We start from the raw sequence: 57,671 nt of genomic DNA on the forward strand, positions 1-57,671 counted from the left end.
ACCCGCAACCGGGAGGAGCACAGCGAACTCCTGGAGTACATCAGGGCCGGGGACGCGGACGGGGCGGCGGAGTGCGTGCGCCGCCACCTGGGCCGTGTGAAGCACCTGGTGCGCGGGGAGGAGGGGTGAGCGCGGAGCCCTCCGGCGCCCCCGCGCCGCCCCCGGCGGCGGAGCCCCCGGGCGGCCGGCGCGCCGCCCTCGTCTGGGGCGTCGGCGTCGCCGTCTACTTCGTCGCCGTCATCTTCCGCACCTCGCTGGGCGTCGCGGGACTCGACGCGGCCGACCGCTTCCACGTCGGCGCCTCGGCGCTCTCCACCTTCTCCATCCTCCAACTGCTGGTCTACGCGGGCATGCAGATACCCGTGGGCCTGCTCGTGGACCGGCTCGGCACCAAGAAGGTCCTCACCATCGGGGCCGTGCTCTTCACCGCCGGGCAGCTCGGATTCGCCCTCGCCCCCTCCTACGAGACGGCCCTCGCCGCCCGCGCCCTGCTGGGCTGCGGCGACGCGATGACGTTCATCAGCGTGCTCCGCCTGGGCGCGCGGTGGTTCCCCGTGCGCAAGGGCCCGCTGATCGCCCAGGTCGCGGCCCTCTTCGGGATGGCCGGCAACCTCGTCTCCACCCTGGTGATCGCCCGGATGCTGCACGGCATGGGCTGGACTGCCACCTTCGCGGGCAGCGCCGTCGCCGGTCTGGTGGTGCTGGCGCTGGTGCTCCTCTTCCTCAAGGACCATCCGGAGGGCGGTGAACCGCCTTCGGCCCGGCACTCCGGCCCGGCCTCCGTGCGCCGCCAACTGGGCTCCTCCTGGCACGAACCCGGCACCCGGCTCGGTATGTGGGTCCACTTCACCACCCAGTTCCCCGCCATGGTCTTCCTGCTGCTGTGGGGCATGCCGTTCCTTGTGGAGGCCCAGGGCCTCACCCGTGAGACCGCGGGCACCCTGCTCACCCTGGTGGTGGCGTCCAACATGGTGATCGGACTGGTCTACGGCCAGGTCATAGCGCGCCACCACACAGCGCGGGCACCCCTGGCGCTCGGCACCATCGCGACCACCGCACTGCTGTGGGCCGCGACCCTCGGCTACCCGGGGGACCGGGCGCCCATGTGGCTGCTCGTGGTCCTGTGCACCGTGCTGGGAGCCTGCGGGCCTGCCTCGATGATCGGGTTCGACTTCGCCCGCCCGGCGAACCCGCCCGAGCGTCAGGGCACCGCTTCAGGAATCGTCAACATGGGCGGTTTCGTGGCCTCGATGACGACCCTGCTCGCCGTCGGCGTGCTGCTCGACGCCACCGGCGGAAACTACCGGGTGGCGTTCGCCTCGGTGTTCGTCCTCCAGCTCCTCGGCGTCACCCAGATACTGCGGCTGCGCGGCCTCAGCGCCCGGCGCGAACGGGAGCGCCTGGTCGCCAGCCGGGTCGAGGCCGTCCACGTGCCGGCCTGACACGCGGCCCGCGCGGGCGGGTCGCCGCGGCCACCGGGGACGGCACCCCGGGGCCGCGGCCTCGCGGACGCTACGGAGTGACCGCGATCACCTGCAGGATCGCCTTGCCCAGCTCCTCGTCGCCGTCCACCTTGACCCGGTCCGCGACCGCCGCGGCACGGACGCGCCCGCAGGTCAGCCGGTAGAAGGTCTCCCAGTCGGTCGAGAAGGTCACCAGCGGACCCAGCGACGGGGAGCCGTCCACCGATCCGCGGCCCTCGCCGTCCACCCGCACCGTGCGCAGGAACTCCACGGGGCCGCTGACGTCGAAGACGACGGCGGAGTGCGCGGGCGCCCCCGCGTTCTTGGCCACGGCCTTCGGCAGGCCCTCGATCAGGACGTCCCGGGCCACCAGGGCGCCGGGGGAGTCGAGGGCGCCCGGCCTGCCCAGTGTCATCCGCAGGTCCTGCTCGTGCACCCAGGTGTCGAACGCGCGCATCCGGTAAGCCAGTTCCAGCGTCTGCTCGGCACCCAGCGGCGCCCGCACCTTGGTGTCGGGCGCGCGGCTCTCGTTCCGCAGCTGGCGCGCCCGGCGGATCAGCACGTACTCCAGCTCCGAGGTCATCTCCGGCGCCGTGTGGTGGCGGCGGACGTCGACCTGCATCTCCATGTACCGGGCGAACTCGCTGCGCACGTGGTAGAGGTCCCGCGGCAACGAGTGGATGGGCCGGGGGTCGCCGAGCATCTCGCACTCCATGCCGATCACATGCGAGACGACATCCCGCACGGACCACCCCGGGCACGGTGTCACACGGTTCCACTCACCCTCGACGAGCGGCTGCACCAGCTCGGCTATGGACTCGACCGACTGCGTCCAGGCATCGGCGTAGTTCTGGAGGCTGGGATGGACGGTCACGGGACCCCTCGGCGGTCGTACGCGGGCAAACGGGACGGGCGGCTCTGCGTGGGGGTCCGGGGGTGGCCCCCCGCCTCAGCACAGTACGCTGCTCGAAGGCACCCCGGCAGTGCTTTCGTGTGACGATCGTAGGCCCGCGTTGACGGCTCCAATGCCAGGACGGTGGTAGTGTGCGCGCCTCACTCATGCAAATCGCGGTCGAAGAGGACGAGTCGGTCGAATCCCGGCGGCAACGCGTCGCCGCTCTCGTCCGCGACCAGCGCGGCGCCGATCTGGTCGTCCTCCCCGAGCTCTGGCCCGTGGGAGCCTTCGCCTACCGCCGGTTCGACGCCGAGGCCGAGACCCCCACCGGGCCCACCTACGCGGCCGTGGCGGACGCGGCCCGCGACGCCGGGGTCTGGCTGCACGCCGGATCGGTCGTCGAGCGCGCCGGGGACGGGACCCTCTACAACACCTCCCTCGTGATCGCCCCCACGGGCGAACTCGCGGCGACCTACCGCAAGATCCACCGCTTCGGCTTCGACACGGGCGAGGCCGTGATGATGGGCGCCGGCACCGAGCCGGTGACCGTGCCGCTGCCCGGGGCCCTGACCCTGGGCCTGGCCACCTGCTACGACCTCCGCTTCCCGGAGCTCTTCCGGAGCCTGGTGGACCACGGGGCGGAGGCGCTCGTCGTGCCCGCGGGCTGGCCCGCGAGGCGGCGGGAGCACTGGACGCTGCTGGCCCGCGCCCGCGCCGTCGAGAACCAGTCCTACGTCCTGGCCTGCGGTACCGCCGGCACACACGCGGGCGTGGAGCAGGCCGGACACAGCATCGTGGTGGACCCCTGGGGCGGCGTCCTCGCCGAGGCGGGCCCCGGCGAGGAGGTGCTCACGGTGGACATCGACCCGGAAGCGGTGGCCAGGACCCGGGAAACCTTCCCCGCCCTGAAGGACCGCCGCCTCGGACTCGCCGCGCCGCACGACCGCTGACCCGGGCTCCGGCCCGGAAGGGGCGGACCGGGGCGCGTGCGGGTTCAGTCCTCCTCGCGCTCCCGCTCCGCCATCCGGATCACGCACACCGCGACCGCGATCAGCAGCGAGGCGTCCGCGTCCTCGCGGACCACGTCGACGCCGTAGGTGTCCCGCAGCGTCAGCCACCTCCGGGAGATGTGCGCCAGGAGTTCCCCGTCGTACTCGACCGCGAACTCCCGGTCCAGGATCCGGCCGCTGACGTCGAGCTCCGTCCCGTCGGAGAGCGCGACCCGGAAGTGGTTGCGCAGCAGTGACAGCCGCTTGCGGCGGATGGTGGCGAGCGTCTCGCCGTCCCGCTCGATCGTCATCGCGCCGCGCAGGCTCAGCAGCTTCTGCCGGAGCGTGACCAGCACGTACCCGCTCGGGTCCTTGAGCTCCAGGGTGTCCCGCAGGCGGAGCGCCTTGCCGTCGACGAGGAACGCGTGGCGGCCGCGCTCGTCCTCGATCCAGTAGTCGTCGCCGATGGCGAAGATCTTGTCGCGCACGAGGTATTTCATGGGTTGCGCATACCCTCCCTGCGGCAACGGGACGAGTGCCGTTACCCGAAGAGGTGAAGATCGCACGGTCGCGCCGGCGGCCGGGAAGACCCCCCGAGGAGCGTCGCCCGACCCGCTTCCTTCCTCCGCCGTATCGATCCTCCCCCGGTCCCGCGCACCGGCGGAAGGAACGATGCGGCGGCCGTCCGGGACGCCTTCGGGCGGCCGGGTCAGCGGATACCGCTCCACTACATTCGGCCCCGCCGGACGAGGAACACGACACCCGTGGGGGTGGAGGAATGAACCGCGCAGCCCGCATGTCCCTTTCCGCCGGAGCGGCGGTGCTCGCCGTCCTCGCCTCCGGGAACGGGACGACCGCCGGGGCGATCAGCGACAGCTCCCAGCGGACCATCGGACGGGGCATCACCCTCCAGGCGAACGCCTGGGAGTGCAACCTGTGGGCGAAGGCCTGCGACTGGAAGACCTCGGCGAAGGTCTACCGGGGCTCCAAGCGCCAGCGGATGAGCTGGGTCAAGAACGTCGCCCAGATCACCGGCAAGGGTGGTTCGGTCTCGGTGGGCAGCGGGAGCACGGGCGTCTCGGGCAGCGGGAGCGCAGGCTCCCACTCCTTCGAGTGGACCAACACCGACACCTGGACCTCCGACCTCTCTGGCCAGGCGCGCTCCGGGTACCTGTCGATGGTGTGGGGGATCGAGACGTGCTCGCATGCCTCGACCTACCACAAGCGCATGGGAGTACAGGGCACGGCATCGGCCTGTGCGGGCTGAGGGGTCGTCATGACCAGCAGAGTGCGTAGGCACGTGGTGGCCGGTGTGGTCGTCGGCGGGCTTGCGGCCGCGCTGATCTCTTTCAGACTCCTCGGCAACGTCCTGGACGTCTCAGAGGAGGGCGAAGGGCCGCAGCTTTCTCCGCGCCAACGCGAGCTGGTGAGCGCGATCGAACAACTGCGTGCGGACAACGGCCTGTTCACCGCCTCCGTCGGATCGGCCGGGCGCCCCGGCCTCTACGAGTCCGCCCATGGCCTGGCGGTCTTGCGGGCCGTCTCGAAGAAGCCGATCGTCCCGGTCTCGGTGACGCCGGAGCAGCTGCGGCGGGACGCCGCTGCGGAGATCAGGCGTGAACCCCTGCGCTCGGTCCTCTGGCTTTCGGAGATCGAGTCGGCGACCGGCCGCTCCCTGCACTCGGCGGGGGACGTGGCGGCCCTGCTCGATTCCTTCTCGGCCGAGGGGTTCGTCCGTGATCCGGCCGCGCCGCACAACGACGTCTCCTCCCGCCTCGGTGACACTTCCCGGGCCCTCGGGGCACTGAGGCAGTTCGGCAGCGAGCTGCCTGCCTCGCAACGCTCGGCCGTCCGGTCCTGGGCCGAGGCTGCGGAGCGAGCGGCACCCGATCGGCCTGTTCAGCTCTACCACCTCGCCGACATCGCGGCAGCCCTCGGCGAGACGCCTCCCGAGAGCCTTGAGGGCCGGGCAGAGACATGGTGGCGGCAGGAGGGCAGCGGACTGTCCTCACCCCTGAGCGAGGACGACCTCATCGAAGCGTGCTACTACGCCCTTCTCGTCGAGCGCCTCGGAACAGACGTGCCCGGCCGCCGCAGTGCCCTGCTGTCCCTCTTGTCCCAGAATCGAGGGGAGCCGACCGACGCCCAGGTCGACGCGCTCCTGGCACGTGCCTGGCGTGCTCTCGACGGACCAGCGGACCGACTCGGCCACCTCGCCGACCGGGTGCGCAGCCGCCAACTCCCCGGCGGGCTGGTGTCGTCCGTCCGTACGCGGCAGGGCACGCTGACGTCGACCTACGAGGTCGTCAAGCTGCGTCTCGTCGCCGGTGTTCCAGCCGACGACCTCCGATTGCGCACGGCTTTGGAGGGCGTGCGTTCCTCGATTGCCGAAACCCACGACCCGCTGCTGCACGGTGCCTGGGTCGTGCTGATGGACACGGTCGGGGCTGCTGTCGGCGAGACCGAGCGCCGAGAGGTCGTCTCCTCGCTCAAGCGATTCCTGCCCCGCACGGTCGGCGTCGAGAACGTCGACCTGTGGAACCGCGGTGTCGACATCCTGACCAGTCTCGACGAGGAGGTCACCGCCGTGGATGTGGCTTCCTGGAAGCCGACCAGTCCAGAGCTCTGGTACGCAACGACCCTGCTGGTCAACGGGTTGGACCGGCTTGAGCGGCTCGACGCACTGACCGAGCCTCCCAAGGCCGCGGACTTGCTGCATCGGGTCGAAGAGCGGCTCAGGTCCGGCACGGTGCGCGAAGCGGCAGAGGCACTCGACGCCGCCCACGCACTCGGCTGGACCCCCCGGACGGCGGATGCCGAGCGGATCGGGGACCTGCTGGAGGCGCGCCGCGACTGCCCCGGGGCCTCCGCCTTCTACCGCGACAGCGCCCGGGACACCGAGTGCGGCGTCCCCGGAACACGGGCCGCGTACCGGATCACCGCGCTGCTGGAAGGCGCCCTGCCGGCGGAGGCCGACCGGTGACGGCGGAGGTCGGACCCGTCCTGGCCGCCCGCGGGCTCACCGTCGTCCACCGGGGCCCCGGCGGCCCGGTCACCGCCGTCCGCGGGGCGGTGCTCGACCTCGCGCCCGGCCGGACGGTCGCCCTCACGGGCCGTTCCGGCAGCGGCAAGACCAGCCTCCTCACGGCCCTCGGGCTCCTCGCCGTGCCGACCGCGGGCACGGTGCTCGTCGACGGCCGGGACACCGCCGGACTGCCCGACGCCGCGCTCTCCGCCCTGCGCCGCGACCGCCTGGGCTTCGTCTTCCAGTCCTTCCACCTGCTCCCCCAGTTCACGGCCGCGGAGAACGTGGCCCTCGCCCACCCCGGAGGGCTGCGCCGCGGCGCCGGGCCCGCCCGGCTGCTGCTGCACGGGGTCGGCCTCGGGCACCGGCTCGACCACCGGCCCCGGCAGCTGTCCGCCGGGGAGCAACAGCGGGTGGCCCTGGCCCGGGCGCTCGTCAACCGGCCGGCGGTGCTGCTCGCGGACGAGCCGACCGGGAACCTCGACGCCGAGTCCGCGGCCGCGGTCCTCGACCTGCTGACCCGCTCCGCCGTACAGGACGGCTGCGCGGTGCTGCTCGTCACCCACAGCGCCGAGGTCGCCGCCCGCGCGGACCGGGTCCTGGAGATGGTGGACGGAGCGCTCGTCGACGGAGCGCCCCCGGCCCTCCCGTACAGGCCCGCCCCCGCACCGGGAGCCGCCTCGTGAACCACGTCCACCGCGGGGCCGTCAACGCCCTCCGCTTCGGCCGCCGGACGCTGGCGGCCGCGGTGGTCCTCACCCTGTGCGCCGTGGTGGCGCTGGCCGCCGCCGCCGTCGTCCGCGGCGCGGACGACGCGGCGGAGGCGGCTCTCGCCTCCGGCTCCGGACTGCGGCAGATCGATCTGGAGGCACCGCACGACGATCCGGGGGCCAGGCGGCTCTCCGGCACGGCGCTCGACGGGGTCCGCGCGCTGGAGGGTGTGGACTCCGTCGAGCCGCTGCTCCAGGCGTCCTTCGACAGCGGAACCGACGAGAGCCTGCCGCCGTTCCTGCTGCACGCGACCACCGAACGGCCCTCGCTGCGTCCGCCGCTGCTGCACCGGTCCCGCGACGCGGTCTTCCCGCTGCGAGGCCGCGAGGTGGTCCTGCCCGCGGTCGGGGACGGCCAGGACCTGACCGGGCTGCTCGGCCGGACCGTGGACGTCGCGCACACCCGGCGCACCGGGGAGAACCGCGGTACCGCGTCCGCCGACCGGATCACCGTCGTCGGCCTCTACGACCCCGCGTGGCGCCAGGACGGCCCCAATGCCGCCTACGCGGCCGCTCCCCTGGTGGTGGAGTGGGCCGCGGCCAGGGAGGGAGTGAGCCCCGAGAGGTTTCTCGCTACCCGCGGATTCTCGGGTGCCACGGTCGTCGTGGCGCGGCCCGAGGCCGTCGCGCCGGTGCTGGAGCGGCTCCACCGGGACGGCTTCTCGGCCCGTGCCGTCGCCGACCGGGTCCGTGAGCTCCCCCTGCTGCTGGAGCTGTTCCGCTGGGGGTCGTGGCTGATGCTCGGCCTCCTCGCGGCCGTGGCCGCGGCCGCCGGGGTGGGCATGGGCGGCACGCTGCTGCGCGAGCGCATCCACGAGGTCGGCCTGCTCCGGGCGCTCGGCCACACCCGCCGCCAGATCCTCACGGCCTTCGCCGTGGAGGCGGGGTGCCTCGGCCTCGCCGCCGGGGCGGCCGGTGCGCTGCTCGGGTCGGCACTGGGCGCGCTGGCGGTCAGGGGGCTGCGCGGACTGGAGCTGTTCGCCCGGCACCTTCCGCCCGGTCTGGTGGTTCCCGGCGCGTGGACCGTCGCGGCCACCCTGCTGCTTCCGGCCGCCGCGGTGCTGGCGGGCGCCGCCCGCCCGCTGCGCCGCGCGGTGCGCACCGACCCGGTGCGGGCGCTGCGCGCCTGGTGACCGCTCGGGTCGCGGGCCTCAGGCGTCCAGGACCTGGCCCTGCCTGCTGACCACGGGCCTGTCGACGCTCCAGGGGAAGTTGATCCACTCGTCCGTCCGCTTCCAGACGTACTCGCACTTGACGAGCGAGTGGGGCTTCTCGTAGATCACGGCGGAGCGGACCTCCGCCACGTGGTCGAGGCAGAAGTCGTGGACCAGCTTCAGCGTCTTGCCGGTGTCGGCCACGTCGTCCGCGATCAGGACCTTCTTGTTGGAGAAGTCGATCGCGTTGGGGACGGGCGCCAGCATCACCGGCATCTCCAGCGTGGTGCCCACGCCGGTGTAGAACTCGACGTTCACCAGGTGGATGTTCTTGCAGTCCAGGGCGTACGCGAGGCCGCCGGCCACGAAGACACCGCCGCGGGCGATCGACAGCACCACGTCCGGCTCGTAGCCGTCGTCGGCGATCGTCTGGGCGAGCTCGCGGATCGCGCCGCCGAACTTCTCGTACGTCAGGTTCTCGCGTACCTCGCTCATGCGTCCGCCCTCACACCTGGGTCCGATGGAAGTTGATGAAGGACCGGGAGGCCGTCGGCCCCCGCTGTCCCTGGTACCGAGACCCGTAGCGCTCGCTGCCGTACGGGGCCTCGGCGGGCGAGGACAGCCGGAACATGCAGAGCTGCCCGATCTTCATGCCCGGCCACAGCTTGATCGGCAGTGTCGCCAGGTTCGACAGCTCCAGTGTGACGTGCCCGGAGAAGCCGGGGTCGATGAAGCCGGCCGTCGAGTGGGTCACGAGGCCGAGGCGGCCGAGTGAACTCTTGCCCTCCAGCCGTGAGGCGATGTCGTCGGGGAGGGAGATCACCTCGAACGTCGACGCCAGCACGAACTCCCCCGGGTGCAGGATGAACGCCTCGTCGCCCTCGGGCTCCACGAGGCGGGTCAGGTCGGCCTGCTCGACCGCCGGGTCGATGTGGGGGTAGCGGTGGTTCTCGAACACCCGGAAGTAGCGGTCCAGCCGCACATCGATGCTCGACGGCTGCACCATGGATTCGTCGTACGGGTCGATGCGCACCCGCCCGGCGTCGATCTCGGCCCGGATGTCCTTGTCTGAGAGAAGCACGTCCCGAGGATACGCAGGACGTTCGGGACGTCCCCAATCGGACACTGCCCCGCACCCTCGCCGGTCGGGCCGGCGGGCCCCGCTCGGGAGGCCCGCCGGCCCCCGCCTACGCCTGCCGGCGCTCCCGCGCCGGCTCCGGCGCCACGGGCACCGCGTGCCTCAGCCGCGCACAGCGGGGGCACCGCAGGAGCCGCCCGGGCCCGAGCCGCTCGGGCCCCAGCTGCTGCATCGGAAACGAAGCGGTGGCGAACACGTGCCCCTCGGCACAGCGGACGACGGTGCGCTCCATCAAGTCCATCGGGCCCCTTCCCAGCGAAATGCGGACGAAGGGTCACATTAAGGGATGGCTCGGACAGTGCCCTGCGCGGCGCTCCGGGTACCGAGGTTACGCCCCAACTCCCCTCCGTCGCACAGCCTTCGGGGGTCCCCGGCCCCGGACATGCCGAGGCGGCGTCCAGGGCGGGCTCGGATGGGGTAGAGTATGCTGCGATGCGGAACGGATCAAGATCCGTTGTGCGGGTGTAGTTTAATGGTAGAACATGAGCTTCCCAAGCTCAGAGCGCGAGTTCGATTCTCGTCACCCGCTCTTGAACGAAGGCCCTGGTCAGAGACCAGGGCCTTCGTCGTTGTCTAGACCTCTCGGGGCCTGTCGTGCCCTCCGCGTGCCCCAATTCAGCTATACGCCCTTGCCCATGGCGCTACCCCCACACCATCTAGGTGGTGCAGGGGCAGCGCCGTCTCAATACGCGGGCGGGTAGCTCTGTGATCCACACCGCTTCCGACCGAGGGAACGTTCCTCCGCAGGCGCAAATGCGAGTGTCAACGCACGACGGAGAGTTGCGACCTGCGGGAGGCGGCCGCACCACGGGCACCACCGCGCCCGCCCTCCTGGTCCATGACCACCAGGCCGAAGATCAAGTCACTGACGCCTGCAGGATCCAGGTGGTGCTCGGGTTGCGAGGGGCGTGTGCCAAGACGTCCGCGGCCGGCATGAGTAGAGCTGCCGCGAAGCGGTGCGCTTCCCCTTCGGCCTGGGGCCCATGGGGGACCTGCTCCTCGCCATGCAGAACCAGGTGCCTCAGCTCATGTGCTGCGTCGAAGCGTCCGCGCTCTGCGGTCTTCTCTGTATTCAGCAGTACGAACGGGACGCCGCGGTCCCAGAAGGAGAAGGCGTCCATTTCCGGGCAGTCCCTGGACAGCGAGAACACGCGAACACCGTGCGCTTCAAGTAGGTGAACCATGTCGGAGATCGGGGCGACCCCCAACCCCCATCGAGTGCGCACCAGTTCGGCAGCGCGCTCGGCGGGACAGCTCTCGGCACCGGCCTCGCCCGGAAACACCGGTTCGTCGTCGCTGCCGAGACGGCTGAACGAGGTCAAGGTCGGAAGGTCCGGCGCCGGCTGCTTGAAGCGAGCCCGGATCCAGTCCTGCAAGATCCGGGCGAGGCGACCACTGCTCAGGGCGATGTCCCGTTGCGAGGCCGTCATCTTGCTCAGCGCCCTGAAGCTGACCGACTCGACGGGCAGGTCGGCGACCCCGTGGGCGCATACTGGCAGCAATGACAAAGCCCAGTGCACCGAAGCGCTTTTTGCCCACCAGCCCCTTCAAAGCCCCGGTCACGCTGCCTCCCAAGCGGTTCGCCGTAGGCGACCAGGTCACACACGACGTGTACGGTCTCGGCCGGGTCACCGGCATCGAGGACGGGATAGCGGTGGTCGTGGATTTCGGCTCGACGCAAGAGCGGATCTTGAGTCCGTACGCCAAGATGAGCAAGCTGTAGGACCGCCGTGCCGGTCACGGCACACCAGATCCGTGCACGGACCCACAAGGAAGAGGACCCCTCTCATCAACCTGACCTCGCCGTTCTCCGCTCCCGTAGAGACGTCCCCCTGCGCTGCCGCAGCATCGCCGCGTCCCACCACGCATCCCTTCCAGGCACCCGGCTTCGGGGAGATCGAAGCCTTCCTGCTCGACGAAGACGCGCAAGCGTCCGCCTCCGGCGCGAGCGCGGCTCGACGCGAGGCATGCTAGCTCCCACCCCTGACGACGGCTTCGGCATCGGGCGACGAGGCGTATCCGTTTCGGTCTCCCTCCACGGCGTGGTCCCTCCACACGGGGGGCGGGTTCGACACCGATAGCGTCGCCTGCCTACGCGAGCGCTCGGTTATGCCCGCCGGGCGCCGCCGAGCGGATTCCGCTCGATGTCTCGGTTTCGGAGGCTCCGCCTTTCTCCGCTCGCTGGTCGAGGCTGCGTCGCGGACTCGCCCAGCTGGTCCTCGTCGGCCCGCTTCCCTTTCAGGTCCCGCTCCTGTGCGAGATCGCGGGCACCTTGCGACTGTTCCGCCTTGCGACGGACCGCAGCGACTCCCGCTTCGTCCGAGCCTTGCCCACCTCTGGTCAGGCCGGCTCCTGCGCCGGGCCCGCCGACCGGGGCGGCCCGGCGAGGAGGATCTCGGCGGCCTGACTGGCGTTGCCGGGGAGGACGGCTCGGGCCATGGCCGTGCGGGCGGCCTCCGGTGGTGTGTCCGGCGGGACGACCATGAGGGAGAAGTGGTCGTTGTCGCCGCGGGTGATCAGCACGGTGTCGTCGCCGACGGGGAAGGAGTCGAGGTGCACGACCTGGTCGTCGACGACCAGGCGGGTCGGGATGCCATTCCAGGCCGAGGCGTCCAGGCCCACCCGGGTGATGGGCCCGAGATGCTCGGACAGGGCGCTGAGCAGCGGCGGGACTTCCCGCTCGACGTCACGCGAGCGCGGCCACCAGGCGCCGTCGAGGAGGCTCTGCCGGGACCCCGTCGTCTCCAGCCGGAGCAGCGCGGTGCCCAGACCGACGGCCTGATGGACCTCGTCCGGCCGAAGTCCGCATCGTCGCCGCCACCCCGGACGCCGCCCGGGTGTCGAGAGTGGCGTCGTCGGTGGTGGTCTCGCCGCGGGCCCGTCTGAGCGTGTGGGACAGGTCGCGTGCCACGGCCCGTATGCCCCGGTCGGCCCGGTCCAGCCGATGGACCCAGTCGATCAGCTGGTCCTCGCCGAATTCCTCCTGTCTGCTCTCGTGTTCTTCGACCAGCCCATCGGTGAAGCAGAGGATCCGGTCTCCGGGCACGAGGGTCACTTCGCTGACCTGCGGCTGGTCTCCGCCGAAACCGACGGGGAGGGTGGTGGGGTTGTTCAGACGGCGTACGACGCGGTGGTCGCGGATCAGTCCTCCTGGAGTGGCGCGGATGACGAGGGAGGCCGTGTCCGGCGCCCCGGCCGCTGCCGGGGAACGGACAGGACCGGACGCCCTCGCCCGGTCCCCGCGCGGAGTACGGCGCAGTACGTTGGGAGCACCGGAAGCAACTCGTACACCCGCCTCCACGCGGACGTCGTTCCCGGCGATCGCCACGCCGGGCCGCTCACGGGCGACTCGGGGACAGGCCCCTGTCTCATGACCAGCACGACCGCTCCCACCCGCCAGGCGTGCCCGGCGCTGACACCGAACACCTCCCTGCTGCTTGCCGGACGGGGCCTGGTGGCCGTACTCGCGCGACCTCACCGCCGACCGCCGACCCTGGTGGGCGCGCTGGAGGAACGCTGGGGACGCATCACGCGCATCACGGCGGACCCCGCGCCCTGGCCCGTCGCCTCCTGCAAGGTCTCCGTCGGCGGATACACCGTGCACGTCGGCTGGCTCACCGACCAGGACCGCGACACGATGACGCTGCTCTCGCACACCCTCGGCCTCGGCCGCTGCGACCTGCTGGTGGTTCCGCCCGAGGCCGAAGCCGCTTGTGCTGCCCGGCTGATGGCCGTCGCATCCGGCCCGGCAACCTTCACACCACCGACGCCCTCATGTCCGACGGAGCGCGATCGACCGCCGTGTGCGGGAGACCCGAGGCAGTGAGGCCGCCTGGGAGGCGGAAGGAGGGGCCTCCGCCCGCCCCGCCCCGCCTCCGACGTGTGATCGGAGTACGCATGATGCCCCTGCCGCGAAGCGTGTGGAGGTGGCGCCGGCCGTCCCGCGACCGCGCCGTTCCCCGTGGGGGAGACGTCCCGGCCGGGCGCCCCCCTCTTCCGGAACGCTCCGTTCGGAGTGACGAATACCTGCATTCGCGACCTGAGGATTTGCTCGTCCTCCCTCGGAGACTTTTTACTGGCAACGCGTAGAGGGAAATTCGGGTCGCGCGCGGGCCGCAGTGACGTGCTACTGTCGATATCAGTTGCAGTTTTGGTACCCAAAGACTCCAGGCGCCTCCCGTCGGCCACGTGCCGCATGGAAGCGCCTTGTATTTCCGGTCATTTTCCGGGCAGGGCATCATCGCGGCGACACGGCGTCCGTAGGGTACGGATGCCGGCGTACTGCCCCAAAGGAGATATGACATGGCTACTGGCACCGTGAAGTGGTTCAACGCGGAAAAGGGATTCGGCTTCATCGAGCAGGACGGTGGCGGCGCCGATGTGTTCGCCCACTACTCGAACATCGCCGCTCAGGGCTTCCGCGAACTCCAGGAGGGCCAGAAGGTCTCCTTCGACATCGCGCAGGGCCAGAAGGGCCCGACGGCCGAGAACATCGTTACCGCCTGACGCCGACGCGTAACACGTAGCTGGGGCCCGCATCCCTCGGGGTGCGGGCCCCAGCTGCATGCATTTCGCAGGGATTTCGCGTACGCCCGCGCCTCTCGCATTTCCTTGCTCGCCCAGTTGCACCGAAAACCTCGCCCCTGGGTCACGCCGCCTGCCGGTCGCATTTCATTCGGCCCGTGCCTGTGATTCCCGACGCCGCTCATCCGCTGCCGGAATTCCTTGATACGTGCCGCACCAAGGAAGGTTCTGAATGAACCCCACACGCACGAACGGCCGTTCCTCCCGCACCCGCCGCAACGGCGGTCGTGCGTACGGCTCCACCGCCGGTTCGGGACTGAGCAGCCGTTTCGGTTCGTCCGTCCCGAGCCGATCGGGAACTCCGGGGCGCTTCGTCGGAGGTGGTCGGCCCGCCCCGGCGCAGGGAGAGTTCGCCCCGCCGAGGACGATCACCCCGGCGCTGCCCGCCGTCGAGACGTTCGCCGACCTTGCCCTGGACCGGCGCCTCCTGGCCGCGCTCACCGCGCAGGGCGTGTCCGTCCCGTTCCCCATCCAGGGCGCGACGCTGCCGAACTCCCTGGCCGGCCGTGACGTCCTCGGCCGCGGCCGGACCGGCTCCGGCAAGACCCTCGCCTTCGGTCTGTCCCTGCTCGCCCGCACCGCCGGACAGCTCGCCGAGCCCCGCCGACCGCTGGCGCTCGTCCTGGTCCCCACACGGGAACTCGCGCAGCAGGTCACCGATGCCCTCACCCCCTACGCCCGCACCGTGAAGCTGCGCCTGGCCACCGTCGTCGGCGGCATGCCTATCCGCCGACAGGCGAACGCGCTGCGCGGGGGTGTCGACGTCGTCGTGGCCACCCCCGGCCGCCTCAAGGACCTCATCGACCGCGGTGACTGCCGGCTGGACCGGGTCTCGATCACCGTCCTGGACGAGGCTGACCAGATGGCCGACATGGGCTTCATGCCGCAGGTCACGGCGCTCCTGGACCAGGTCCGCCCCGAGGGCCAGCGGATGCTGTTCTCCGCGACGCTGGACCGCAACGTCGATCTCCTGGTCCGCCGCTATCTCACCGATCCTGTCGTCCATTCCGTGGACCCCTCCCAGGGCGCGGTCACCACGATGGAGCACCATGTCCTCCATGTGCACGGTGCCGACAAGCACCGGCTGACGACCGAGATCGCGGCGCGCGAAGGCCGGGTGATCATGTTCCTGAACACCAAGCACGCCGTGGACCGCCTCACCGAGGACCTCCTCGGCTGCGGTGTCCGGGCCGCCGCCCTGCACGGCGGGAAGTCGCAGCCCCAACGCACCCGCACCCTCTCCCAGTTCAAGACCGGACACGTCACCGTCCTGGTCGCGACGAACGTCGCCGCGCGCGGCATCCACGTCGACCACCTCGACCTCGTCGTCAACGTGGATCCGCCGACCGACCACAAGGACTACCTCCACCGCGGTGGCCGTACAGCCCGGGCCGGCGAGTCCGGCAGCGTCGTCACCCTGGTCACCGCCAACCAGCGCCGCGATATGACCCGCCTCATGGCGACCGCCGGCATCGTGCCCGCGACCACCCAGGTCCGCTCCGGGGAGGAGGCGCTGGCCCGGATCACCGGCGCACGGGCTCCTTCCGGCATCCCCGTGACGATCGCCGCGCCGCCCGCCGGGCAGCGCAAGCGGGACGCGGCCTCCCGCGGTCGACGCCGTCCCGCCTCGGCAGCGCGGCGCGCCGGCATGCGGCGCGCCGCCGACGCGGCGGCCTGAGCTCCACGTGATCCGGAAGCCGACCCGTCCCCTCTGGAGGCACGCTGTGACACCGGCCCAGACTCAGCCCCGTTCGGCCCCTGCCATCCCCGCGACCAGGGCGGTGACCGACACCGTGGACAGGGCAGTACTGCAGGTCGGGGACCACATGACCGTCGAGGTGGCCCTGGCCGTCATGGCCGGTGCCCGCGCCGGACGCCTGCTCGTCTGCGACAACGACGGCCTGTGCACCGGGCTGGTCACCCGGGCCGAACTCAGCGCCGTCCGCGACAGCCCCGCCTATACGGACCGCCTCCGGCTGCGCGACCTCCCCGGCGACGGGGCGCCGCCCGCCGGGCACGCCGGAAGCCATGGCCGGCTTCCCGCCCCGTGAGTCGTGGACGAGCGGGACGGCGGCCTGGGCGCCTCCGCGGGCCGCCCCCTGCCCGAAGCCCCCGCCCCTTGCCGAAACCGCCCTTCTCTCACCTGTGAGGCATCGTGCGCTGTGTCATCGCCCGCTTCCCCTTCGAGCTCACCAAGAACGGTGTCCTGGACTCCATGAAGGGCGTCAGGCCCGAGGACATCACCGGCGAGTCCGTGGTCATCGGTCGTCGTGCCTACCCCGTCATGCAGGTCGGCCAGGTCATCACCCGCCAGGACCGCCGCGACTTCACCGCCGGTGAGGTCCTCCGAGCCATGTCCAAGCTCGGCTTCACCTCTCGCGGCCCTGCCCGGATGCCCGCGCCGCTCCCCGCCTCCGACCCGCTCCAGCACGCTTCCGTGTTGCTGGGCACCCCGGCAGAAGCCTGACCCCGATACGGACGAGCGCGAGTCGGCGTCACGCCAGGACAGCCCGGCCCGCGCACAGCCGTCCCCGTCGGTGCACCCTCCGGACTCGTCTTCGCCCTGCCGGTCGTCCGGCGGGGCGAAGTGCTGCCGGGGGGCCTTCCGTACCCGGAGTGGGGGGGGGAGTCGTGGGACGACCGGGCCACGAGCGGTGCGGTGTGCCCTCGCGGCTGCCACACCGCCGGACGGGAGCGAGGACATCACCACCGGACGGCCAAAAATCTATCGCGGCCAAGGTAGACATTGGGTAGTGGCGTGGGTATGTTTTCTTCGTAGCCCAGGGAGACAATGGGGCCTGGCAGAGATGGACTGCCGGTCTGGAGTACACGTGGCCGCAGCACGGAGTCCGCGTGGCACATGGTCGATCGCCGAGGAGGAACGGAGGAGCCCGCACCGTCAGGATCGCCCGGGCGGAGTTCTTGAACCCGGGTACCGCAGGACATCGATAGAGAGGTGGTCTCCGGTCAGGCAACCGCGATCCCCTCGCCCCCGACAGCAGCCGGGTCGGGGCGACGGACACGGGCCGGCGCGATATCGGGGCCGGCAGATGGTGTAGTAGTTCCTTCGGGGCCCTGGTGCCGTACGGCACCAGGGCCCCTCGACGCGTTCCGCAGAGAGGTGCAAATGGCAGCAGACGACTCGTACGACCGTCTCGACGACGACGACTACCCCGCCTATACGATGGGCCGGGCCGCCGAATTGATCGGCACCACCCAGAGCTTCCTCCGCGCCATCGGAGAAGCACGCCTGATCACCCCGCTACGGTCCGAGGGCGGCCACCGCCGCTACTCCCGCTACCAGCTGCGCATCGCCGCCCGCGCCCGGGAACTCGTCGACCAGGGAACCCCCATCGAGGCCGCCTGTCGCATCATCGTCCTGGAAGACCAGCTCGAAGAAGCCCAGCGCATCAACGCCGAGTACCGCCGTACAGCGGCTCAGCAGCCCGATCACCCCGCTGCCGACTGAAACGGTTCCGGTGATCGACGGGCACGGCTTCGCACGAGATGCCATGCGATCAGCACCGAGCCGCGAAGGGACGGGCTCTTCGCCCTTCCCTTGGCGTCGGTGCAATCCGCTCCACTCCGAGAGGCGCGGCGCGGAGCCCTGCCGAAGGCGTACAGTTCTGCCCGGTCATGTCGACCGACCACGGTCAGGGCCGCACACGGCCGCGCCGGTGGCTCGGGAACGAAAGGCCCGCCCGACTGCTGATCGCCGGGCGCCGGACACCGCGGAAACTGCCGCGCCCGAGGAAGCCGTCGTGCCCCGAGCGTGCCCTTCAGAGCGGACACCAGCGGTCGCCCAGGGATTCCCACGTGCCTGCGCAAGCCTGCCATTGGGCACGTCTCCGCAGGTCATAGCCCCTCTGGCAGCCCAAGAACCGTTGATTCCCAAGCTCAGAGCGCGAGTTCGATTCTCGTCACCCGCTCCACGAGAAAGCCCCAGGCCAGCGGCCCGGGGCTTCTTTGTTGTCTGGACCAAGTCAGGCGTCGTGTGCCCGATCCCTGATCATCGGGCACGTCCGCAGCCTTCTCCCGCTCGGCCCGGACTCGGGCGTCGATCTCGTCGGCCACCTCCCGCTCACGCTCCAGGTTCGCGTGCTGACAGATCAGCGCGGCCCGCTCGGAGGGGTCTCCTTGCCCGCGCCCCGGATGCGGCAGGGGTTGCGGCGGGTCAGCTCGTCATCGGCGGCGGTCTCCATGATGGCGCCGGTCGGGAGATTCCGAAGGGTTCGGACGGGAGTACGAAGCCAAGCACTAGGCTCCGGTCTCCGGCAGGAGACGGATCGACCCTGGAGGAGACGTGAACCGTGAGTTCACGAAGTACGGTGTCGGCTTTCTGGGCGTCACGGCTTGGGTGGGCCTGAGCGACACGACATCGGTGCCTTCGTTGGTGATCGGCGGCCTGTGCCTCGCAACACTCGCTTGCTGGTTCTCTCTCCGTATCCGGCAAGAGATCCGGACCATCAGGGAAGACAACAGACAAGCCCGGGAACGCCGTGAAGCGCGCAAGCGCGAGCGACGGGTGGGTGGCCAGCCGACCGGATCGTCGGCTGGAGAGGCCCGCTCGTGACCGTCACAGCCAGGCTGAGCAGGCGAGGAGACCCCAGCGACCGCACCGCCGGCCGTTCGCACCGAGGGACCACCTGACATCCACGGCTGACATCAACGGCGCCGGACGGAGGCGCACATGGCCGTTCCCGCCCGGCCGCCTTGACGCCAGGTCACCTCGACCAGATCAGCCCTGGACCGAACTCCCAAAGCGGTGCTCAGCATCGTGCCCGATCCGTGCCCGACAGGTCGGTGAACCGCGGTCGACAGCGGGTGTCAGGCAGTGTCCCAAAGTTCACCCTGACACCCGTTGCCGCTGGTCGGGTCATCAACTGCGCCCAGAAGCACGGTGGCCCCCAGGCTCAGAGCGTGCCGAGGCGCGAGGGCGGCCGTGGGAGGACCACCGGCCGGTGGTCGACGGGGTGCTGCGGCGGGCTGACCGGCCACCCGCCGCAAGGCCGGAGTCCACCCCGCCCCGCCGGTCCTCCGGATCCGCGAACCAGCCCGAGGCCGCTTGCCGGGGGAACCGGTGCCTGCCAGCAGGCCACGGTCCCCCCGCGCTGTGCGCCGGGCGGCGCGGTCAGCCCTCCACGACGACCGCGTGGTCCTTGGCCTCGGGCTGGGCGAAGCGCGCCAGTCGCTCGGCCTCGCCCTCCAGGGCCTTGCGGTCCTTCGCGGACAGCTTCTCCAGCGGCCGCAACGTCACCGTGGCCACCCGCCGCTTGACCTCGATCGCCCAGGTGCCCGCCACCAGCCCGTCGACCAGGAAGCTCGGCTTGATCTGGAGGTTGGACCTGGCGTACACGGCGTCCTTGTGCGCGCTGGGCAGGATCCGCTCCCGATGGCCGGTCTGGTAGGCCAGCAGGGTGCTGTCGAACGCGGGCAGCAGCTTCGGCGGCGCGGGGGCGTCCCCGTCCGGCCGGGGCGCGTCCGGGAGGTCGTAGAGCACCCGCTCGCCCTCGCCGAAGGTGACCAGGTCGTCCATCGCGGCCAGCACGTCCCGCACCGGCGGCGTCCGGTGCCCGATCCAGCCCGCCACGTCGTCCGGGGCGGCGGGCCCGAACGCCCGCAGGTGCGTTCGCACGACCCGCGCCAGCGCGGCCGCCTCGTCGGGCTCGGCCGGGGGAGCGGCGCGCAGCGCCTCGGGTGCCTTCGCTCCCCACACCCCGTCCGGCGGGGTCCGCACGAACGCCGGTGTGCTGCGGAAGGGGCGCCACTTGTACTGCCGCTGGAAGGCGGTCTCCTCGTCGGTGACGGCGTCCGGGTGGCGCTCCAGGAACGCCTCGATGAACGCGCACACGTCCTCCGGGACGCGCGCCTGCTCGGCGGTGTGCTCGCGCAGCTCCTCGAACAGGCGGTCCACCAGCGGCGCGGGGCCCTTGGTCCTGCGCCGCCAGTCCGCGGCGCCCGTCAGCCGCGTGACCGCCGCGTAGTCCGGGTACTCGGCGGCGGGGACCACGTGCAGCGTGCCGCGCAGCAGGGTCGCCAGCAGCAGCTCGCCGTCCCGCGCCGCGCCGAGGAAGTCGTCGGGGCCCAGCCGCGCGCTGCGCGTCCACAGGGCCACCGGCACCGCGGGCCAGCTCTGCGCCTGAACGGCCCCCACACGCGCGAGAATCCCGGGAACCGAGTCGTCGATCGGTTCCAGGAGTCCCTGGCGGGCCAGCAGCGCGCGGTTGAGTTCTCGGGTGGTGATGCCGGCCGCCGTCACGTCTCGTGCCTCCCGGTGGGGGTCGTGGTCGCCGGTACGGTAACCGGTCCCGCGCGTCGGGGGCATCAGGATCCGGCCGTACCCGCCCGCGCGGTGGCCAGCCGGTCGTCGCGCAGCGCCAGTTCGGCCCGGCGGGCACGCCTGCGGCGGAACAGGTTGCGGATGGAGAGGTACAGGCCGCCGCCGTCGAGCATGACCGCCACGAGCACGATCGTGGCGAAGTCGAAGGAGTTGATCCGGCTGTCCTGACCGGTGAGGAAGAGGAAGGCCTGGGAGAGGTAGCCGATCAGCACCGGCAGCGTGATCGCGAACAGCGAGGCGAGCGTGACGCCCCGGCCCAGCAGGTAGACGGCCGAGTACCAGCGGACCGAGTTCAGCTCGCGCGGGCTGAGGTCGGACAGGTCCGCGCGCTTGGGCGAGCGGAACAGCCGCCGCACCAGGTTGCCCATCCACTTCTCGGTGTCCTTGATGAGGTTGCGGGTCCCGATCGCGGTGGTGATCACGTAGTAGAAGTCGGTGTGCATGAAGAAGAAGCACTGCCACAGCAGCCTGCCGAAGTAGGTCCAGAGCGCGGCGGCGGTGAGCCACCGGATCTCCTGCGGCACCGACAGCGTGCCGTTCTCCATGAGCTTGAGCAGGATGATCGCGAACGAGCCGAACACGCCGTCCACGATCGGTCCGGCGAGGAACGCGAGGTAGCGCTGCCGCTTGGAGGCCAGCCAGATGCCGCTCATGTCGGTCTCGGCGACCAGGATGTAGAGCCGGGTGCCGATCCCGATGCGCGCCGGGATGCCGGCCGCCCGGGCGGCCACCAGGTGCGCGACCTCGTGCAGGTAGATGCCCACGATCATGATCGCCATCGTCGACCAGGTCAGCAGGGCGAAGTGCTCCGGGAACAGCAGGATCGTGGCACCGGGGATGATCCCGGGGTTGAGCAGCGCGGTCAGTACACCGGCGGCGATGACGAGGCCGCAGGCCGCCAGCACCGCCGCGGAGAAGATCCGCTGCGCGGTCCGCTGGCTGATCCACTCCATGTGGCTCTTCCACCGCAGCTTCGACGCCTCGTTCCGCCGGGCCCCGCCGTCCGGGGGAGCGCTGCCGTCGGCAAGGGGGTCCGGGGCCGCCACCGGGCCGGCGGCGCCGTCGTTGACGGTGATGAAGCCCTCGGCGACCATCACGTCGATGAAGTCGTCGAGGTCGGCCGTCTCGCCGTGCTTGGCCTCGTAGCGGCGGCTCGCCTCGGCGGGCGTGCAGCCCTGTGCGAACCACTCCAGCACGTCGAGTGCCTCGACCGGGACGCTGAGGAAGACCTGGCGGTCGAGGTCGCCGATGACAGCGGAGTCGGCCTCGCGCCGGTGCGAGTACGGCTGCACGGTGATCACCGAGTCGGGCGGATAACCGGGCATCGGTGCGATCCCTTCTCTCCTGTGGGTCCGGGTGGGCCGGTGCGAGCACCGACCCACCCGGGCTGTCATTCGGCTTCCGCCGGTTGCCGTCAGGCGACGACGACCGAGCAGGAGGTCGCGGCGCTGGTCTTGACGGACTCCAGGCGGCGGACGATGAGCTTCTTCATGCGGGGCACCTCCCCTCGAACTTGGCGTTGAGGTGCATTGTGTTCTGCGTCACGGTCCGGTTCTGCCCAACCTTGAGCACTCCGCGATCACGTGGTCCGTCGTCCGCGAAGGGGTCCGCCACCGCCCGGTCCCGGGGATGCCGACGAGCGCGACGGGACCGTCCCGGCGCGCTCGCGGAGGCCGTGTCCGGCGCGGGTCCTCCCGACCGTGGCCCTGGTACGGGCGGCCGGATCGCGCTGTCGCGCCGCCCGGTGCGCGGCGGTACCAGCGGCCGCCCGCCGCGCCCCCGACGTCGCCCCGGGCTGCCGTCCGGGGGCCTCCGGCGGCGAGCCGGGAGCCGTCTGCGCGGGCCCCGGGCACTGCCGCTCGCGGTCGGCGCGCGCCGGGCGGCGCCGTCGCAGAACGGGCCCCGGCCGGGAGCGTCCGGCCGGGGCCCGTCGGGCGGGTCTCAGACCGCGGGGCCGTTGGCGGCCACGTCGGCCATGACCGGGTCCACGTGGCGCTTGCGCAGCAGCGCGGCGAGGATGACGGCGCCGGCCACCATGACCAGGGAGCCGGCCAGGAAGGCCAGGCGGAAGCCGGCGACCTGCGCCGAGACGTCGGGGACGGCGCCGGAGCCGGTCATCTCCTGGCCGGTGCGCCACACGGCGAGCGCCGACATGGCGGCCAGGCCGATCGCGCCGCCGATCTCCTGGACGGTCTGGTAGAGGCCGGAGGCGAGACCGGCGTCGGACTCCGGCACACCGGAGGTGGCGAGCAGGGTCACGGGGACGAAGGCCAGGCCCAGTCCGATCGCCTGGAGGAGGAGCCCGGGCAGCAGGTCGGTGGCGTAGTCGCCGCCCTCCGGGAGGCGGGAGAGGTAGAGCATGCCGCCGCCCGCCAGCAGCAGGCCGGCCGCGCCCACGGTGACCGGGCCGAGACGGCCGACCACCGGCTGGGCGATGGAGGCGCCGATCATCACGCCGATCGCGGCCGGGAGGAAGGTCAGGCCGGCCTTGATGGGCGTGTAGCCGAGCACGTCCTGGAGGTAGAGGGTGGAGAAGAAGAACATCGTGAAGATGCCGGAGGACAGCAGCAGCAGGACGCCGTCGGCCACGGCCAGCGAGCGGATGCGGAAGATGCCGAGCCGCACCACCGGGCGGCGCACCCGGGAGGAGATCGCCAGGAAGGCCGCCAGCAGCAGCGCGGCGGCGGCCAGCGTGCCGAGGGTCCGGCCCGAGGTCCAGCCCCAGGACGCGCCGTGCCCCAGGGCGAGGACCAGCAGCAGCAGGCCGGCGGTGACGGTGAGGGCTCCGGCGTAGTCGACCGTCCGGTCGGACGCGTCGTCCCGGGACTCGGGGATGGCCCGGGCGCACAGCAGGACGGCGGCGGCCACCGGCACGTTGATGAAGAAGATCCAGTGCCAGGAGATGGTGGTGGTGAGGACGCCGCCGAGCAGCAGCCCGAGCGCGCTGCCTCCCGCGGCGATCGTGCCCCAGGCCGCGACCGCCTTGGTGCGTGCGGCCGTGTCGTGGCGGAACTCCGTGTTGATGATGGACAGTCCGGTCGGCGCGATGATGGCACCGCCCAGGCCCTGAAGGCCGCGGCCGATGATGAGCGTCGCGGCGTCGTCCGCGAGTCCGCTGAGCATCGACGCGGCGCCGAAGAGGACCACGCCGGCCAGGAAGAGCCGACGGCGCCCGAAGATGTCACCCAGCCGTCCCGCTAGCAGCAGGAAGCAGCCGAATATCAGCGCGTAGGCGTTGACCACCCACTGCAGACCGGTCTGGGAGAGCCCGAGGTCGCGCTTCATCGAGGGCAGCGCGACGTTCACGATCGTGACGTCCAGCACGACCATCAGGTCCGCCAGGCAGAGGAGCACGACGAGCAGCACCGGCCGGACGGGCCCGGCCGGCTTCGGCGTGCCCTCCTCGGCACGGGCCTCGGGGCCTTCCTGATGAGGGGGAGAGGTGGTCACGGGAAGCTCCAGTCGGGGGGACGTCAGGGCCGGGCCGTGCGAACGGTGTCGGGCTACTCGCCGGAGCCGGGCAGCAGCACCGGGATGCCCCGCAGGACGGGGTACCGCCGGCCGCAGCCGGCGCAGGTGAGGGCCGAGTGGTCGGCGTCGTGGCGCAGTCCGGCGTCGGGGTGCTCGGGACAGCCGAGGACGTCGAGCAGTTCCGGGTCGAGGGGCACGGCGGGTTCCTCCGGTTCGGCGGCGTGGCGGTCGGCGGCTTCGTGGTGGGAGCGCTGGGACGGCGTGGTGTGGATGCGGCGCAGCTCCCGCTTGAGGACCTTGCCCAGGAAGCTGCGTGGGAGGGCGTCGGTCACCAGGTAGCATCCCGGTATCTGGTGCGGCTCCAGACGGCTCTTGACGAAGTCCTGGACCTCGGGCAGCACGGCGGCCGAGGAGAGCACCACCACGGCGGTCGTCTCCTCCCCGGAGCCGGGGTGCGGAAGCCCGATGACCGCGGCCTCCCTCACCTCGGGGTGGTCGTAGAGGACGGACTCCACCTGGACCGTGGAGACCAGCCGGCCGTCGGAGCGGACGGCGTCGGCGGCACGGTCGAAGAAGTGCAGCCGGCCCTGGTCGTCGAGGCTGCCCAGGTCACCCATCCGCGTCCAGCGCCCGACGTGCGCCTGGCGGTCCAGCAGGGTGTCCAGGTAGCGCCGCTGGGGGGCGTCCGTCCCCAGCCATATCTCACCGACCTCGCCGGTGGGCAGGGGCTGCTGCCGCTCGTCGGCGATCACCACGTCGGTGCCGGGGGCCGGGAAGCCCGCGCACAGCGGGTGGCCGGGGTCGAACACGTTGAGGACCACGGCCGGGGACGCCTCGATGGAGGTGTAGGCGGTCGCCAGGCTCGCGCCGGGCAGCATCTCCAGCAGCCGCCGGGCCACCGCGGCCGGGAAGACCGCCGAGGCGCTGGTGACCGTGGTGACGCTGGACAGGTCGTGGCGCTCATGGACCCGCGCGAGGACCAGGGCCCGTGCCGTGGCCGGGGTGATCATGAGCGAGCCCACCCGGTACCGGGCGGCGAGTTCGGCGATGCGGTCGGGCCCGTCGCTCAGCGAGGCGGCGACCAGCACGCTGTCGGACAGCAGCGGAAGCGAGATCGTGCCCTGGCCGGAGGAGGTGCCCAGGGGCATCGCGGCCAGCAGGTGCTCCGAGGAGCCGAGTGCGTCGATGGTGGGACGGGCCCGGCCGTGCATCATGTTGGCGTGGGTGACGGTGACCGCCTTGGCGGGACCCGTGGTGCCGGAGGAGTAGAGGATGTCCGCGATGGCGTCCGGCCGCACGGGCGCCCTGGCGGCGTCGGGGCGTGCCGTGCCGTCGTCCGCGGCGCCTTCGAGGGAGCCGAGCGGCGCGGTCCATCCGGTGAAGCCGTCGGGGGGCCGCAGCCCGTCCGCGTGCAGGACGCCGTTGGCCCCGCACTGCACCAGCCGTCGTGCGATCTCCTCGTCCGGCATGCGGTCGTTGAGGTGGATGGCGGTGGCGCCGACCCGCTGCACCGCGTGGTACGCGACCGCGAAGTCCGTCCAGGCGTCTCCGCCGAAGAGCAGCGCCACCCGGCGCAGCCGGGCCGGTTCGAACGCGCGCAGCCGGCGGGCGGCCGAGTCGGCGCGCCGGTCCCACTCGGCGAAGGTGAGCTCCGCGACACCGTCCACGACGATCGCCGGGCGGTCGGGGGTGAGTTCGGCGCGGTCGCGCAGCAACTCGGTGAAGGAGGACGGTGGTAAGGCCGCCTGACGCGGTCCGGGGACGGTCATGGTGTCGCTCCCCCGCTCAGCGGTGGGAGAGCACGGACAGCGGTACCCGCCATGTCTGCTGCCGCTCCCGGTCCGGGTCGGGCAGTGCCCGCAGGTCCGCGACGACGGGCTCCACGAGCCGCTGCCACGTGGCGTCGTCGACGTCCTTGAGGTAGGACCAGACGCGGCCGGCGATCGAGTCGGCGTACTGGTTCGGCGTGAGGGTGATCTCGTAGGGGGCCGCCGCCGCCTCCTTGACCACGCGCAGTCCGCAGCGTTCGGCGGACTGCGCCAGCCGCTCGGGGGTGTCCGGGACCTCGGGCTTGAGGACGTCGAGCGGAGCCTCCGCAGCGACCATGTCGTCGGGCTCGGCGACCGGCACGCCGTGCACCGTCACCAGTCGGCCGCCGGGTTGCAGGACCCGGGCCACCTCGGTCAGCACCCGCTCCATGTCGTCCACGACGTGCAGCACGTGGACCATCACGATGTTGGGGAGCGAGGCGGAGGCGAAGGGCAGCGCGCCGGCGTCCCCGAGCGCCACCCGGTCCCCGAGCCTGTCGTGCGCCCGGGACACCATCTCGGGGGCGATGTCCACGCCGAGCACGGGGTGGCCCAGGTCCCGCAGGCCGACGTCCACCAGCGCGGTGCCCAGGCCGATGTCGAGGACGGGTCCCGGCAGCAGGTGCGGCGACAGGTCCTCGGCCGCCTTCCGGCCACGCTCCAGACCGCCGTGGTAGGCGTCGTACTCGTCGGCGGCCTTGTCGTAGGACAGGGACTCCAGGGTGACGCGGCTCATGGTGTGGATGCCTCTCGTTCGTCGGCCGCGCACTGCCGCGCGGCACGCCTGGTGGCGGTCCGTCGACGGATTGTATGAGCCGGGGGGCCTGGTGGGTGCCCAACTTTGAGCAGAGCCAGCAGGGTTGGCGCCATAGCGTGGCGCGGCGTCAGGCCGCCGGGGCGCGGGGCGGACGGCCCGGGCGGACCGGGGGAGAGCACCCCCCGCGCCGCTTCCCCGCCCCGCGGCGCTTCGGAGGATTCCTCGCCCACTCCCCTGCGGACACCTTCTTCGAAAGGGCAGCGAGATGGAAGAGACGGAACAGGTGCCGGGGTCCTTCGGCCCGCCCGCCGCCGTGCAGGTCGCCCACCCGCCGGAGGAACTGCTGCACACCGGCAATGCCGGGCTGGTCATCCACCGGGTCGGGCAGGTCTGCTACCCCTACCGTGCCGAGGCCCGCTCCTTCGCCCGGGACCTCCAGTTCTTCACCAACAAGGCCCTGCACCCGTATGCGACGACACTGCTCTACGAGGAGCTGTTCGGGGTGCGTGACCGCCTGCACTGGCTCATCCACATGCGGGCCCCGAACGACTACGCGCGCCTGCTGGAGATGGTCGACCACAATGCCGAGTTCCAGCAGGTCGCGTCGGGCGACCGCATGCCGGAGCGCGGGGGAGGCAACTGGGAGCGCATGTTCGTGCAGGGGTCCTTCCAGGAGAGGGTGATCGTGCCGCAGCACGGCTTCACCCACGCCGACGGCGACGACCTGGAGGGCCTGTTCGCCGTGCCCGCGCGGCACCAGACGGACCAGCCGGACGGCAGTCTGCTGCACAGCGCGAACGCCGGGGTCGTGATCCACCGCACCGGGCAGGTCCGCTTCGAGTACCGCAAGGTGGCGCGCAAGCTGGGATTCGACTGGATCGGCCGGCTCAACGAGAAGCTGCGCGACCGGGTCAGCGCCTTCCTCTACGAGGAGCAGTGGGGGACGCAGGACCGGCTGCACTGGTTCGTCCATCTCCGCTCGCTCGACGACTACCGGAGGATCACCGAGCTGGAGGCCCGTGACCCGCTGCTGCGCGAGCTCACCGGCATGGAGGTCCGGGAGGGCGGCGTGCCCTGGGGTGCGATGTTCCTGGACGGCACGCTGAACGACACCGTGCTGGTGCCGCACCATCCGGCCCCGGCGGTCTCCGGATGACGCTGGGCATCGACGCGATCAACGCCTACGTGGGCCGGGCGTCGCTCGACGTCCGGACCCTGTTCGAGGCGCGCGGGCTGGACATGCGCCGCTTCGGCAACCTGCTGATGCGGCAGAAGTCCGTCAACCTGCCCTTCGAGGACGCCGTGAGCAACGCCGTCAACGCCGCCCGGCCGCTGATCGACGAACTCGGCGCGGACGAACGGAACCGCATCGAACTCGTCGTCGTCGGGACCGAGTCGGGGCTGGACTTCGGCAAGCCGATCAGCACCTACGTACACGATCTGCTCGGGCTCGGCCGTGCCTGCCGCTCCTTCGAGGTCAAGCACGCCTGCTACGGCGGTACGGCCGCGCTGCGCACCGCCGTCGGGCTGCTGGAGCAGAGCCCGGACCCGGCCGCCCTGGCCCTGGTGGTGGCCGCCGACGCGGCCGGGGCCGCCGCGCGCGACACCTACTGGGAACCCTCCCAGGGCGCGGGCGCCGTGGCGATGATCGTCTCGCGCAACCCCCGCGTCCTGCGGCTGGACCCGGGGGCCGCCGGCTTCCACAGCTACGAGGTGATGGACACGCTGCGCCCGCGCCCCGAGATGGAGGCGGGGGACTCCGACCTGTCGCTGCTCTCCTACATCACCTGCCTGGAGCAGAGCTACCGCCACTACGCGGAGCGGGTCCCGGGCACCGACCTGGTGTCCACCTTCGAACGGCTGGTGCTGCACACCCCCTTCGCGGGCATGGTCAAGAGCGCCCACCGCACCCTGCTGCGCAAGATCAAGGGCATGTCCCCGGAGGAGACCGAGGCGGACTTCGAGCGCCGGACCGCGCCGTCGCTCACGTACTGCACCCAGGTCGGGAACGTCTACTCGGCGGCGCTGTACCTCGCACTGTGCTCGGCCGTCGACAGCGACGGGCCGCATGCCGGGCCCCGCCGCATCGGACTGTTCTCCTACGGATCGGGCTGCGCCTCCGAGTTCTACAGCGGGGTGCTGACCGCGTCCGCGGGCGAGCGCGTCGCCGCGCGGGACCTGCCCGGGGCCATCGCGGAACGGCATCCGCTGACCATGGCGGAGTACGAGCCCATCGCGGACGGCGCGGCCCGCCGCATGTGCGGTGTGCGGAACGAGACGTTCGACCCGGAGGAGTTCCCCGGCATCTACCGGAGCCGGTTCGCCGGGAAGGGCCTGCTGGTCCTGGAGGAGATCCGCGACTTCCACCGGAGGTACCGGTGGACCTAGGCAGTCTGGAGGAGGCGATCGGCCGCCCGTTCCGCGACGTCCGCGTCGGGTACCGGGGGGCTCGGCTCACCGTGACCATGGCACGGCCGGACCGGCGCAACTCCCTCACCCCGGGGACCCTTCGGGAGCTGGGCGCCGCTCTCGACCTCGCGGAGCGCACGGAGGACTGCCGCATGGTCGTCCTTGAGGGCTCGGACGGCTACTTCTGCACCGGGATGGACCTCGCCGACGCCGCGCGGTCCGGTCGGGAGGACGGTGCCGGGCCGGATCTCCGCGCCGGAGCCGAGGCGTACTTCCGCCTGCTGGACCGCCTCACCCGGCTGGGACGGATGGTGGTCTCCCACGTCGACGGCCAGGTGGTCGGCGGCGGGGTGGGGCTCGTGGCGGCGAGCGACCTGGTGTACGCCACCGAGCGCAGCCGGTTCAGCCTGCCGGAGGCGCTGTGGGGTCTGCTGCCCTGCTCGGTGCTGCCGTTCCTGATCCGGCGCACCGGTTTCCAGCCGGCGTACACCATGGCGCTGAGCACGCTGCCGGTCACCGCCCGGCAGGCCGCGGAGTGCCGGCTGGCCGACGAGGTCCTGGACGACCCGGGGGACGTGCTGCGGCGGCTCCAGTTCCGCGCCTCCCGCGTCGACCCCGCCACCGTCGCCGCGCTCAAGGACTACGCGCGGCGGCTGCGGACCGGCGCCGAGGACACCGAGCGCCTGGCCGTGGACGAGTTCGTGGCGCTCATGTCCGACCCCCGGGTGCGGCAGCGGATCGGGGGCTTCGTGGCCGGCCCGGGTGCGCCGCCGGCGTCCCCGCCCCGGGCCACCGGCGCGTAGCGGCACGGACCGACGAGACGAAGGGGGACGGCGGTGCACGCCTGGATCTTTCCCGGACAGGGAGCGCAGCGGCGGGGGATGGGCCGGGAGGTCCTGGACCGCTATCCCGAGCGGGTGCGCGAGGCCGACGGCCTGCTGGGGTTCTCCGTGGCGGAACTCTGCCTGCGGGGACCGGAGGAACGGCTCAAGGACACCCGCTACGCCCAGCCGGCGCTCTTCGTCGTGGAGGCGCTGCAGGTGCTGGCGGCCCGCGACGACGGGCGTCCGGAGCCCGGCGTGCTGGCCGGGCACAGCCTGGGCGAGTACGCCGCGCTCTTCGCGGCCGGCAGCTTCGACTTCGCCACCGGCGTGCGGCTGGTGCGGCGGCGCGGCGAACTGATGTCCCGCGGCGTACCGGGCGGGATGGCGGCGGTGGTCGGCCTCGGGCCCGAGGAGACGGCGGCGGTCCTGCGCGCGTGCCGGGCCGACGGGGTGGACATCGCCAATCTCAACTCCCCCGACCAGGTGGTGCTGGCCGGGCCGCCGCACGAGCTGGACAGGGTGGCGGCGCGGCTGCGCCAGGAGGGCGGGGGGCGCCGGGTGCGCTGCCTGCCGCTCCAGGTGAGCGCGCCCTTCCACTCCCGCTACATGCGGGACGCGGCGGAGGAGTTCGCCGTCCTCCTGCGGGATGTCACGCTCCGGGAGCCGCGCATCCCGGTGATCGCCAACGCCACGGCGCGGCCCTACGGCCCGGATGTCGCCGCACTGCTGGCCCGCCAGATCCGGGAGCCGGTGCGCTGGGCGGAGACCATGGACGAGCTGCGGGCCCGGGGGGTGGGGGAACCGGCCGAGATGGGACCGGGCACGGTGCTGTCCGGCCTGTGGCGGTCGCGGCGGCGGCCCGCCACCGCGCCCGCCCAGGGCACCCCGTCCGTGCCCGCCCCGGGCACCCCGTCCGCGTCCGCCCCGGGTGCCGCGGGGAAGGAGGCGGCAGCGGAGCCGGAGGCCGTACGGGCCGGGGACCTGGGGTCGGCCGGCTTCCGGCGGGACTACGGGCTGCGGTACGCCTATCTCGCCGGTTCCATGTACCAGGGCATCTCCTCCGTCGAGCTGGTGCTGCGCATGGGACGGGCCGGGCTGCTGGGCTTCTTCGGGTCGGGCGGTCTGCGCCCGGACCGGATCGAGGAGGCACTGCGTGCGCTCGCCGACCGCTCCGGCCCCGAGCGGCGTTTCGGCGTCAACCTGCTGCACACCCCGGGCGACCCGCGCCGGGAGGCGGCGGTCACCGACCTGCTGCTGCGGTACGACGTCCCGTTCGTCGAGGCCGCCGGGTTCACCCAGCTGACGCCCGCCCTGCTGCGGGCCCGCTTCCGGGGCGCGCGCCGCGACCGCCGGGGCCGGCCCGTCCCCGGGCGCCGGGTGCTGGCCAAGGTCTCCCGCCCCGAGGTCGCCGCGCTCTTCGCCGCACCGGCCCCCGCGCCGCTGCTCGGGAAGCTGGTGGCCGACGGCGCGCTGACGGAACAGGAGGCGGACATCGCGCGGGAGGTGCCGGTCAGCACGGAGCTGTGCGTGGAGTCCGACTCCGGGGGGCACACGGACGCGGGTAGCGCGCTGGCCCTGCTCCCGGCCATCGCCCGGCTGCGGCGGGCGGCGGCCGGCGGCGCGAGCCTGCCGGTACGGGTCGGTGCCGCCGGCGGGCTGGGCACGCCCGAGGCGCTCGCCGCCGTCTTCCTGCTGGGTGCCGACTTCGCGGTCACCGGCTCCGTCAACCAGTGCACCCCGCAGGCCGGGACCTCCGACGCGGTCAAGGAGATGCTCGCCGGTGCGGGCGTGCAGGACACCGCGTACGCCCCGGCGGGCGACATGTTCGAACTCGGCGCACGGGTGCAGGTGATGCGCCGGGGCACGCTGTTCCCGGGGCGTGCGGCCCGGCTGTACGAGCTCTACCGCCGGCACGGCTCGCTGGAGGAGCTGGACGCCCGCACCCTCGCCTCGCTGGAGTCCCAGTGCTTCGGGCGCCCGGTGGAGGAGGTGTGGCAGGAGACCAAGGAGTACCTGGCCCGCACCGACCCCGGCGAGCTGGCCCGTGCGGAGGCCAGCCCGCGGCTGCGCATGGCCCTGGTCTTCCGCTGGTACTTCGTGCGCTCCACCCGGCTGGCGCTGCGCGGTGACCCCGGAGGGCGCGTCAACTACCAGATCCACTGCGGGCCGGCGATGGGCGCCTTCAACGCCTTCGTCGCCGGTACGCCGCTACAGGACTGGCGGCGGCGCCATGCGGACGAGATCGCGGACCGGCTGATGACCGGAGCCGCGGAGGTTATCGACGGCTATCTGCGGACGGTGAAGCGTGCTCAAGAGTGAGCAGGCACCATTCTGCGCGAAGGTTAGTCTCGCCCATGAATCCGGATGACAGAAGGCGATCAAGTTCCCGTTGAGGCCCCGGTTCCGCACGCTCCGGAAGTCGCACGGAAATAGGTGCGGATACGACGTGCGCACACCCGGGAAGTTCCGGCGGAGCATCGCCGGATGAGCCACTGACCAGCGAGGGATCCCATGAGCACAGTGATTCCACCAGCTCGCCACCAGAGTTCCGTCCCGGCGGAGAAGCTGCTCCACTCGGCGAACTCCGGAATGATCGTGGAGCGCACGGCCCAGGTGCGGGGGGAATACCACTCGGAATCCAGGAAATTCGCGCGCGCCACCGCTGATTACATCACCCGCACCCAGCTGGGCGTCGCCAGCGTCTTCGTCTACGAGGAGACTTTCGGCACGAAGGACATGGTCCACTGGCTGATCCATCTCAATTCCATGGACGACTACGAGTCGCTGGTCCGGATGGGTACCGAGGACGAGGAGTACCGCGCCCTCTTCGGCCGGGACTGGATTCCCGCCGCGCGCGGCGGCGGCTGGGCCGGGATGTTCACGGACGGCTCCCTGCGCGAGACCGTGCTGCTGCCGCAGTTCTGGGGCATGTACGGCACGCGCGTCGACGACGACCGGGAGCGCCGTACGGAGGTCTTCGAGAACGACACCGCCGAGGTGCGGCTGCCGCCCGCCCGCCACCAGACCGAGCAGCCCGACGACCTGCTGCTGCACTCGGCGAACGCGGGCATCGTGCTGCACCGCACCGCGCAGATCGTCTACGACTTCCGCTCCGAGGCGCGCGAGTTCGCCCGCGAGGCGGCGACGGCCATCAACGACAACCTGGCGGGCGAGGCGACGGTTCTCCTCTACGAGGACGCCTTCGGTCCGATGGACCGCATCCACTGGCTCATCCACCTGCGCTCGCTGGGCACGTACCAGCGGCTGCTCCAGCTGCACGTGCGCGACGAGAGCGTGCGGGAGATCTTCTTCCGGGAGCGCAGCCCGGAGAAGGGCCCCGGTACCTGGGCCCGGATGTTCGTCCAGGGGAGCTTTCAGGACACCGCGCTGACCCCGCACCACTGGGGCCTGTACGCGACGGACACACCCGCCGGCGGCTGACGTACCGCCGCTTCCCCAGGAGGTGCCCATGAAGGGCAGCTGTCTGCACGAGATCTTCGCCGAGCGCGTCCGGGAGGCCCCCGACCGGGTCGCGGTCACGGCGCCGGAGGGGCGGCTGACCTATGCGGAACTCGACGCCCGGGCCCGTGACCTGGCCGGACGGCTGACCGGCGCCGGGGTGGCCCCCGGCGACCTGGTGGGGCTGTGCGCGCCGCGCGGCCTGGAACAGGTGACCGGTGTCCTCGGCATCCTCAGGGCCGGGGCCGCCTATGTGCCGCTGGACCCCGACTACCCCGCTTCCCGGCTGTCCTCGCTGCTGGAGGACACCCGGCCGGCGGTGGTGGCCGCCTCGGACCGGACGGCCGCCGCGCTGCCCGCCGGCGGCCCCCGCCTGGTGCCGATCACCGCGCCGGGGGGCGCCCCCGGCACTCCGGCCCCGGAAGCGCGGCCGCCGGCGGTCCGGGACAGCGGCCTCGCCTATGTCATCCACACCTCCGGTTCCACCGGCCGCCCCAAGGGCGTCCTGGTGGAACACCGCCAGGTGGTGCGGCTGTTCACGTCGAGCCGCCGGTGGTTCTCGTTCGGCCCCCACGACGTCTGGGCGCTGTTCCACTCCCTGAGCTTCGACTTCTCGGTCTGGGAACTCTGGGGCGCCCTGCTGCACGGCGGCAGGCTGGTCATCGTCCCCTCGGGACTCGCCCGCACCTCGGACGGGCTGCTGCGGCTGCTGCGCGAGGAGGGCGTCACGGTGCTCAACCAGACCCCGTCGGCCTTCCGCCAGCTCGACGCCGCCGTCGCCGGCTCCGGGCTGGGCGGCGACGCGCTCCCCGCGCTGCGGCTGCTGGTCTTCGGTGGCGAGCGGCTCGATCCGCGCACCCTGGAGGGCTGGACGGCGCGCCACGGCGATGACCGACCCCGCCTCGTCAACATGTACGGCATCACCGAGACCTGTGTGCACGTCACCTACCGGCGGCTCACCCGGGGCGACGTGGAGGGCTCCGGGCCGAGCCCCATCGGGGAGCCGCTGCCCGACCTGCGGGTGCACGTGCTGGACGCCGGCGGTGCCGAGGTGCCGGACGGCACCCCGGGGGAGATCTGGGTCAGCGGGGACGGCGTCACCCGGGGCTACCTCGACCGCCCGGAGCTGACCGCCGAGCGCTTCACCGCGCTGCCCGGCGCCCCCGAGGTGCGCTGCTACCGCACCGGCGACCGTGCGGTACGCGACGCGGCCACCGGTGAGCTGCGCTATCTGGGGAGGCTGGACGACCAGATCAAGGTGCGCGGCTTCCGGATCGAGCCCGGCGAGGTCGAGGCGTGCCTGCGGGAGCACTCCGGTGTCACCGACGCCGTGGTGCTGGACTACGACGCGGGCGGCGGCGATCTGCGGCTCGCCGCGTGCGTCACGCCGGCACCCGGCTCCGCCGGCCCCGGCGACCTCGCCGGGGAGCTGGCCGCGCTGGCGGCCGCCCGCCTCCCCGCCCATCTGCGGCCCGCCCGGTACCGCGTCGTCGCCTCGCTGCCCCTCACCGCACAGGGCAAGGCGGACCGGCACGCCCTGCGCGCGCAGCTGGCCGCCGAGGGCTCGGCGGACACCGGGCCGGCCGTCGCCGCCGGGGCCCTCCCCGACGGCTCCGGCCCGCTCCCGGACGTCGCCAAGATCGTCGCGGAGGTACTCGCCCACCCCGCCCCGCCGGGACCGCACACCGACCTCTTCCAGGCAGGCGCCACCTCGCTCGCCTTCGTCCGGGTGCTGGCCCGCGTCAACGAGCACTTCGGCGTCCGGCTCACCGGCGCCGAGCTGGACGGCGAGGCCACCATCGCCCGCCTCGCGGACTGCGTGACCGACGGCCGGAGCGCCGGCGGAGGAGCGGACGCCGCCCCTCCCGGCGGTCCGGTGAGCACCCGCGCCCCGCATCCCGCCGAACCGGCGGCCACTCATCCGAGGGGAACAGCATGACCACACCGGAACGTCTCCACGCGCTCTCGGCGGAGCAGCTCCGCACCTTCCGCGAACAGGGCTACTTCGGGCCGTTCCAGGTCTACGAGCCCGACGAGATGACCCGGTCGTGGAAGCGCGAGCGCCTCGCCCTGATGGACCGTTCGAAGGCGGTCTACGGCGACGAGGCGGCCTCGTCCGGCAACACCAACATCTCCAACTACGACCGGCACCTGGACTCCCCCTTCCTCGCCGACCACGTCTGCCGGCCCCAGATCGTCGACCGGGTGACCAGCGTGCTCGGCCTCGACACGCTGTGCTGGCGGACCGAGTTCTTCCCGAAGTACCCGGGCGACGAGGGCACCGACTGGCACCAGGCCGACACCTTCGCCAACGCCTCCGGGACGCCGCAGATCGTGTGGCCCGAGGAGCTCAAGGAGTTCGGCGGGACCATCACGGTGTGGACGGCGTTCACCGAGGCCACCGTCGAGAACGGCTGCCTGCAGTTCATCCCCGGCACCCACGAGCGGATGAACTACGACGAGACCCGGCGGATGCACTACCGGCCGGACGACATCAACCACACCGTCAAGGACGGCGTGCGCCGCGGCTTCTTCGGCTACGACTACCGCGATCTGCAGAAGGACCCGGACTTCGTGCCGGACGAGAGCCGTGCGGTGTCGATGGTGATGCGCCCGGGGCAGGCCATCATGTTCTGGTCCACGCTGATGCACGCCTCCCACCCCCACCAGGGCGGGGAGCTGCCGATGCGGCTCGGCTTCGCCTCGCGCTACGTCCCCACCTCGGTGCGCGTCTACCCGGGCACCGAGGCCATCGAGGAGTACGGCGGCCGGGTCACCCTGGACCGCTACGGCGCCGTGCTCGTCTCCGGCGAGGACCGCTACGGCCACAACACCCTGACCGACCGGACCACCCGCGGCCATGTCTTCCCCCGCGGCTGAGGGCCCCGGGACGGCGGACCACCGTGCGGCAGCGCGGACGGCGCCCTACGCGGCCCGGCTGGTGGAAGCGGTCCTGGACCTCGCCCCGCTGCTGCACGCGCTGCCCGCCCCGCCGAGCCTGCCGGCGGGCGACGGCCTGCCGGACGCCGCCGTGCTGGAGCGGGTGACCCGGCGGCTGGGGGTCCCGCCGATCGCGGTGGGCGACCCGGCGGCCGGTGGCCGCGGGCCCGGCGCGGAGATCTTCGCCCAGGTCGCCGCCGCCCGGCTGAAACGGGCCGGGCCGCCACCGGAACCCGGGGCCACCGCGGCGGAGGGCGCGCTCACCGACGGGGCCGTGGACGCGGCGGCCGCCCGCGACATCGGGCGGGCCGCGCCCCCGCGCACGGTCAAGGCGCCGGACGGCACCCCGCTGCGGATCCACACCGCCGGGCCGGACACGCCCGGCGCACCACCCGTCGTGCTGGCCTCCGCGCCCGGGATGCCGGCCCGGCTGGCCGCGTTCTGGCTGCGCGGACTCGCCGCCCGCCACCGGGTGCTGACCGTCGAGACCCGCGGGCTCTTCGGGGACCCCGGGGACCCCGGGGACCCCGGAGGCTTCACGGAGCCGTTCCCGGGGCACACCGGCCTCGACGCCCAGGCGGACGACCTGATCACCGCCATGGACGAGGCGGGGCTGGCCGACGCCCATGTGATGGGGCTGTGCGGCGGAGCGGCCCTCGCCCTGGCCGCGGCGGCCCGCCATCCGCGGCGGGTGAGCTCCCTCAGTCTCTGGCACGGGGACTTCGAGCTCGGCCCCGACGGCCCGAAGACCGACCACCAGCGCAACCTCCAGGCGCTGATGGGCATGGCCCGTGCCGACCCCGCGTCGGCGGGGCTCATCCACCAGGGCCTGCTGAACGCGATGCGCGGCAGCGTGCCGGCGGACATCGCGCCGCTGGCCCTCTACCCCTACGCGGACACCGGGCTGTTCGTCCGCTACTCCGTGCTCAACGGCGCGGTGATGGACACCGATCTGCGCCCGTTGCTGCCACGGGTCACCGCGCCGGCGCTGGTCGTCACCAGCGGCGACGACACCACCGCCCATCCCGGAGGGTCCGCCGAGGTGGCCCGGGCCCTGCGGGGCGCGACCACCTGGACCCGCCCGCACGGCGACCACATCTCGGTCTTCCGGGGAGCCCCGGAGCTGCTGGAACGCGCCGAGGCGTTTCTTTCCGGCCTTTCCGGCCTCGCCCCATGATGTCGACGTCACCACCGGAGAAGGCATGAACCAGGACAAGACGGCGGCCGACACGATCCTGAGGATCGTGTCGGAGGTCCTGCCGGAAGGGGCGGACCCGTCTCCCGACACCCCCCTGCGCGCGTACAGTCTGGGCTCGCTCGCCGCCGTCCGGCTGCTGGCCGAGATCCGGGCCGCGCTCGGCGCCACCGTCTCCCTGGAAGCGCTCCGGGGCGGGACGACGGTCCGGCAACTCGCGGAACTGGTCACCGGGTCCGCCGCCGGGCAGCCACCCGCCGACGGGCGCGGCGGCGGGAGCGCCGCGGACGGCGCGGGGGCGCCGGGCGCCGCCACGGCGGAGGGCACGGAGGCGGGGGACGCCGCCGCGCCCTTCCCGCTCACGCCGGTGCAGCAGGCCTACCTGGTCGGCCGCGATCCCGGGCTGGTCCCCGATCCGGCGGGTTGCCGGCTGTACCGGGAGTTCACCGTCCCCGGCCTCGACGCCGCCCGGATGGCCGACGCCTGGCGCTCCGTGGTCGCCCACCACGAGGCGCTGCGCCTCGCACCGGCCGGTGCCGCCGGGCAGCGCGTGCTCCCGGCCGACGACCCCGGAGCCGTTCCCGACGTCCCGCGGCACGACCTCCGCGACGCCGGCCGCGCGGAGTTCGCCCTCCACCTGGTCCGGGTGCGCGAGCGCCTCACCTGCGGTGAACTCACCGACGACGCGCCGCCGCACGCCGTGGAGCTGTCACTGGGCCCCGACGGCGGCGTGGTGCATCTGCTGATCGACGGCGCCGTCACCGACGGGCACGGCCTGGCCGTCGTCCTGCGCCACTGGTGGGAGCGGTACGAGGACCCGGAGCACCCCCTGCCGACTCCCGCCATGCCGCTGCGCGACGCCGTGCTGGCCCTGCGGCGGCGGCAGGGCACTCCCGCCCACGAGGAGGACCTGGCCTACTGGCGGGAGCGGCTGTCCGGTCTGCCGCCCGCCCCGGACGCCGCCCGCGTCCCGCAGCCCGTCGCGCCGCCGGGCGGGCACCCCCGCCGGGCGCTGGACGACACCCTGACGCCCGATCAGTGGCAGGCGCTCAAGCGCCGCGCCGCCGCTCTGGAGATCTCCCCCTCGGCCCTGGTCCTCACGGTCTTCACCGAGGCGGCCGGGCGCCACGGGTCCGCCGGTCCCTCCACCGTCGTGCTCACCACCGCGGACCGCGCCAGGCTGCCCCGGTCCGCCCAGGACCTGCCCGGCCCCTTCACCTCCACCGTCGTCTTCCCCGTCACGCCCGCGTTCGACCGCCCCTTCGACGAGGCGGCCCGGGAGGTGCACGACCGGCTCTGGCGCGATCTGGAGCACGGCGGCGTCTCCGGGGTGGAGGCGCTGCGCGCGCTGCGCGCCCCGGCCGGCGGCGGGTCCGCCCCCGTCCTCCCCGTGGTCTTCACCAGCCTCCTCGACACCGCGCACGAGGCACCGGGCGGCTTCGGCCGCGCCGTCTCCCACACGGTCGCCCGCACCTCCGGGGTGGCCCTGGACCACCAGATGTGGGAGGCGGACGGCGGGTTGCGCTGCCACTGGGACGTGACCGACGCCCTGCTCGCGCCGGGCGCGGCCGAACGGCTCTTCGCGGAGTTCGGGAACCGGCTGCGGGAACTCGCCGCCGGGGAGCCCGCGGCGGAGGAGACCCGCACGCTGAACCAGCTCCAGCAGGCGTACTTCGTCGCCCGGGTGCAGGACACCCGGCCCGGCAACGGCTGCCAGGTGTACCACGCCTTCCAGGTCGCCGGCCTGGGCGCCGAGCGCCTCGCCGAGCGTGCCGCGGACCGCTGGCACGCCATGACCGAGCGCTACGACGTGCTGCGGTCCTCGCTGCACCCCGACGGCACCCTGCGCGTCCGCCCGCAGGCAGGTCCGCGCCGCCGGGTCCCCGTGCTGCGTCCGCCCGCCGAAGACCGTGCGGGCTGGTTCGAGGAACTGCGGCACCGGCTGGCCGGCACCGCCTTCCCGCCGGGCCGCTGGCCGGCGGCCGAGCTGCTGGTCACCCCGGACGGCCCGGACGCGGCGACGGTCCACGTGGTGCTCGACCTCGCCCTCGCCGACGGCCGCAGCCTGCATCTGCTGATCCGCGAGCTCATGCGCGGATGCGCCACCGAGGAGGCGTGGCACCCCGCCCTGCCCGCCGGGGTGCCCACCCCCGAACCACCGTCCGAGGCCGCACGGGAGGCCGCCCGCGCCCACTGGCGCGACCGGCTGCGCGGGCTGCCGCCGGGCCCCGTACTGCGGACCGGCACCGAACGCCGCCGCACCCGCCGCTCCGGGACCCTCACCGGGTGGCGGGCGATCCACGAGGCCCTGACCCGGCGGGGACTCTCCCCCGACGCCGTGCTGGTCGCCGCGCTGACCGAGGCCCTGGCGACCGGCCTGCCGGACGACGACTTCAGCGTCGCCGCGGTCCGCTGGCGGCCGGGCGACGAGGCGCGGCGTCCCGGCGAGCACACCGGGCTCAGCTGGATACCCCACGGGCCCCGCACCCGGACACCGGCCGAACGCGCCGCGTCCTGCCACCGGCTGCTGGAGGCCGACACCCGGCACGGTGACGCCGTGGACGGCCTGGCGGAACTGCGCCGCCAGGTGCTGCGCCGCCGCGGCGGCGACGCCCACGCCTACGGGTTCCCCGTGGTGCACACCGGGCTGCTGGAACTCACCGAGCACCCGGCGCCGCCCTCGGTGCGCGGTGGGACCTGGCTCACCTACACGCCCGACGTCTCCCTGGACTCCATCTGCGTCGCGGAGGGGGACACCCTGCACTTCCACTGGGACGCGGTGGACGCCGACTTCCCCACCGGAGTCCTGGACACCGTGTTCGCGGCCTACCGGGAGCGGCTGAACGCGCTGCCGCCGGCCGGTTCCGTTACGCCGGAGGGGGACGGCGCAACGGTCGCCGCGCCCGGCTCGGCCGAACGCGAACTGGTGCTCCACGGATGGAACGCGACCGCCACCGCCCTGCCCGACGAACGCCCGGTGCACCGCTTCTTCGAGGACTGGGCCGCGCGCACCCCGGACGCCACCGCACTGCGCCACACCGGGGGCAGCCTCTCCTACCGCGCCCTGAACCGCCGGGCCAACGCGGTCGCCCGGCTGCTGCGTTCGGCCGGTGTCGGACCCGGCTCCCCGGTCGGGGTGCGCTACCGGCGCGGGCCCGGCATGGTCGCGGCCGTCCTGGGCGTCCTCAAGGCCGGCGGGGCGTACGTCCCGCTGGAGCACAGCCAGCCCGCGGCGCGGGCCGCCGCCATGCTGTCCGACGCCGGGGCCGAGGTGCTGCTGACCGACGAGGCGGGCGCGGACCCCGGCGGACCCGGCGGCGGCGTCCGCGTCCTGGTGACGGCGGCGGGCGAGGCCGCCGATGCCGACGCCGACCCGGAACTGGACAGCGACCCGGACCCGGGCACCGGGCCGCACGACCTGGCCTACGTCATCTTCACCTCGGGCAGCACCGGACGCCCCAAGGGCGTGGCCGTCACCCACCGCCCGGTGCGCAACCTGCTCAACTGGGCGTGGCGCACCTTCCGGTTCGGCCCCGGGGACACCGGCCTGATGGTCACCTCGCTCGGCTTCGACCTGTCCGTCTTCGACCTCTTCGGCCTGCTGGGCAGCGGGGCCTGCGTCCGTGTCGCGGACGAGTCGGAGCAGCGGGACCCCGCCCTGCTGCTGGACGTCCTGCTGCGCGAGCCGGTGACCTTCTGGAACTCCGCGCCCACCACGCTGGCACAGCTGCTGCCCCTGCTCCCCGGCCCGGCCGCCGGGCACCCGGGCACCGGGGACCTCCGGCTGGTCTTCCTCAGCGGCGACTACACCCCGCTGAACCTCCCCGGCGAGCTGCGGGCCGTCTTCCGCCGGGCCGACCTCATCAGCCTGGGCGGCGCGACCGAGGCCACCGTGTGGTCCAACTGGTTCCGGGTGCTGGAGGTGGATCCGGCCTGGCGCAGCATCCCCTACGGCCGCCCCGTCGACAACGCCCGGTACTACGTCCTGGACGCGGAGCGCCGGCCGTGCCGGATCGGCGTCGCGGGGGAGCTGTACATCGGAGGGGACTGCCTGGCCCGGGAGTACCGGGGACGCCCCGAGCTGACCGCCGAACGGTTCGTGCCCGATCCGTACGCCGGGACCGCGGACGCCCGCATGTACCGCACCGGCGACCGGGCCGTCTTCGGGCCGGACGGCGTGATCGAGTTCCTCGGCCGTGCCGACGACCAGGTGAAGATCCGGGGCTTCCGGGTGGAGCCCGGCGAGGTGGAGCACCGGCTGCGCAGCCATCCGGCGGTCCGCGACGTCAAGGTGCTGGCACGCCCGGACCCTTCGGGCGACCGCACCCTGGTCGCGTACGTGCTTCCGGACGGCGACGCCCCCACGGCCCGCGAGCTGCGGGCCTACGCGGCCGAGGCGCTGCCCGACTACCTGGTGCCCAGTCACGTCCGCTGCCTGGACGCCTTCCCGGCCACCGCCAACGGCAAGCTGGACCGCGAGGCCCTGCCCTGGCCGCCGGAGGACGCGTGCGCGCAGGAAGGGCCCGCGGAGCCCGATACGGCGGAGGCGCCGGACGCGGCGGACGGACCGGACCCGCGGACGGGCGGCGACGACCGCGCAGCGGCCCTCGCGCAGGAGATCGCCCGGTCCGCCGCGGAACTCATCGGCATCCCCGAGATCGCGCCCGACGCCGACCTGTGGGACGCGGGCGCCACCTCCTTCACCATGGTGCGGGTCTCCCAGGCACTGCACCTCCGCCACGGTGTGCGCATCCCGGTGAGCACCCTGCTGGAGGCGCCCACCGCGGCGGGCATCGCCCGCTCGCTCGCGGCGCTCCTCGCCGACGCCCCCGCCGCTGCGGACGGGGAGCCGACGCGGGAGGCGGGCGAGGGGCGGGAGGCGCCACGGGAGCCCGCCCCGGAGCGGACCGCCGGGCACCGGCCCGGCCGGGTCGACCCGCTGTCGGCCGCCGAGCGGGACGCCTTCAAGGCCGCCCGCTGGAACCTGCGCGCACCCGACCCGGCCGAGGCGGAGGTGGCGCTCCCGCCCGCCGAGGTCCCCGTGGAGCACTACACGGCGCGCACCAGCCGCCGGACGTACGCCGCCGGACCGCTCCCCGCCGACGCGCTGTCCGCGCTGCTCGCCCCGCTGCGGGAGCGCCACGTCGGCGGGCGCGCCCGCCGCACCTACCCGTCGGCCGGGGACACCTATGCCGTCCAGGTGTATCTGCACCTCAAGCCGGACGCGGTGACCTCGCTCCCCGGCGGGGTGTACTACTACGACCCGGAGCGGCACGCGCTGCGGCTGGTGAACCCCGCCCCGGACATCGACCGGACCGTCCACTTCGTCACCAACCGGCCCGTGTTCGACGGCGCGGGCTTCGAGCTGTACCTGGTGGGCCAGACCCACGGCATCGAGCCGCTGTACGCGTCCGACGCCGAGCGCTATCTGCTGGTCGAGGCCGGGTATCTCGGCCAGTCCCTGATGGCCGGCCAGGAGAGGTCCGGGGTGGGCCTGTGCCCCGTCGGCCAGGTGGCCTTCGACCGGGTCCGGAGCGCACTGCGGCTCGATCCCGGGCACCGCTATCTGCACGCCTTCCTCGGCGGCGGGCTCACCGTGCCCGCGTCGCGGCGGGCCTCTGCCGACGCGCCCGCGGCCGCCGCCGTCCACGCCCCGGCGCCACCCGCCGCCGCGGACTCCGGGAGACCCTACGAGACGGCGGTCGTCGGCCTGTCCGGCCGCTACCCCGACGCGCCGGACCCGGAGAGCCTCTGGCACCGCCTGCGCGGCGGCCACCGCGCGGTGCGGCCCGCGCCCGCCGGGCGGCTGCACCAGACGGGCGGGACGCCCGGCGGCTACCTGGACCTCGACGCCGGGCCGCAGGCGCCGGTGGCCGAGGCACTGGACCCCGCGCGGGGCCTCGGCCCCCGGCAGGCGGAGTGGCTGGACCCGCAGCTCCGGCTGCTGATGCACCTGGTGGGCGACTGCCTCCACGACGCCGGCCACACGCCGGGGAGCCTGCGGCGCGCCGCGCCCCGCACCGGGGTCTTCGTGGCCGCCATGTGGCCGGACCACCAGCTCAACGGCGCGGACCACTGGGCACGCACCGGACAGGCCGAGTTCTCCGGTATCGCCTCCGACCTTCCCAACCGCCTCTCCCACGCCCTCGGGCTGCGCGGGCCCAGCCTCGCCGTCAACACCTCCTGCTCCTCCTCGCTGACCGCGCTGCACCTGGCCCGGGAGTCGCTGCGCCGCGGTGAGTGCGAGGCGGCCCTGGTGGCAGCCGTGAACCTGGTGGCGCACCCGTACCACACCGCCCTGCTGGGCGGGCTCGGGCTCACGGCGCCCGACGGGGTGTCCGGGGCCTACGACGCGGTCGTCAGCGGCTGGTCCCCGGGCGAGGGGGGCGGCGCGCTGCTGCTGCGTCCGGCGGACGCGGCGCGGGCGGACGACGCTCCTCTGCACGGCGTCATCGAGTCCACCTGGCTGGGCTTCGCCGCGGGGGACCGCTTCGGTGCCCCGGACGTCGCGGCGCTGAGCGAGTCCCTGGCCCTGGCGGTGCGCCAGGCCGCGGTGGAGCCGGGGGACATCGGCTACGCGGAGTGCGCCGCCACCGGCGCGGCCCTCTCCGACGCGGCGGAACTCCAGGCCCTCCGCGAGGTCTTCGGCGACCGTGACGGCGGCCGGCTGCTGCCCGTGGGAACCCTCAAGCCCGCCATCGGCCACCTGGAGTCGGCCGCCGGTCTCGCGCAGCTGACGAAGGTCCTGCTCCAGATGCGGCACGGCACCCTCGCGCCCACCCTCCTCGCCGAACGGCGCAGCCCGCTGGTCGACTGGGACCGGCTGCCGCTGCGGGTCGTGTCCCGCGCCGAGCCGTGGCGGCCCCGGGACCCCGGGGTGCCCCTGCGCGCCCTGGTCAACGCGGTCGGCGCGACGGGCTCGCTGGCCCATGCCGTGCTCCGTGCCCCGGCGGCGGGCGAGCGGCCCTTCCCGGCACCGGCCGGTGACGCCCGGGCGGTTCCTGCTCCGGCGCCGCCCGCTTCCCCGCCCTCCGCCCTCCCCGTGACCGCGGCCGCCCCGGCAGCCGTGACCGTCGCCGCCCCGGGCGCCGGGGACGGGGCCGACGGCCCGGCGGCCGCCGTCGAGCAGCGTCTGACCGAGCTCTACGCCGAGGTGACCGGGGTGCCGCGGGCGGAGCTGGACCCGGCCACCCCCCTGGAGCGCCACGGGCTGACCTCCTTCGTGGTGGCCCGGCTGACCGCCCGGCTGCGGGAGGAGTTCGCCACCGTGCCCGCCACCCTCTTCTTCGAGCACCGGGACCTCGCCTCCGCGGCCCGTGCCCTGGCCGCCGCCTCCGGCCCGCGGAGCCTGCCGTCCGCCTCCCCTACCGCCGCCGAACGGCCCCCCGCCCCGCGCCCCGAGGGGATCGCCGTGATCGGTCTGGCGGGCCGCTACCCGGGCGCCGCCGACCTCGACGCCTTCTGGGACGTGCTGTCCCGGGGCCGGGACCAGATCCGGGCCCTGCCCGCGAGCCGGCGCCGGGGCCGCCCGGGGGAGGACCTCATGTGGGGCGGATTCCTCGACGGCCACGACCTGTTCGACCCGCAGCTGTTCGGGATCGCCCCCCGCACCGCCGACCTGATGGACCCGCAGGAACGCCTCTTCCTCGAAGTGCTCTGGGAGGCGCTGGAGGACGCGGGCTACCCCCGGGACCGGCTGCACCGCGTGCACGGCCACGCCCTCGGCGTCTACGTCGGCGCCATGCACAACGAGTACCCCTACCTCGGGGTGGAGTCCACGCTCGCCGGTTCCCCGCGGGCGACCGGAGCCACTCCCGGAGGCATCGCCAACCGGGCCTCGTGGTTCCTCGACGCACAGGGGCCCAGCCTCACCGTCGACACCATGTGCTCCGCCTCGCTGACCGCGCTGCACCTGGCCGTACGGGACCTGCGCGAGGGGCTGTGCGAGGTGGCCGTGGCCGGTGGCGTCAGCCTCTCGCTGCACCCCAACAAGTACGTGCAGCAGCGGGACATGGGCATGACCTCGCACGATCACCGCTGCCGCGGTTTCGGCGCGGACGGCGACGGCTTCATCCCGGGCGAGGGCGTCGGCGCGGTGCTGCTGAAGCCCCTGGACCGCGCCCTCGCCGACGGCGACCGGGTGCACGGCGTGATCCGGGGAACGGCGATCGGCCACGGCGGGCGGACCAACGGCTACACCGTGCCCGAACCGGCCGCCCAGGCCCGGGTCGTCGGTGCGGCGCTGCGTGCGGCCGGCCTGGCCCCCGGGGCGATCGGCTACGTCGAGGCGCACGGCACCGGCACCGCGCTCGGCGATCCGGTCGAGATCGCCGGTCTGCACGCCGCCTACGGCGCTCTGCCGCCCGGCAGCGTGCCCGTCGGCACCGTGAAGTCCCTGATCGGCCACCTGGAGGCGGCGGCCGGAATCGCCGGACTGACCAAGGTGCTGCTCCAGTTCCGGCACGGACGCCTGGCCCCCACCCTGCACGCCGAGCGGCCCAACCCGGAGATCGACTGGGCGGCCGTGCCGTTCCGGCTCCAGCGGGAGCCCGCCGACTGGCCGCGACCCGAGGGGGGCGCCCGCCTCGCCGGGCTGAGCTCCTTCGGCGCCGGCGGCTCCAACGCCCATCTGGTCGTCGAGGAGCCCCCGGCCGCCGCTTCCGAGCAGGGCGACGGCACCGGACCCGCCGCGGCCGCCGGGGCGGGGGAGGGCCGCGTCACCGAGCTGGTGGTGCTCTCCGCCCGGACCGCCGACGCCCTGACCGCCCTCGCCGGGCGTCTTGCCGCGGCCCTGACGGAGTCCGCTGACGGCCGGCGTCCCCCGGCCCTCCGCGACATCGCCCACACCCTGCGGATCGGGCGCGAGGAACTTCCGGAACGGGCCGCCTTCCTGGTCGCCACGGCCGACGAACTGCGCGTGCGGCTGCGGGACTTCGACGCCGACGGCACGGACCGGCCCGCCGGGGTGCTGCGCGGCCGGGCGGCGGCCGCGCCCCGCGCCGGGGAACGCCGGGACCCGCGGGGTAGCGAACTCGCGGAGATCGCCCGGACATGGGTGCGCGGAACCGGCTGGGACTGGGCGCTGCTGCCGGGCGCCACGGCGGCCGCCCTCGTCCCGCTGCCGTCCTACCCGTTCGCCCGGCGCCGCTGCTGGCCGCCCGAGCAGCCCCCGGCCGCGGCGGCCGCGGGTGCCACCCGGGACGCCGCGCCCGCGCCGCCGCCCGTCCCCGTGCCCCTGTACACGCGGACGTGGCGGGACCACGGGCCCGTGGGCGGGGCGGGCACCCCGGCACCGGAGACCGGCGGCGGCCGGGTGCTGGTGCTGGCCACCGAGGCCACGTGGGCGCTGGCCCGGGAGACCGTCCGGGCCCTGCGCCCGCTCGGCGCCGAGGTGCTCGTCGAGTCCGGGCACGGCAGCGCCGGCGGTCTCGGCGCCGGGGTCCGGAGGTTCCACGACGAGGCGACCCTGCTGGACGCCGCCGGGGACCTGACGACCTGCCGGGGCGTGATCGACCTCGCCGACCTCTGGCGCCCGGAGGAAGCGCCCGGCCCCTGGCGGGCCCGTACCGCCCTGATGCAGCGGCTGCCCCGCGCCGCCCGCGACGGCGGAACCCGGCGGCTGCGGCTGATGCTGGTGACCTCGGGCCTCCAGGAGCCGTCGGGCACTCGGCCGTCCTGGGCGGGCGCGCACCTGGCGGGCGTGCTGCGTGTGCTGCACGCCGAGCACCCCACGCTGGTTGACGCCACCCGGCTGGACACCGATCTGCCCTCCGCGGAGCAGATCGCCGGGGAGTGGCGGCTGCCGGAGGCCCCGGCCGAGGTATGCCACCGGAACGGGCGCAGACTGGTGCCCGACACCGTCCCGCTGCCCGGCGGGGTACCGGGCGCCGGATCCTTCACCGCCGACCCCGAAGCCGCGTACCTGGTCACCGGGGGCACCGGGGCGCTGGGTGCCCTGGCCGCCCGTTTCCTGGTGGAACGGGGAGCCCGCCGCATCGCGCTGACCGGGCTGCGGGCACTCCCCGACCGTGCGCGCTGGGACGATCCGGGCCTGCCCGCCGGGACCGCCCGCGCGGTGGAGGCCGTGCGGGAGCTGGAGCGCCGCGGTGCCACCGTGCTCACCCACGCCGGTCCGCTCTCCGACCGGCCCCGGCTCACGGCCTTCCTGGACCGCGTGCGCTCCCGGCTCGGTCCGCCGGCCGGGGTGATCCACTGCGCGGGGACGGGCTCCCGGGGGCCGGCGCCCTTCGCGGAGAAGGCCCTGGAGGACATCGCCGCCGTGCTGGAGCCGAAGACCGGCGGCCTGCGGGCCCTCGCCGAACTCACCGCGCAGGACCGGCCGTCGTTCTTCGTCGTCTTCTCGTCCGTCTCCTCGGCCCTGCCCCGGCTGGCGGCCGGAGTCGGCGACTACGCGGTGGCCAACGGCTGCGCGGACGCCTACGCCCGGTACCGGCGGCGGCTGGGCGACGCCGGGTTCCGCTCCGTGCAGTGGCCGGTGTGGCGGGACGGTCCCGCTCCTGCCGAGGCCGTCGGGGCCGCCGCCCGCGCGGGGCTCGGCACCCTCGCGACCGACGACGGCCTGGCCGTGCTGGAACGCCTGCTGGAGCCCGGTGGAGCACCGGTGGTGCTGGTCGCCCCGCCCGGCGGCGACACCGGTGCCGACCTCGGCGCCGACGCCGCGGGCGGCAGCGACCGCGAGGGTGGTGCGGGCGTGCCTCCCGGCGACGTGCCGCCCGGCGACGTGACGCCCGTCGCCGTCGCTCCCGGCCCGGTGCCCGGGGCGGAGGGCCCGGAGGTGCCCGGCTGGCTCGCCGGGCTCCTTGAGGACGTGGCCGGCATCCCGGCCGGGGAGCTGGACCCCGAGCGCTCCTTCACGGAACTGGGCGTGGAGTCCGTGATGCTGGCCGAGCTGGTGACCCGCATCGAGGCCCACACCGGACGGCCGCTCCAGCCCGCGGTCCTCCTGGACCACCCCACGCCCCGCGCCCTCGCCCGTCACCTGGCCCCGGCCGGAGGCGTGCCGCCGGAACCGGTGGAGGACCGCGGCCCGGACCCGGCGGAGTCCGGCGGCCCGGGGGAGACGCCCGTCCCTCCGGCCCCGCCGCGCCCGGTCCCGACTGTCCCGCCGCGCCCGGGCACCGCACCGGACGGCCCGGCGCTCGCGCCGGAAGCGGCCTCCGCCGGGCACTCCGCGCAGATCGCCGTCATCGGCATGGCCTGCCGCTTCCCCGGCGCAGCGGACCCGGACGGCTTCTGGGAGCTGCTCACGGCAGGCCGGCACGCCATCCGCGAGGTCCCGCCCGACCGCTGGGACACCGCCGCCCACTACCGCCCGGGCGGGACCGCCGCGGGCGGTGGCAGCGTGAGCCGGTGGGGCGGCTTCCTCGACGGGCTGGAGGAGTTCGACCCCGGCTTCTTCGGCATGACCGACGAGGCGGCCCGCACCACCGACCCCGCCGTCCGGCTCTTCCTGGAAGGCTCCGCGGCCGCGCTGCGCAGCGCCGGATACCGCGACGAGGAGGTCGCCGGACGGGCGGTCGGGGTCTTCGCCGGGGCGCGCATGTCCGGCTACCGGCACCGCGCCGGGCCGCCCGGCAGCGTGGCCGGGCTCGGCGGCGACCAGAACTTCATCGCCGCGATGCCCGCCCACCACTTCGACCTGCGCGGCCCCGCCCTCGTCGTGGACAGCGCCTGCTCCTCCGCACTGCTCGCGGTGCAGTCGGCCTGCCGCAGCCTGCTCGCCGGGGAGTCCGAGATGGCCCTCGCCGGCGGTGTCGAGGTGCTGCTCGACGAGGAGCCCTACCTGGAGTTCAGCGCGGCCCGCGCGCTCTCCCCCACCGGCCGGTGCCGGACGTTCGACGAACGCGCCGACGGGTTCGTCCCCGGTGAGGGCTGCGGCGTCCTGCTGCTCAAGCCCCTGCACGCGGCGCTCCGCGACGGGGACCGGATCACCGCGGTCATCGACGCGGTGGCCGCCAACAACGACGGCCGCACCATGGGGCTGACCACCCCCAGCCCCGCCTCCCAGGCGGCGCTGGTGAACGCGGCGCTCGCGGCGGCCGGTGCGAGGCCGGAGCAGATCGGCATGATCGAGGCGCACGGCACGGCCACGCTGATCGGGGACCCGATCGAGCTGCGCGCGCTCCAGGAGGTCTTCGCCGGGCGCGCCCCGGACGCGGGCCCCCTGCCCGTCGGCAGCGTGAAGTCCAACATCGGCCATCTGTTCAGCGCGGCGGGCATCGCCGGACTGATCAAGGCGGCCCTCGCCGTCGAACGCGGACTGATCCCGCCCACGGTGGGATGCGAAAGGCCCAACCCGCGCTTCGACTTCGAGAACTCCCCGCTGCGCGTCCAGCGGCAGTCCACCCCGTGGCCGGAGGCCGCCCGGCGGCTCGCCGGCGTCAGCGCCTTCGGCCTCGGCGGAACCAACGCCCATGCCGTGCTGGGCGGGCTGACGGCCGCGTCCCGCGCCCGGTACCGGCCGCTGCGCGCCCCGCTTCCGGCACCCAGGTTCCACCGCCGCAGGTGCTGGCTCGACCGCCCGCCCCAGCCGGGCGGGCGCCCCCCGGTGACCTCGCTGCTGCGGCTCACCTTCGCGGATCCCGGACCCGACCGCCCGTCCCCGGCTCTGCCCGCCGGAAAGGAGCACGCATGACCCAGCGGCAGCCCACGACCGGGGAAGCGCCGATCGTCGCCCGTCTCGACCTCGCGGACGACGACTTCATCATGCGCAACCACCGGGTCCACCAGGTCTCGGTGATGCCCGGGGTGACCTTCCTGGACATCCTCTGGCGGATCCTGCGCGCCCGCGGCCTGGACGACCAGCGGGCGTCGCTGCACCGCGTCCTCTTTCCGGAGGCGGTCGCGACCGCCTCCGGGCAAGGCCGCGAGATCCGCGTCACCCTGGCCGCGCCCGGCCCCGACGGCCGCCGCGCCGTCACCGCCGAGAGCCGCCCGTCCGGGCGTCCCGGGGCCTCCTGGCGGCAGAACATGCGCGCCGAACTCGGTTTCGACGACGAGCCCTCCACCGCTTCCCGCCCCGGGTCCCTCGACCCCCGGGCGCTGCGCGACGCGGCCCGGCGCACCTATCCGATGGACGAGCTCTACGCGCGGGCCCGTGCCGAGGACATCCGGCACGGCGCCGCCATGACCTGCCACGGGCCGCTGCACATCGGTGACGGCTATCTGCTCGCCGAGCTCACCCTCGACGCCGCGGCCCCCGCCGCGGACACCTTCCGGCTGCATCCGGCGCTCCTCGACGCCTCGACGATCGCCGCCTACGGACAGACGGAGGCGGCCTCGCGGGAGCCGTTCATCCCGGTCTACCTCGACCGGTTCCGGGCCTGGGCCCCGATCGGCCCGACCACGCTCGTGCACGTCCCGCACCCCGAGCGGATGGCCGCGACCGGTGACCTCATCACCAGCGACTACACCCTGTGCGATCCGTCCGGCCGGATCCTGGCCGAGTTCACGGGGCTGTCCTGCAAGCGCATCCGGCGCCCGGACCTGATCACGGCGCTGCTGGACGACGCGCCGGACGCCGCCCGTGGCCCGGTGGCCCTGAACGGGGCCCCCGCGGCCCGGGCCGCCGTCCCCGCCGCCGCCCCGAGCGGCGGGGGCACGACGGCCGGCTCCCCGCGGGACGCCTACCGGGCGCTGCTGCGCCGCCTGGTCGCGGACGCGCTGCACACCGACCCGCCGAAGGTCGGCACGGACACCGGGTTCTACGAACTGGGCCTGGAGTCGGTGGACCTGCTCGGCATCAGCCGTGCCCTGGAGGACGCCGTCCAGGGCACGCTGTACCCCACGCTGCTCTTCGAGTACCAGACCATCGAGGTGCTCGCCGGGCATCTGGCGGAGACCTACGGGCCACCGGCGGCGGCCCCGGCCGGCCCGCCCGGGAGGGAGGCCGGTGACGCGCCCGAGGGGGAGGCCGGCGACCCGGGGGCGGCCGGCCTGTTCCGGCCCGTCTGGACACCCGCCGAGACGGCGGCCACCACCGGCTCCGCCGCTCCGGCACCCGAGGGTCCGGTGCTGGTCCTCCCCGGGCCCCACGCCCCGCACGGTCTGCTGCCCGCCCTGCGCCGGGCGCTGCCCGAGCGCCGGTTCCTGCCGGTGGACGACGCCACGGCGGACGGCGGGGACCCGGCGGCCGTCGTGGACGGGCTGGACGGCCCGCCCGGCTGCGTGGTGCTCCCGCTGCCGGAGCCGGGCGACGACCCGGTACGACCCGCGCACGCCCTGCTGCGCCTCGCCCAGGCCCTCACCCGCCGCTGGCCCGCCCGCACCACGCTGCTCCTGGCGACGCACCCCGCGCCGTCCGGAGGGGCGGACGCCGCCCGCCCGGCGGTGGGCGCGCTGGCCCGCTGCCTCACCGGCGAGTCCCCGCGGCTGGACTGCCGGGTCGTGGAGGTCGACCGGTGGGAGGCCGACCCCGTGGCCGACGCCGTGGCCCGGGAGACGCGCGCTCCCGCGGCTCCCCAGGTGCGGTACCGCACCGGTCGCCGCGAGGCGCGCGTCTTCCGCGCGGAGCCCGCCGCGCCCGCCGCGCCCGCCGCGAGCCCGCTGCGTGAGCGCGGCGTCTACGTGGTCTCCGGTGGCGCCGGCCGGCTGGCCGGGCTGCTCGCGGAGCACCTGGCCTGCCGGTTCCGCGCCCGTATCGCCCTCCTGGTACGCCGCCCGGTGACCGCCGGGCAGCAGGTCTGGGCCGAAGGGCTGCGCGCCCGGGGCGCCGAGGTGTGCTGGCTCACCGCGGACCTCGGCCGCGAGGACGAGGTGCGGACCGCCCTGGCCCGGGTGCGCAGGGAGTTCGGCCCGGTGAACGGCGTCTTCCACACGGCAGGCACCGTGTCGGACGGGCTGTTCCCCGGCAAGACGCGTGCGGACCTGGACCGGGTGGCCGCCCCCAAGGTGCTGGGCGCGCTGCACCTGGACGAGGCCACCCGGGACGACCCGCTGGACCTCTTCGTCCTCTACTCCTCCCTCTCCGCCTCCCAGGCCGTCGCGGGCCAGAGCGACTACGCCTTCGCCAACGCCTTCCTGGAGCACTTCGCCGACGAGCGCGTCCGCACCGGCCGCCCCGGCCGCACGGTGGCCGTCGGCTGGCCCATGTGGGCCGACGGCGCCATGCGACTCGGCGAGGAGGACGTGGCGCACTCCCGCCGTACCCGCGGCACCTGGCCGATGCCGACGGACGCCGGGCTCGGGCTGCTGGACACCGCGCTGGCCGGAGCCCCCGGCACCGTCGTCGCCGTGTACGGCGACCCCTCGCGGATCGGTGACGTCCTGCCCGCTCCCCGGGCGACCGCGACCGCGACCGGCCGGACCCCGGCGGTCCGCCCCGACCGGGCCGACGAACCGGTCGCGGTCGTCGGCATCGCGGGCGCGTACCCGCAGGCGCCCGACCTCGACGCGTTCTGGCGCAACCTGTCCGGCGGGCGCGACAGCATCGTGGAGGTCCCGGGCGACCGCTGGGACCACGACGCCTACTTCACACCGGGCGACCCCGTGCCCGGCCGCACCTACGGCCGCTGGGGCGGGTTCCTCGACGGCGTGGACCTCTTCGACCGGTCCTTCTTCGGCATCTCCCGCCGTGACGCCGAGCGCATGGACCCCCAGGAGCGGCTCTTCCTGACGACCTGCTGGCGGACCCTCCAGGACGCCGGCTATCCGCCGCACGCGCTCGACGGCGAGAGCGTCGGCGTCTACGCCGGAGTGATGTGGAACCACTACCAGCTGCTCCGGGACCAGGGCGTCGCCCCGGCCGCCATGCACGCGTCGGTGGCCAACCGCGTCTCGTACACCCTGGGGCTGACCGGCCCCAGCATGGCGGTGGACACCGCCTGTTCCTCCTCGCTCACCGCGGTGCACCTCGCCATGGAGAGCATCCGCCGCGGCGAGTGCACCCTCGCGCTCGCCGGCGGGGTCAACGTCACCGTGCACCCGCAGAAGTACCTCCAGCTCGCCCAGGGGCAGTTCCTCTCCGCCGACGGCCGGTGCCGGAGCTTCGGCGCGGGGGCCACCGGCTACGTGCCGGGGGAGGGCGTGGGGGCGGTGCTGCTCAAGGCGCTGTCCGGCGCGCTGGAGGACGGGGACCGCGTGCTGGGCGTGCTGCGCGGTTCCGCCGCCAACCACACCGGCCGGACCAGCGGCTTCACGGTGCCCAACCCGGACGCCCAGGCCGACCTGATCCGCGCGGCCCTGCGCCGGGCGGGCTGCGACCCGGCCACCGTCGGCTACGTCGAGGCCCACGGCACCGGGACCGCGCTGGGCGATCCGGTGGAGATCCGGGGACTGCGCAAGGCGTTCGCGGACAGCGGGGCCGGCGAGGGCGGCATCGCCGTCGGGTCGGTGAAGTCCAACATCGGGCACCTGGAGAGCGCGGCGGGGATCGCCGGGCTGAGCAAGGTGCTGCTCCAGATGCGGCACCGCACCCTGGTGCCCTCGCTTCACTCGGGGGAACTCAACCCCCATCTGGAGCTGGAGGGTTCACCCTTCCGCATCCCGCAGCGCGCCACGCCGTGGCACCCGGCCCCCGGGGCACCCCTGCGCGCGGGCATCAGCGCGTTCGGCGCGGGAGGGGCCAACGTCCACCTGGTCGTGGAGAGCCACGAGGCCCCGGCCGGGGAGCCGGAAGACGGCGGGAGCGGACCGCAACTCGTGCTGCTCTCCGCCCGGGACGAGGAGGGGCTGCGGTCCTACGCGGACGCCGTCGCCGCGTCCCTGGCCGGGAGCGAGCCGGGGGCCACCGCCGCCGGCCGGGGCGGTGCGGAGGCCGCGGTCGCGGTCGCCGCCGAGCTGCTGGGCGTCGACCCCGCCGAGATCGACCCCGCCGCTCCGCTGGCGGAGCTGGGGCTGGACCCGGCCACCGGCCGGGAACTGGCACGGCGGCTGGGCGAGTTGCCCGGGGGCGGTGAGCTGCCGCCCCGGGCCCTGGCCCCGGAGGCCACCCTGGCCGGGCTGGCCGCCCGGGCGGCGCCGGGCGGCGCGTACCGGTCCGCCGGTGTCGCCGACGTCGCCTACACCCTCCAGGCCGGGCGCACACCCCTGGACCACCGGCTCGCCGTGGTGGTGCCGGCCGGCACGGCGGCGGCACAGCGGAGCGAACTGCTCGCGGTGCTGGAGGGGTTCGCGAGCGGTCAGTCCGCGCAGCCCGCCCGCTGGGTGCGGGGCACCCGGCGTCCCGCCGGGGAGCACCCCGCCCTGTCCGCCGAGGAGGCGGCCCGGTCGCTGCGCGGGGCCCGGCTGCCCGAACTGGCCCGCGCCTGGGCGGACGGCGCCGACGTGCCGTGGGAACGGGCGCGGGCCCTCGCCGGGCTGCCCCGCGGGCGCCGGGTGGCGCTGCCGGTGCCGCCGCTGCGCGAGGAACGCTGCTGGCTGGGCCGCTGGCGTGACGGCGCCCCGGCGGCGGACGGGCCCGTGGCGGCCGCCCCGTCGCCCGGGCCGTCCGCCGCGGTGCCGTCGCCCGGGCCGTCCGCCGCCCCGGTCCCGTCGTCCCGGCCGTTTGTCGCCGTCCCGGTCCCGTCGCCGGAGCACGAGCCGCGGGGGCCCGCGGTGGAGCTGCGGGTGCTGGAGGACGGGGTCGCCCTGGTGGTGATGCGCGGGGGCAGCAACATGTTCACCGAGGAGACGGTGCGCGGCCTGGAGGACGCCTTCGCCCGGATCGGGGACGACGACTCCGTCGGCGCTGTCGTCCTCACCGGCGAGGGCCCGGCGTTCAGCATGGGGGGAACCCCGGAGGCGCTGGAGAAGCTGGCCCGGGGGGAGGGCAGCTTCACCGACGTGCCCTTCCTCTACGAGGGGCTGCAACGCTGCGACCGCCCGGTGGTCGCGGCGCTCTCCGGCCATGCGTCCGGCGGCGGGCTGGCCTTCGGGCTGCACGCCGACGTGGTGCTGATGGCCCGCGAGGGCATGTACGCGGCCAGCTTCCTCGCCTACGGCTTCACCCCGGGCATGGGCGCGACCCGGGTGCTGGAGCGCCGCTTCGGCGCCTCGGTGGCGGCCGAGATGTGCTACTCGGGCAGGCCGCTCAGCGGCGCGGAGCTGGAACGCCGCGGTGCCGGAGTGTCGGTGCTGCCGCGGTCCGAGGTGCTGCCCGCCGCGCTCTCCCTGGCCAGGGCGATCGCCGCCCGCCCCCGCACGGCGGTCCGGGCGCTCAAGCGGGAGCTGGCACAGCGCACTCTGGAGGAGCTGACGACCGTGGTCGAACGTGAGGCGGAGCTGCACCGGCAGGTGCTGGACGCGGACGCCGTGGCGCGGGTGCGCGGCCACGCCGACCGGGTGCGTCACTACGCGGCCGGAGAGGGGCCGAAGCCGGCACGGGCATCCGCGGCGGTTCCTCCGGCGGGAGCCCGCCGGGAGCCGCGGGAGGCGGGAGCGGCGGTCACCGTACGGCTGGAGCCGGTGGAGCCGGTGGAGCCGCCCTCCGCCGTGGGAGCCGCCGCGCCGTCTCCCGGGCCGGCCGAGGGGCAGATCGCCTCCCCACCCCCGCCCGGCATCGGCCAGGAGGCCGTCGCGGCCGTGCTGACGGGCACGCTGTGCGGCCACCTGTACCTGGAGGAGGAGGAGATCGACCCTGCCCGCACCTTCCAGGAGCTGGGCGTGGACTCGCTCGGTGCGGTGGAGGTCGTGCGCGATCTCAACGAGCACTTCGGGCTCGGGCTGGAGTCCACGGTGGTCTACGACCATCCGACGGTGGACCGGCTCGCCGCCTTCGTCGTGGCGGAGGCCGCGCGGGGCGGTGCCCTGCACACCGCCGCGGTGGCCGCCCCGGAACCCGCCCCGGAACCCGCCCCGGAACCCGCCCCGGAACCCGCCCCGGAACCCGCCCCGGAACCCGCCCCGGTGGAAGCCGGCACAGGGGAGGCCGCCGTCCCCGGGGAGGCCGCGGAGCCCCGGCCCCCGGCCGCCCCGGCCGCCGTGGAGCCGGTGGTGCTGGACCCGGTGCCCGTGCCTGCGCCCGCGCCGCGCACGCCCCGGGACGCTCCCGCGGCGCCGGCCCCCGCCCCGGAACGCCGTGGCGCGACCGACATCGCCGTCATCGGCATGGCCGGGCGCTTCCCCGACGCCCCCGACCTGGACTCCTTCTGGGCCAACCTGCTCGCGGGCCGGAACGGCGTGCGCGAGGTGCCCCCCGAGCGCTGGGACCTGCGGCGCCACTACCACCCGGATCCGTCCGCCCCCGGCCGCAGCTACAGCAAGTGGGCCGCGCTCCTCACCGACATCGACCGCTTCGACGCCGCCTTCTTCCGGCTCTCGCCCCGCGAGGCCGAGCGGATGGACCCGCAGCAGCGTCTCTTCCTCCAGGAGGCATGGACCGCCCTGGAGGACGCCGGGTACGCGACCCCCGGCACGCATCGCGCCCGCTGCGGCGTCTTCGTGGGGGCCGGGACGGGCGACTACCTGGAGCGGCTGCGGGCGGCCGGCGAGGATCTCGGCGGCTCCGCCTTCCTCGGCAACTCTCCCTCGATCCTGGCCGCACGGATCGCCTACCACCTCGACCTCGGCGGGCCCACGCTCTGCGTCGACACGGCCTGTTCCTCCTCCCTGGTCGCGATCCACCTGGCCGTGAGCAGCCTGCGCTCGGGCGAGTGCGACACGGCGGTGGCCGGCGGCGTCGCGCTGATGACCGGTCCACGGATGCACGTGTGGACCAGCGCCGCCGGCATGCTCTCCCCGACCGGCCGCTGCGCGCCCTTCGACGCCTCCGCGGACGGCATCGTGCTGGGCGAGGGCGTCGGCGCCGTGGTCCTCAAGCCGCTGGACCGGGCGCTGGCCGACGGGGATCAGGTGCACGCCGTCATCAAGGCGACCGGTGTCAACGGCGACGGCCGCAGCAACGGCATCACCGCCCCCAGTGCCGAGGCGCAGACCTCCCTGCTGCGCGAGGTGCACGCCCGCGCCGGGCTGGGCGACGGCGGGGCCGGGCTCGGCTACCTCGAAACCCATGGCACCGGAACTCCGCTGGGCGACCCCATCGAGGCCCGCGCTCTGCGGAACGTCTTCCGGCCCGCGCCCCGCGGCCCCCGGCTGCTCATCGGCTCGGTGAAGTCCAACATCGGCCACACCACGATGGCGGCCGGCATCGCCGGGTTCCTCAAGGTCGTGTGCGCGCTGAAGCACGGCTGTATCCCGCCCACGCTGCACTTCTCCGGGCTCAACCCGGAGATCGACGCCGCGCGTGCGCCCTTCGACGTGGTGACCGGGCCGGTGCCCTGGCCCACCGGCCCCGACGGGCCGCTCGCGGGTGCGGTCAGCAGCTTCGGGTTCAGCGGGACCAACGCCCACGCCGTGCTGACCGCGGCCCCGGAGGCGCCGGGAGCGGACCGCGCGCCGGTGACGGGGACGACGCGGGAGCTTCCCGTCCCCGTGTCGGCGCGCACCCGGGACCAGTTGCGGGACCAGGTGCGGCGGCTTGCCGACGCGGTGACGGACCAGCAGGACCTCGCGGC

37 protein-coding genes, 1 tRNA gene and 2 pseudogenes (2 of these 40 cut by a window edge) are annotated in these 57,671 nt (G+C 74.2%); 26 read left to right on the top strand and 14 right to left on the bottom strand.

The features are described 5' to 3' along the window. Positions 1 to 129, top strand: partial view of a GntR family transcriptional regulator gene (locus NPS70_RS03085; RefSeq protein WP_256522359.1) — the 3' end only. The gene continues 546 nt to the left of window position 1, outside the view; 129 of the gene's 675 nt are visible here — the last part of the coding sequence; its start codon lies off the left edge, out of view; its stop codon occupies positions 127 to 129. Continuing rightward, the gene (locus NPS70_RS03090; protein WP_256522360.1) at positions 126 to 1,442 is read left to right on the top strand and encodes an MFS transporter; all 1,317 of its coding nucleotides are present in this window, start codon (positions 126 to 128) and stop codon (positions 1,440 to 1,442) included. Before NPS70_RS03085 ends, NPS70_RS03090 begins: the two co-directional genes overlap by 4 nt. A gap of 70 nt (positions 1,443 to 1,512) precedes the next feature. On the opposite strand, the gene NPS70_RS03095 is transcribed toward NPS70_RS03090, so the two are convergent. After that, positions 1,513 to 2,337, bottom strand: a complete 825-nt coding sequence (locus NPS70_RS03095) for a maleylpyruvate isomerase family mycothiol-dependent enzyme (protein WP_256522361.1) — start codon at positions 2,335 to 2,337, stop codon at positions 1,513 to 1,515. Positions 2,338 to 2,507: 170 nt separating this feature from the next. On the opposite strand from NPS70_RS03095, the gene NPS70_RS03100 reads away from it, so the two are divergent. After that, positions 2,508 to 3,308: a carbon-nitrogen family hydrolase gene (locus tag NPS70_RS03100; RefSeq protein WP_256522362.1), complete on the top strand. Its 801-nt coding sequence runs from the start codon at positions 2,508 to 2,510 to the stop codon at positions 3,306 to 3,308. Positions 3,309 to 3,352: 44 nt separating this feature from the next. Here NPS70_RS03100 and NPS70_RS03105 read toward each other — a convergent pair whose 3' ends face one another. Continuing rightward, on the bottom strand, positions 3,353 to 3,847 hold the full coding sequence (locus NPS70_RS03105) for an LURP-one-related/scramblase family protein (RefSeq protein ID WP_256522363.1): 495 nt from the start codon (positions 3,845 to 3,847) through the stop codon (positions 3,353 to 3,355). A 296-nt stretch (positions 3,848 to 4,143) separates the two neighbouring features. Here NPS70_RS03105 and NPS70_RS03110 point away from each other — a divergent pair, with 296 nt between their 5' ends. The 4 genes from NPS70_RS03110 to NPS70_RS28670 are packed head-to-tail and all read left to right on the top strand — an operon-like array spanning position 4,144 to position 8,275. Then, positions 4,144 to 4,614 carry a hypothetical protein gene (locus tag NPS70_RS03110; protein ID WP_256522364.1) on the top strand — a complete coding sequence of 157 codons (471 nt, stop codon included), beginning with the start codon at positions 4,144 to 4,146 and terminating at the stop codon, positions 4,612 to 4,614. Positions 4,615 to 4,623: 9 nt separating this feature from the next. Next, positions 4,624 to 6,330: a hypothetical protein gene (locus NPS70_RS03115; protein ID WP_256522365.1), complete on the top strand. Its 1,707-nt coding sequence runs from the start codon at positions 4,624 to 4,626 to the stop codon at positions 6,328 to 6,330. Beyond that, positions 6,327 to 7,058: an ABC transporter ATP-binding protein gene (locus NPS70_RS03120; protein WP_256522366.1), complete on the top strand. Its 732-nt coding sequence runs from the start codon at positions 6,327 to 6,329 to the stop codon at positions 7,056 to 7,058. The genes NPS70_RS03115 and NPS70_RS03120 overlap by 4 nt, the downstream gene beginning before the upstream one ends. After that, complete coding sequence (locus NPS70_RS28670) at positions 7,055 to 8,275, top strand: FtsX-like permease family protein (RefSeq protein ID WP_256522368.1); 1,221 nt, start codon at positions 7,055 to 7,057, stop codon at positions 8,273 to 8,275. Before NPS70_RS03120 ends, NPS70_RS28670 begins: the two co-directional genes overlap by 4 nt. An 18-nt stretch (positions 8,276 to 8,293) precedes the next feature. Here the strand turns inward: NPS70_RS28670 and NPS70_RS03130 are convergent, their stop codons facing one another. The 3 genes from NPS70_RS03130 to NPS70_RS03140 form a co-directional block, all read right to left on the bottom strand. Continuing rightward, entirely contained in the window at positions 8,294 to 8,791 is a 498-nt protein-coding gene (locus NPS70_RS03130; protein ID WP_256522369.1) for a phosphoribosyltransferase, read from the bottom strand. 10 nt (positions 8,792 to 8,801) lie between these two features. Continuing rightward, positions 8,802 to 9,377, bottom strand: a complete 576-nt coding sequence (gene dcd / locus NPS70_RS03135) for a dCTP deaminase (RefSeq protein ID WP_256522370.1) — start codon at positions 9,375 to 9,377, stop codon at positions 8,802 to 8,804. A 106-nt stretch (positions 9,378 to 9,483) separates the two neighbouring features. After that, a complete protein-coding gene (locus NPS70_RS03140; RefSeq protein ID WP_256522371.1) occupies positions 9,484 to 9,675 on the bottom strand; it encodes a hypothetical protein in 192 nt (63 codons plus the stop codon). A 217-nt stretch (positions 9,676 to 9,892) separates the two neighbouring features. On the opposite strand from NPS70_RS03140, the gene NPS70_RS03145 reads away from it, so the two are divergent. After that, positions 9,893 to 9,963 (top strand) — tRNA-Gly (locus tag NPS70_RS03145). 328 nt (positions 9,964 to 10,291) lie between these two features. Here the strand turns inward: NPS70_RS03145 and NPS70_RS28675 are convergent. Beyond that, positions 10,292 to 10,954, bottom strand: coding sequence for an ImmA/IrrE family metallo-endopeptidase (locus NPS70_RS28675; protein ID WP_256522372.1), 663 nt, complete (start codon positions 10,952 to 10,954; stop codon positions 10,292 to 10,294). Here NPS70_RS28675 and NPS70_RS03155 point away from each other — a divergent pair. After that, the gene (locus NPS70_RS03155) at positions 10,936 to 11,157 is read left to right on the top strand and encodes a CarD family transcriptional regulator (protein ID WP_256522373.1); all 222 of its coding nucleotides are present in this window, start codon (positions 10,936 to 10,938) and stop codon (positions 11,155 to 11,157) included. The two genes, NPS70_RS28675 and NPS70_RS03155, sit on opposite strands and share 19 nt — an antisense overlap. Positions 11,158 to 11,774: 617 nt before the next feature. Here the strand turns inward: NPS70_RS03155 and NPS70_RS03160 are convergent. Beyond that, positions 11,775 to 12,236 (bottom strand): annotated as a pseudogene (locus NPS70_RS03160) (DUF5994 family protein); the annotation flags it as partial. A 40-nt stretch (positions 12,237 to 12,276) separates the two neighbouring features. After that, a pseudogene (locus NPS70_RS03165) lies at positions 12,277 to 12,579 on the bottom strand (SpoIIE family protein phosphatase); the annotation flags it as partial. Positions 12,580 to 12,804: 225 nt separating this feature from the next. On the opposite strand from NPS70_RS03165, the gene NPS70_RS03170 reads away from it, so the two are divergent. The 6 genes from NPS70_RS03170 (at position 12,805) to NPS70_RS03195 (ending at position 17,487) form a co-directional block, all read left to right on the top strand. Continuing rightward, on the top strand, positions 12,805 to 13,260 hold the full coding sequence (locus tag NPS70_RS03170) for a DUF5994 family protein (RefSeq protein WP_256522374.1): 456 nt from the start codon (positions 12,805 to 12,807) through the stop codon (positions 13,258 to 13,260). Positions 13,261 to 13,736: 476 nt separating this feature from the next. Then, positions 13,737 to 13,940 (top strand): cold-shock protein, encoded by a 204-nt coding sequence (locus NPS70_RS03175; RefSeq protein WP_018102064.1) that lies wholly within the window; start codon positions 13,737 to 13,739, stop codon positions 13,938 to 13,940. A gap of 250 nt (positions 13,941 to 14,190) precedes the next feature. Beyond that, complete coding sequence (locus tag NPS70_RS03180; RefSeq protein ID WP_256522375.1) at positions 14,191 to 15,696, top strand: DEAD/DEAH box helicase; 1,506 nt, start codon at positions 14,191 to 14,193, stop codon at positions 15,694 to 15,696. Between the two features lie 115 nt (positions 15,697 to 15,811). Continuing rightward, positions 15,812 to 16,069 carry a CBS domain-containing protein gene (locus NPS70_RS03185; protein WP_374211926.1) on the top strand — a complete coding sequence of 86 codons (258 nt, stop codon included), beginning with the start codon at positions 15,812 to 15,814 and terminating at the stop codon, positions 16,067 to 16,069. A gap of 104 nt (positions 16,070 to 16,173) precedes the next feature. Continuing rightward, positions 16,174 to 16,485 (top strand): SCO5918 family protein, encoded by a 312-nt coding sequence (locus NPS70_RS03190; protein ID WP_256522377.1) that lies wholly within the window; start codon positions 16,174 to 16,176, stop codon positions 16,483 to 16,485. 660 nt (positions 16,486 to 17,145) lie between these two features. Further along, the gene (locus tag NPS70_RS03195) at positions 17,146 to 17,487 is read left to right on the top strand and encodes a MerR family transcriptional regulator (RefSeq protein ID WP_256522378.1); all 342 of its coding nucleotides are present in this window, start codon (positions 17,146 to 17,148) and stop codon (positions 17,485 to 17,487) included. A 428-nt stretch (positions 17,488 to 17,915) separates the two neighbouring features. Here the strand turns inward: NPS70_RS03195 and NPS70_RS03200 are convergent, their stop codons facing one another. Continuing rightward, the gene (locus tag NPS70_RS03200; RefSeq protein ID WP_256522379.1) at positions 17,916 to 18,092 is read right to left on the bottom strand and encodes a hypothetical protein; all 177 of its coding nucleotides are present in this window, start codon (positions 18,090 to 18,092) and stop codon (positions 17,916 to 17,918) included. Positions 18,093 to 18,321: 229 nt separating this feature from the next. Between NPS70_RS03200 and NPS70_RS03205 the strand changes: the two genes are divergently transcribed. Continuing rightward, entirely contained in the window at positions 18,322 to 18,591 is a 270-nt protein-coding gene (locus NPS70_RS03205) for a hypothetical protein (RefSeq protein WP_256522380.1), read from the top strand. A gap of 558 nt (positions 18,592 to 19,149) precedes the next feature. Here NPS70_RS03205 and NPS70_RS03210 read toward each other — a convergent pair. The 5 genes from NPS70_RS03210 to NPS70_RS03230 form a co-directional block, all read right to left on the bottom strand. After that, complete coding sequence (locus NPS70_RS03210) at positions 19,150 to 20,277, bottom strand: winged helix DNA-binding domain-containing protein (RefSeq protein ID WP_256522381.1); 1,128 nt, start codon at positions 20,275 to 20,277, stop codon at positions 19,150 to 19,152. 65 nt (positions 20,278 to 20,342) lie between these two features. Then, positions 20,343 to 21,683, bottom strand: a complete 1,341-nt coding sequence (locus NPS70_RS03215; RefSeq protein WP_256522382.1) for a M50 family metallopeptidase — start codon at positions 21,681 to 21,683, stop codon at positions 20,343 to 20,345. Between the two features lie 616 nt (positions 21,684 to 22,299). Then, positions 22,300 to 23,808 carry an MFS transporter gene (locus tag NPS70_RS03220; protein WP_256522383.1) on the bottom strand — a complete coding sequence of 503 codons (1,509 nt, stop codon included), beginning with the start codon at positions 23,806 to 23,808 and terminating at the stop codon, positions 22,300 to 22,302. Positions 23,809 to 23,861: 53 nt separating this feature from the next. After that, positions 23,862 to 25,598 carry an AMP-binding protein gene (locus tag NPS70_RS03225; protein ID WP_256522385.1) on the bottom strand — a complete coding sequence of 579 codons (1,737 nt, stop codon included), beginning with the start codon at positions 25,596 to 25,598 and terminating at the stop codon, positions 23,862 to 23,864. Between the two features lie 16 nt (positions 25,599 to 25,614). Next, positions 25,615 to 26,373: a class I SAM-dependent methyltransferase gene (locus NPS70_RS03230; protein ID WP_256522386.1), complete on the bottom strand. Its 759-nt coding sequence runs from the start codon at positions 26,371 to 26,373 to the stop codon at positions 25,615 to 25,617. A gap of 286 nt (positions 26,374 to 26,659) precedes the next feature. On the opposite strand from NPS70_RS03230, the gene NPS70_RS03235 reads away from it, so the two are divergent. From NPS70_RS03235 to NPS70_RS03290, 10 genes are all read left to right on the top strand, one after another. Further along, complete coding sequence (locus NPS70_RS03235; protein ID WP_256522387.1) at positions 26,660 to 27,550, top strand: DUF6039 family protein; 891 nt, start codon at positions 26,660 to 26,662, stop codon at positions 27,548 to 27,550. Further along, on the top strand, positions 27,547 to 28,782 hold the full coding sequence (locus NPS70_RS03240) for a hydroxymethylglutaryl-CoA synthase family protein (RefSeq protein ID WP_256522388.1): 1,236 nt from the start codon (positions 27,547 to 27,549) through the stop codon (positions 28,780 to 28,782). Before NPS70_RS03235 ends, NPS70_RS03240 begins: the two co-directional genes overlap by 4 nt. Next, positions 28,773 to 29,606, top strand: coding sequence for an enoyl-CoA hydratase-related protein (locus tag NPS70_RS03245; RefSeq protein ID WP_256522389.1), 834 nt, complete (start codon positions 28,773 to 28,775; stop codon positions 29,604 to 29,606). Before NPS70_RS03240 ends, NPS70_RS03245 begins: the two co-directional genes overlap by 10 nt. Before the next feature lie 33 nt (positions 29,607 to 29,639). Beyond that, complete coding sequence (gene fabD, locus NPS70_RS03250) at positions 29,640 to 31,946, top strand: ACP S-malonyltransferase (RefSeq protein ID WP_256522390.1); 2,307 nt, start codon at positions 29,640 to 29,642, stop codon at positions 31,944 to 31,946. A 192-nt stretch (positions 31,947 to 32,138) separates the two neighbouring features. Then, on the top strand, positions 32,139 to 33,068 hold the full coding sequence (locus NPS70_RS03255; protein ID WP_256522392.1) for a DUF6039 family protein: 930 nt from the start codon (positions 32,139 to 32,141) through the stop codon (positions 33,066 to 33,068). 28 nt (positions 33,069 to 33,096) lie between these two features. After that, positions 33,097 to 35,025: an amino acid adenylation domain-containing protein gene (locus tag NPS70_RS03260; protein WP_256522393.1), complete on the top strand. Its 1,929-nt coding sequence runs from the start codon at positions 33,097 to 33,099 to the stop codon at positions 35,023 to 35,025. Continuing rightward, positions 35,022 to 35,966 carry a chlorinating enzyme gene (locus NPS70_RS03265; RefSeq protein ID WP_256522394.1) on the top strand — a complete coding sequence of 315 codons (945 nt, stop codon included), beginning with the start codon at positions 35,022 to 35,024 and terminating at the stop codon, positions 35,964 to 35,966. The genes NPS70_RS03260 and NPS70_RS03265 overlap by 4 nt, the downstream gene beginning before the upstream one ends. Further along, positions 35,947 to 37,203: an alpha/beta fold hydrolase gene (locus tag NPS70_RS03270; protein ID WP_256522395.1), complete on the top strand. Its 1,257-nt coding sequence runs from the start codon at positions 35,947 to 35,949 to the stop codon at positions 37,201 to 37,203. The genes NPS70_RS03265 and NPS70_RS03270 overlap by 20 nt, the downstream gene beginning before the upstream one ends. Positions 37,204 to 37,228: 25 nt before the next feature. Beyond that, entirely contained in the window at positions 37,229 to 49,876 is a 12,648-nt protein-coding gene (locus NPS70_RS03275; RefSeq protein WP_256522396.1) for a non-ribosomal peptide synthetase, read from the top strand. Continuing rightward, positions 49,873 to 57,671: the beginning of an SDR family NAD(P)-dependent oxidoreductase gene (locus NPS70_RS03290; protein ID WP_305885390.1), read on the top strand. Its footprint extends 12,232 nt past the window's final position; only the first 7,799 of its 20,031 coding nucleotides appear in the window; the start codon lies at positions 49,873 to 49,875; its stop codon lies beyond the right edge, outside the window. The genes NPS70_RS03275 and NPS70_RS03290 overlap by 4 nt, the downstream gene beginning before the upstream one ends.

Origin of the sequence: Streptomyces sp. C10-9-1, from assembly GCF_024497955.1 — a bacterium.
GTDB lineage: Bacteria > Actinomycetota > Actinomycetes > Streptomycetales > Streptomycetaceae > Streptomyces > Streptomyces sanyensis.

What these genes read in the sequence shown, in the direction of transcription:
- NPS70_RS03105 (WP_256522363.1), bottom strand. Translation starts at nt 3,847, where the DNA reads ATGAAATACCTCGTGCGCGACAAGATCTTCGCCATCGGCGACGACTAC.
- NPS70_RS03110 (WP_256522364.1), top strand. Translation starts at nt 4,144, where the DNA reads ATGTCCCTTTCCGCCGGAGCGGCGGTGCTCGCCGTCCTCGCCTCCGGG.
- NPS70_RS03115 (WP_256522365.1), top strand. Translation starts at nt 4,624, where the DNA reads ATGACCAGCAGAGTGCGTAGGCACGTGGTGGCCGGTGTGGTCGTCGGC.
- NPS70_RS03130 (WP_256522369.1), bottom strand. Translation starts at nt 8,791, where the DNA reads ATGAGCGAGGTACGCGAGAACCTGACGTACGAGAAGTTCGGCGGCGCG.
- NPS70_RS03140 (WP_256522371.1), bottom strand. Translation starts at nt 9,675, where the DNA reads ATGGACTTGATGGAGCGCACCGTCGTCCGCTGTGCCGAGGGGCACGTG.
- NPS70_RS03155 (WP_256522373.1), top strand. Translation starts at nt 10,936, where the DNA reads ATGACAAAGCCCAGTGCACCGAAGCGCTTTTTGCCCACCAGCCCCTTC.
- NPS70_RS03170 (WP_256522374.1), top strand. Translation starts at nt 12,805, where the DNA reads ATGACCAGCACGACCGCTCCCACCCGCCAGGCGTGCCCGGCGCTGACA.
- NPS70_RS03175 (WP_018102064.1), top strand. Translation starts at nt 13,737, where the DNA reads ATGGCTACTGGCACCGTGAAGTGGTTCAACGCGGAAAAGGGATTCGGC.
- NPS70_RS03180 (WP_256522375.1), top strand. Translation starts at nt 14,191, where the DNA reads ATGAACCCCACACGCACGAACGGCCGTTCCTCCCGCACCCGCCGCAAC.
- NPS70_RS03195 (WP_256522378.1), top strand. Translation starts at nt 17,146, where the DNA reads ATGGCAGCAGACGACTCGTACGACCGTCTCGACGACGACGACTACCCC.
- NPS70_RS03215 (WP_256522382.1), bottom strand. Translation starts at nt 21,683, where the DNA reads ATGCCCGGTTATCCGCCCGACTCGGTGATCACCGTGCAGCCGTACTCG.
- NPS70_RS03225 (WP_256522385.1), bottom strand. Translation starts at nt 25,598, where the DNA reads ATGACCGTCCCCGGACCGCGTCAGGCGGCCTTACCACCGTCCTCCTTC.
- NPS70_RS03230 (WP_256522386.1), bottom strand. Translation starts at nt 26,373, where the DNA reads ATGAGCCGCGTCACCCTGGAGTCCCTGTCCTACGACAAGGCCGCCGAC.
- NPS70_RS03235 (WP_256522387.1), top strand. Translation starts at nt 26,660, where the DNA reads ATGGAAGAGACGGAACAGGTGCCGGGGTCCTTCGGCCCGCCCGCCGCC.
- NPS70_RS03240 (WP_256522388.1), top strand. Translation starts at nt 27,547, where the DNA reads ATGACGCTGGGCATCGACGCGATCAACGCCTACGTGGGCCGGGCGTCG.
- NPS70_RS03255 (WP_256522392.1), top strand. Translation starts at nt 32,139, where the DNA reads ATGAGCACAGTGATTCCACCAGCTCGCCACCAGAGTTCCGTCCCGGCG.
- NPS70_RS03260 (WP_256522393.1), top strand. Translation starts at nt 33,097, where the DNA reads ATGAAGGGCAGCTGTCTGCACGAGATCTTCGCCGAGCGCGTCCGGGAG.
- NPS70_RS03265 (WP_256522394.1), top strand. Translation starts at nt 35,022, where the DNA reads ATGACCACACCGGAACGTCTCCACGCGCTCTCGGCGGAGCAGCTCCGC.
- NPS70_RS03270 (WP_256522395.1), top strand. Translation starts at nt 35,947, where the DNA reads ATGTCTTCCCCCGCGGCTGAGGGCCCCGGGACGGCGGACCACCGTGCG.
- NPS70_RS03275 (WP_256522396.1), top strand. Translation starts at nt 37,229, where the DNA reads ATGAACCAGGACAAGACGGCGGCCGACACGATCCTGAGGATCGTGTCG.